The organism is Bradyrhizobium sp. UNPF46 (assembly GCF_006658625.1).
GTDB lineage: Bacteria > Pseudomonadota > Alphaproteobacteria > Rhizobiales > Xanthobacteraceae > Bradyrhizobium > Bradyrhizobium nitroreducens.
Genome location: NZ_LFJB01000090.1, coordinates 1 through 51457, shown reverse-complemented (window position 1 = coordinate 51457; position 51457 = coordinate 1). Strand labels below are relative to the sequence as shown.

General features: G+C 64.5%; 48 protein-coding genes. 24 read left to right on the top strand and 24 right to left on the bottom strand.

Going from position 1 to position 51457, the window contains the following annotated elements; all coding sequences use genetic code 11:
• Positions 1–126: 126 nt before the first annotated feature.
• The 4 genes from ppx to UNPF46_RS32265 all read right to left on the bottom strand — a co-directional run bounded on the left by ppx (position 127) and on the right by UNPF46_RS32265 (position 5308).
• The gene (gene ppx / locus UNPF46_RS32280) at positions 127–1629 is read right to left on the bottom strand and encodes an exopolyphosphatase (RefSeq protein ID WP_142252759.1); all 1503 of its coding nucleotides are present in this window, start codon (positions 1627–1629) and stop codon (positions 127–129) included.
• 15 nt (positions 1630–1644) lie between these two features.
• The gene (locus tag UNPF46_RS32275; RefSeq protein ID WP_181770218.1) at positions 1645–3837 is read right to left on the bottom strand and encodes an RNA degradosome polyphosphate kinase; all 2193 of its coding nucleotides are present in this window, start codon (positions 3835–3837) and stop codon (positions 1645–1647) included.
• A 157-nt stretch (positions 3838–3994) separates the two neighbouring features.
• On the bottom strand, positions 3995–4672 hold the full coding sequence (locus tag UNPF46_RS32270) for a P-loop NTPase family protein (RefSeq protein WP_142252758.1): 678 nt from the start codon (positions 4670–4672) through the stop codon (positions 3995–3997).
• Positions 4673–4765: 93 nt separating this feature from the next.
• On the bottom strand, positions 4766–5308 hold the full coding sequence (locus tag UNPF46_RS32265; protein ID WP_100181018.1) for a CDP-alcohol phosphatidyltransferase family protein: 543 nt from the start codon (positions 5306–5308) through the stop codon (positions 4766–4768).
• 155 nt (positions 5309–5463) lie between these two features.
• On the opposite strand from UNPF46_RS32265, the gene purM reads away from it, so the two are divergent.
• Both purM and purN read left to right on the top strand, forming a co-directional pair.
• Positions 5464–6537 carry a phosphoribosylformylglycinamidine cyclo-ligase gene (gene purM / locus UNPF46_RS32260; protein ID WP_142252757.1) on the top strand — a complete coding sequence of 358 codons (1074 nt, stop codon included), beginning with the start codon at positions 5464–5466 and terminating at the stop codon, positions 6535–6537.
• A complete protein-coding gene (purN, locus tag UNPF46_RS32255) occupies positions 6537–7205 on the top strand; it encodes a phosphoribosylglycinamide formyltransferase (protein ID WP_181770217.1) in 669 nt (222 codons plus the stop codon). Before purM ends, purN begins: the two co-directional genes overlap by 1 nt.
• Positions 7206–7295: 90 nt before the next feature.
• Here the strand turns inward: purN and UNPF46_RS32250 are convergent, their stop codons facing one another.
• Both UNPF46_RS32250 and UNPF46_RS32245 read right to left on the bottom strand, forming a co-directional pair.
• Positions 7296–7502 (bottom strand): cold-shock protein, encoded by a 207-nt coding sequence (locus UNPF46_RS32250; protein WP_027576280.1) that lies wholly within the window; start codon positions 7500–7502, stop codon positions 7296–7298.
• A gap of 15 nt (positions 7503–7517) precedes the next feature.
• Positions 7518–7883, bottom strand: coding sequence for a hypothetical protein (locus tag UNPF46_RS32245; protein ID WP_181770216.1), 366 nt, complete (start codon positions 7881–7883; stop codon positions 7518–7520).
• Here UNPF46_RS32245 and UNPF46_RS32240 point away from each other — a divergent pair.
• Complete coding sequence (locus UNPF46_RS32240) at positions 7882–9033, top strand: autotransporter outer membrane beta-barrel domain-containing protein (RefSeq protein ID WP_142252755.1); 1152 nt, start codon at positions 7882–7884, stop codon at positions 9031–9033. The genes UNPF46_RS32245 and UNPF46_RS32240 overlap by 2 nt on opposite strands.
• An 18-nt stretch (positions 9034–9051) precedes the next feature.
• On the opposite strand, the gene UNPF46_RS32235 is transcribed toward UNPF46_RS32240, so the two are convergent.
• Positions 9052–10092 carry a LysR family transcriptional regulator gene (locus UNPF46_RS32235; RefSeq protein ID WP_142252754.1) on the bottom strand — a complete coding sequence of 347 codons (1041 nt, stop codon included), beginning with the start codon at positions 10090–10092 and terminating at the stop codon, positions 9052–9054.
• A gap of 71 nt (positions 10093–10163) precedes the next feature.
• On the opposite strand from UNPF46_RS32235, the gene UNPF46_RS32230 reads away from it, so the two are divergent.
• From UNPF46_RS32230 to UNPF46_RS32215, 5 genes are all read left to right on the top strand, one after another.
• Positions 10164–10781 (top strand): hypothetical protein, encoded by a 618-nt coding sequence (locus UNPF46_RS32230; RefSeq protein ID WP_174718796.1) that lies wholly within the window; start codon positions 10164–10166, stop codon positions 10779–10781.
• A complete protein-coding gene (locus UNPF46_RS32225; RefSeq protein ID WP_100175777.1) occupies positions 10768–11388 on the top strand; it encodes a GNAT family N-acetyltransferase in 621 nt (206 codons plus the stop codon). Before UNPF46_RS32230 ends, UNPF46_RS32225 begins: the two co-directional genes overlap by 14 nt.
• 25 nt (positions 11389–11413) lie before the next feature.
• Positions 11414–11977 (top strand): isochorismatase family protein, encoded by a 564-nt coding sequence (locus tag UNPF46_RS32220; RefSeq protein ID WP_142252753.1) that lies wholly within the window; start codon positions 11414–11416, stop codon positions 11975–11977.
• Between the two features lie 30 nt (positions 11978–12007).
• Positions 12008–12178: a hypothetical protein gene (locus UNPF46_RS38010; protein WP_174718795.1), complete on the top strand. Its 171-nt coding sequence runs from the start codon at positions 12008–12010 to the stop codon at positions 12176–12178.
• 164 nt (positions 12179–12342) lie between these two features.
• Positions 12343–13725: an aspartate aminotransferase family protein gene (locus UNPF46_RS32215; RefSeq protein WP_142252752.1), complete on the top strand. Its 1383-nt coding sequence runs from the start codon at positions 12343–12345 to the stop codon at positions 13723–13725.
• A gap of 149 nt (positions 13726–13874) precedes the next feature.
• On the opposite strand, the gene rnd is transcribed toward UNPF46_RS32215, so the two are convergent.
• The 6 genes from rnd to UNPF46_RS32185 all read right to left on the bottom strand — a co-directional run bounded on the left by rnd (position 13875) and on the right by UNPF46_RS32185 (position 21128).
• Positions 13875–15026, bottom strand: coding sequence for a ribonuclease D (gene rnd, locus UNPF46_RS32210; RefSeq protein WP_142252751.1), 1152 nt, complete (start codon positions 15024–15026; stop codon positions 13875–13877).
• A 413-nt stretch (positions 15027–15439) separates the two neighbouring features.
• Entirely contained in the window at positions 15440–16774 is a 1335-nt protein-coding gene (locus tag UNPF46_RS32205; protein WP_142252750.1) for an ABC transporter substrate-binding protein, read from the bottom strand.
• Between the two features lie 11 nt (positions 16775–16785).
• Entirely contained in the window at positions 16786–17655 is an 870-nt protein-coding gene (locus tag UNPF46_RS32200; protein ID WP_142252749.1) for a carbohydrate ABC transporter permease, read from the bottom strand.
• Positions 17652–18602, bottom strand: coding sequence for a carbohydrate ABC transporter permease (locus tag UNPF46_RS32195; RefSeq protein WP_174718794.1), 951 nt, complete (start codon positions 18600–18602; stop codon positions 17652–17654). The genes UNPF46_RS32200 and UNPF46_RS32195 overlap by 4 nt, the downstream gene beginning before the upstream one ends.
• Position 18603: 1 nt before the next feature.
• Positions 18604–19452 carry a phosphodiesterase gene (locus UNPF46_RS32190; protein WP_142252747.1) on the bottom strand — a complete coding sequence of 283 codons (849 nt, stop codon included), beginning with the start codon at positions 19450–19452 and terminating at the stop codon, positions 18604–18606.
• 203 nt (positions 19453–19655) lie between these two features.
• On the bottom strand, positions 19656–21128 hold the full coding sequence (locus UNPF46_RS32185) for a protein adenylyltransferase SelO (RefSeq protein ID WP_142252746.1): 1473 nt from the start codon (positions 21126–21128) through the stop codon (positions 19656–19658).
• A 194-nt stretch (positions 21129–21322) separates the two neighbouring features.
• On the opposite strand from UNPF46_RS32185, the gene aspS reads away from it, so the two are divergent.
• The gene (aspS, locus tag UNPF46_RS32180; RefSeq protein ID WP_100175768.1) at positions 21323–23095 is read left to right on the top strand and encodes an aspartate--tRNA ligase; all 1773 of its coding nucleotides are present in this window, start codon (positions 21323–21325) and stop codon (positions 23093–23095) included.
• 150 nt (positions 23096–23245) lie between these two features.
• Here aspS and UNPF46_RS32175 read toward each other — a convergent pair whose 3' ends face one another.
• Positions 23246–25213, bottom strand: a complete 1968-nt coding sequence (locus UNPF46_RS32175; RefSeq protein ID WP_142252745.1) for an aq_1923 C-terminal domain — start codon at positions 25211–25213, stop codon at positions 23246–23248.
• 247 nt (positions 25214–25460) lie between these two features.
• On the opposite strand from UNPF46_RS32175, the gene UNPF46_RS32170 reads away from it, so the two are divergent.
• Entirely contained in the window at positions 25461–27770 is a 2310-nt protein-coding gene (locus UNPF46_RS32170; RefSeq protein ID WP_142252744.1) for an NADP-dependent malic enzyme, read from the top strand.
• Positions 27771–27837: 67 nt separating this feature from the next.
• Here UNPF46_RS32170 and UNPF46_RS32165 read toward each other — a convergent pair whose 3' ends face one another.
• A complete protein-coding gene (locus tag UNPF46_RS32165; protein ID WP_246668787.1) occupies positions 27838–28932 on the bottom strand; it encodes a SphA family protein in 1095 nt (364 codons plus the stop codon).
• A gap of 131 nt (positions 28933–29063) precedes the next feature.
• Complete coding sequence (locus tag UNPF46_RS32160; RefSeq protein ID WP_246668786.1) at positions 29064–31565, bottom strand: arylsulfatase; 2502 nt, start codon at positions 31563–31565, stop codon at positions 29064–29066.
• Between the two features lie 205 nt (positions 31566–31770).
• On the opposite strand from UNPF46_RS32160, the gene UNPF46_RS38435 reads away from it, so the two are divergent.
• The 4 genes from UNPF46_RS38435 to UNPF46_RS32140 all read left to right on the top strand — a co-directional run bounded on the left by UNPF46_RS38435 (position 31771) and on the right by UNPF46_RS32140 (position 35766).
• Positions 31771–32031 carry a hypothetical protein gene (locus tag UNPF46_RS38435; RefSeq protein ID WP_100181016.1) on the top strand — a complete coding sequence of 87 codons (261 nt, stop codon included), beginning with the start codon at positions 31771–31773 and terminating at the stop codon, positions 32029–32031.
• Positions 32032–32082: 51 nt separating this feature from the next.
• Entirely contained in the window at positions 32083–32454 is a 372-nt protein-coding gene (locus tag UNPF46_RS32150; RefSeq protein ID WP_100175763.1) for a hypothetical protein, read from the top strand.
• 193 nt (positions 32455–32647) lie between these two features.
• The gene (locus UNPF46_RS32145) at positions 32648–35077 is read left to right on the top strand and encodes a tetratricopeptide repeat protein (protein WP_181770215.1); all 2430 of its coding nucleotides are present in this window, start codon (positions 32648–32650) and stop codon (positions 35075–35077) included.
• A gap of 236 nt (positions 35078–35313) precedes the next feature.
• Entirely contained in the window at positions 35314–35766 is a 453-nt protein-coding gene (locus tag UNPF46_RS32140) for a DoxX family protein (RefSeq protein ID WP_100175761.1), read from the top strand.
• 180 nt (positions 35767–35946) lie between these two features.
• Here the strand turns inward: UNPF46_RS32140 and UNPF46_RS32135 are convergent, their stop codons facing one another.
• From UNPF46_RS32135 to UNPF46_RS32120, 4 genes are all read right to left on the bottom strand, one after another.
• Positions 35947–36510, bottom strand: a complete 564-nt coding sequence (locus UNPF46_RS32135; RefSeq protein ID WP_181770214.1) for a dihydrofolate reductase family protein — start codon at positions 36508–36510, stop codon at positions 35947–35949.
• Positions 36511–36517: 7 nt separating this feature from the next.
• Positions 36518–37540, bottom strand: coding sequence for a polysaccharide deacetylase family protein (locus tag UNPF46_RS32130; protein WP_100181014.1), 1023 nt, complete (start codon positions 37538–37540; stop codon positions 36518–36520).
• Between the two features lie 163 nt (positions 37541–37703).
• A complete protein-coding gene (locus UNPF46_RS32125) occupies positions 37704–38273 on the bottom strand; it encodes a glutathione peroxidase (protein WP_100175760.1) in 570 nt (189 codons plus the stop codon).
• Between the two features lie 91 nt (positions 38274–38364).
• A complete protein-coding gene (locus tag UNPF46_RS32120; protein WP_181770213.1) occupies positions 38365–39987 on the bottom strand; it encodes a L,D-transpeptidase in 1623 nt (540 codons plus the stop codon).
• Between the two features lie 207 nt (positions 39988–40194).
• Here UNPF46_RS32120 and UNPF46_RS32115 point away from each other — a divergent pair, with 207 nt between their 5' ends.
• Complete coding sequence (locus UNPF46_RS32115) at positions 40195–40743, top strand: CreA family protein (protein ID WP_142252742.1); 549 nt, start codon at positions 40195–40197, stop codon at positions 40741–40743.
• Between the two features lie 12 nt (positions 40744–40755).
• Here UNPF46_RS32115 and UNPF46_RS32110 read toward each other — a convergent pair whose 3' ends face one another.
• Positions 40756–40959 carry a hypothetical protein gene (locus UNPF46_RS32110; RefSeq protein ID WP_181770212.1) on the bottom strand — a complete coding sequence of 68 codons (204 nt, stop codon included), beginning with the start codon at positions 40957–40959 and terminating at the stop codon, positions 40756–40758.
• A gap of 160 nt (positions 40960–41119) precedes the next feature.
• Between UNPF46_RS32110 and UNPF46_RS32105 the strand changes: the two genes are divergently transcribed.
• Positions 41120–41539, top strand: coding sequence for a hypothetical protein (locus UNPF46_RS32105; RefSeq protein ID WP_142252740.1), 420 nt, complete (start codon positions 41120–41122; stop codon positions 41537–41539).
• A 34-nt stretch (positions 41540–41573) separates the two neighbouring features.
• The gene (locus UNPF46_RS32100) at positions 41574–41939 is read left to right on the top strand and encodes a hypothetical protein (protein WP_142252739.1); all 366 of its coding nucleotides are present in this window, start codon (positions 41574–41576) and stop codon (positions 41937–41939) included.
• On the opposite strand, the gene UNPF46_RS32095 is transcribed toward UNPF46_RS32100, so the two are convergent.
• Both UNPF46_RS32095 and pdxR read right to left on the bottom strand, forming a co-directional pair.
• The gene (locus tag UNPF46_RS32095) at positions 41940–42185 is read right to left on the bottom strand and encodes a DUF6719 family protein (protein WP_100175754.1); all 246 of its coding nucleotides are present in this window, start codon (positions 42183–42185) and stop codon (positions 41940–41942) included.
• A gap of 65 nt (positions 42186–42250) precedes the next feature.
• Positions 42251–43741 carry a MocR-like pyridoxine biosynthesis transcription factor PdxR gene (gene pdxR, locus UNPF46_RS32090; RefSeq protein WP_142252738.1) on the bottom strand — a complete coding sequence of 497 codons (1491 nt, stop codon included), beginning with the start codon at positions 43739–43741 and terminating at the stop codon, positions 42251–42253.
• A gap of 73 nt (positions 43742–43814) precedes the next feature.
• Between pdxR and UNPF46_RS32085 the strand changes: the two genes are divergently transcribed.
• From UNPF46_RS32085 to kynU, 5 genes are all read left to right on the top strand, one after another.
• The gene (locus UNPF46_RS32085) at positions 43815–44540 is read left to right on the top strand and encodes a pyridoxamine 5'-phosphate oxidase family protein (protein ID WP_142252737.1); all 726 of its coding nucleotides are present in this window, start codon (positions 43815–43817) and stop codon (positions 44538–44540) included.
• A 54-nt stretch (positions 44541–44594) separates the two neighbouring features.
• Positions 44595–45872 carry an ArgE/DapE family deacylase gene (locus tag UNPF46_RS32080; protein ID WP_100175751.1) on the top strand — a complete coding sequence of 426 codons (1278 nt, stop codon included), beginning with the start codon at positions 44595–44597 and terminating at the stop codon, positions 45870–45872.
• A gap of 250 nt (positions 45873–46122) precedes the next feature.
• The gene (locus UNPF46_RS32075; protein WP_142252736.1) at positions 46123–46932 is read left to right on the top strand and encodes a hormone-sensitive lipase; all 810 of its coding nucleotides are present in this window, start codon (positions 46123–46125) and stop codon (positions 46930–46932) included.
• 36 nt (positions 46933–46968) lie between these two features.
• The gene (gene kynA / locus UNPF46_RS32070; protein ID WP_142252735.1) at positions 46969–47808 is read left to right on the top strand and encodes a tryptophan 2,3-dioxygenase; all 840 of its coding nucleotides are present in this window, start codon (positions 46969–46971) and stop codon (positions 47806–47808) included.
• A 19-nt stretch (positions 47809–47827) separates the two neighbouring features.
• Complete coding sequence (kynU, locus tag UNPF46_RS32065) at positions 47828–49030, top strand: kynureninase (RefSeq protein WP_181770211.1); 1203 nt, start codon at positions 47828–47830, stop codon at positions 49028–49030.
• A 162-nt stretch (positions 49031–49192) separates the two neighbouring features.
• On the opposite strand, the gene UNPF46_RS32060 is transcribed toward kynU, so the two are convergent.
• Complete coding sequence (locus UNPF46_RS32060; protein ID WP_142252733.1) at positions 49193–50002, bottom strand: cobalamin-binding protein; 810 nt, start codon at positions 50000–50002, stop codon at positions 49193–49195.
• A 118-nt stretch (positions 50003–50120) separates the two neighbouring features.
• Between UNPF46_RS32060 and UNPF46_RS32055 the strand changes: the two genes are divergently transcribed.
• A complete protein-coding gene (locus tag UNPF46_RS32055) occupies positions 50121–50519 on the top strand; it encodes a PaaI family thioesterase (protein ID WP_142252732.1) in 399 nt (132 codons plus the stop codon).
• 152 nt (positions 50520–50671) lie between these two features.
• On the top strand, positions 50672–51277 hold the full coding sequence (locus UNPF46_RS32050) for a GNAT family N-acetyltransferase (RefSeq protein ID WP_142252731.1): 606 nt from the start codon (positions 50672–50674) through the stop codon (positions 51275–51277).
• The last annotated feature ends 180 nt before the right edge of the window (positions 51278–51457 follow it).

The following is a 51457-nucleotide window of genomic DNA, read 5'->3' as shown; positions in this document are numbered from 1 at the left end:
TTTCGGTTCTGATTGAATCAGAACCGAAGCTCTAGATTCTTGTTTTGACGCGTTTTCTTCACGCGAACCGGTGTCCACTTCGCTCGTAAACGCTCTAGCCGCTCGCTTGACGGCACTGTCCCTGCGTCAGCGCCGCACGATCGAGCCGGCGCGGCCGATCAGGCGGGCGAGCTGGCGGAAGCGGCTGCCGACGCGATCGGCGACGAGGTCGCCGAGCCGGTGCTCGAACACCAGCATCAGCTTGCGGCCCTGGCTGCGGAAATGCGTGGCCGTCAACACGCCCGGGCGTGCCGCCGAGATCAGATGCGCGACGCGGAACGCAGCGCCCAAGAGGCGCGCGCGTTCGAGCTGCGCCGGCGTCAGCAGCTCCTGCATGGTGGTCGGCGGCTGGTTTTCCTCGCTCAGCCCCGCATAGCGATAGAACACCGACAGGCCGACGAAGGCGCGCTCGGTGTGGGTAATCGCGCCGAAATTGCCGTTGACGACGAGGCTCAGCGTCTGCTCGCCGCGGTGATCGGGATGCACGCGCCAACCGATGTCGGACAGCAGGCAGGCAGTGTGACGCAGCCGGCGGTCCTCCTCGGTCTCGCGAAGCTTGACCACGCGGGCCAGTCGGTCGGTCCAGGCGATCAGCTCGCGGGCGTGCTTGGCCGAACGCGACAGCAGCTGGTTGAGCTCTTCCGCGGCGCAGATCAATCCGTCCTTGTTGCGCTCGGTCTCCGACAGCTTCTCGTGCAGCAGGCCCTCGCGCACGCCGAAGGTCGAGAACACGATGGTCTTCGGCTTCGCCACGCGGATGATGTGCTCGAGCACGAGCGCCGCATAGGTGAGGAGGGGGCGGCGCGCGTCCGCAACGCTCTCGATGTCGGCGAGCATGTTGGCGGCCGCAAGGCGCCTCAGCCTGCGGGAAAAGTCGAGCGCTTCGGCCGCGGACAGCGAATAGCCGTGCATCACCTGGAGCGGATAACCGCTCTGGATGATGTGGATGCGGGCGAGCGCGCGCCAGGTGCCGCCGACCGCGTAGAAGGTGCGGCCGCTACCCGCCTTGAGCTGCGGCACCTCGTCGAGCTCCTCGCGCACGATGCGGTCGGCGCGCTTGAGCGATTTGTGCGCGAGATCCTGCAGCGCGAGGCCGCCGAGCGGCAGCGTCACGCCGCTGCGCACGCTGTTCCTGCGCACGTCGATCAATTCGAGCGAGCCGCCGCCGAGGTCGCCGACGATACCGTCGGGGTGGTGGATGCCGGAGATCACGCCGAGCGCCGACAGCCGCGCTTCGCGCGGGCCCGAGAGGATCTCGATCTTCACGGCGCAGATGCGCTCGGCCTTGGCGATGAAATCGGGGCCGTTGGAGGCATCACGGCAGGCCGCGGTCGCGATCGCGAACACGCGCCCGACCTGCATCACCCGGCACAATGCGCGAAAGCGCTTGAGCGAGGTCAGCGCCTTGTCGACGGCATCGGGCGCGAGCAGGCCCGTGCTCTGCACCTCGCGTCCGAGGCCGCACAGCGTCTTCTCGTTGAAGATCGGAATGAGGCTCCGCGTCAGTCCCTCGTAGACGACGAGACGGACGGAGTTGGAACCGATGTCGATGACCGCGACGCTCAAGCCGCGCTTGCGCGGCCGCTTCACGTCGGAAATCCCCGATCAGGATTGATGGCGTTCGTTCCGGCGCGTGAGACGACGCGGCGAGGATTCCTTGAGCGACTTTCCACGGCCAGACAGACTCGGATTTGTCATGAAGTAGTTGTGCACGTTGAAAGGCTCCTCGCCCTTCGCGGCCTTCATACGCGTTGAGGACCCGTCGGGCAACAATTGCCAGCTCTGCTCATTGTCCTTCAGGTTCGCGACCATGATCTGTTCGAGAACCTGCTGATGCACCGTGGGATTTTGCAGCGGACACAGCACCTCGACGCGGCGGTCGAGGTTGCGCGGCATCATGTCGGCGGAGGAGATATACACAGCCGCCTTGGCGCTCGGCAGGCCTTGGCCCATGCCGAAGCAGTAGATTCGGCCGTGTTCCAGGAAGCGCCCGATGATCGACTTGACGCGGATGTTCTCGGACAGGCCGGGAATGCCGGGGCGCAGGCAGCAGATACCGCGCACCACGAGCTCGACCTGCACGCCGGCCTGGGAGGCCTCGTAGAGCGCGTCGATGATGTCGGGGTCGACAAGCGCATTCATCTTCATCCAGACCGCGCCGTGCCGGCCGTGCCGCGCATGCGCGGTCTCGCCCTGGATGTGCTCGATGATGCGCTTGCGCAGGGTCAGCGGCGACACCGCCATCTTTTCCAGATCACTCGGCGCGGCGTAGCCGGTGATGAAATTGAACACCCGCGCGGCGTCGCGGCCGATGGTCGGATCGGAGGTGAAGTAGGAGAGGTCGGTGTAGATGCGCGCGGTGACCGGGTGATAGTTGCCGGTGCCAGTATGAACATAGGTGGTGAGGCTGCCGCCCTCGCGGCGCACCACCATCGAGAGCTTGGCGTGCGTCTTCAGCTCGAGAAAGCCGTAGACGACCTGGACGCCGGCGCGTTCGAGATCGCGCGCCCAGCGGATGTTGGCCTCCTCGTCGAACCGCGCCTTCAGCTCGATCAGCGCCGTGACGGATTTGCCGGCCTCGGCCGCCTCGGCGAGCGTGCGCACGATCGGCGAGTTGTTGGAGGTGCGGTAGAGCGTCTGCTTGATCGCGACGACATCAGGGTCGCGTGCGGCCTGCTGCAGGAACTGCACCACGACGTCGAAGGATTCGTAGGGGTGATGGACGACGAGGTCCTTCTGCCGGATCGCGGCGAAGATGTCGCCGCCGTGCTCGCGGACGCGTTCGGGATGGCGCGGCACGTAAGGGGTGAATTCGAGGTCGGGCCGGTCGAGGCGGGTGAGCTGCGAGAGCTCGTTCATCGCCTGCACGCCATCGACCAGGAAGACCTCGTCATCGGCGGCCGAGAGCGCGTGCTGCACGAAGCTGCGCAGCTGCTCCGGCATCTTGGCGTCGATCTCGAGCCGGATCACCGACCCGCGGCGGCGGCGCTTGAGCGCCGTCTCGAACAGGCGGACGAGGTCTTCCGCCTCTTCCTCGATTTCGAGCTCGGAGTCGCGGATGATCCTGAAGGCGCCCTGGCCGTGCAGATTGTAGCCGGGGAACAGGCGATTGATGAACAGGGAGGTCGCCTGTTCCAGCGAGATCAGCCGAACGATCTTGCCGTCGGCGGGCAGGCGGATGAAGCGGTCGATCTTGCCGGGCATGCGGATCAGCGCGTTCATCTGCCTGCCGTCGGCGGCGCGCGTGAGCTGAAGCGCGATGGTGAAGCCGAGGCTCGGGATGAACGGGAAGGGGTGGGCCGGGTCGATCGCCAGCGGCGTCAGCAGCGGGAACACGTTGTTGAGGAAGTAGTCCTCGATCCAGGTCCGTTCCGCCTTGGTGACGTCCTTGCCGTCGACCAGCACGATGCCGACATCGGCCAGCGCGCTGCGCAGGTCGCGCCAGATCGCCTGCTGGTCCGAGGCGAGCTGCGAGACGGTGCGGTTGATCAGCGCCAGCTGTTCGGACGGTGTCAGGCCATCGGGGGCGCGCTCGGCAATGCCCTCGCGCACCTGGGCCTTGATGCCGGCGACGCGGACCATGAAGAACTCGTCGAGGTTATTCGCCGAAATCGACAGGAATCGTACCCGCTCCAGCACGGGATGGTTGGGATTGACCGCTTCCTCCAGGACGCGGCGGTTGAAATGCAGCCAGGAAAGTTCCCGATTGATGAAGCGCTCGGGGCTCGACGCGATCGCCGGCACACCCTCAGCTTCCGGGGCTTTTTCTTTATTTTCAATAGCTTGCGCAGAGTCCATCAGAAGTCGGTCCATCCTGTCTCGCCTTACGCTTGCGACCTACGCGCAAAACCCGCGGGAGCATGTGTTAGAGCGATGACGTTTCGATGACATTGATGTTCCGCGGCCTCGCCGCGTCAAGCCGGCTTCGCGCCGACCTGGGGGCGGTCGGAGCGGATCAGGCGTCCCGGAGCAGCTCGGCGGCCAGCGCCCGGGTGACGGGGCGGCCGAGCCGCAGGGCCTCGGTGTCGAGCAGCTCCACGGCGTGGCGGGCGGCGGCCGAGGACCGCTCCAGGCGGGTGGCGAGGTAGCTGACCACGCTCTCGTCCACGGCGAGCTGGCGGTCGGCGCAGAATTTGACGATCAGGCCGCGGAACAGCTGGTCGTCGGGGGGCAGCAGCGCGACCACCGGCACGGCGCGCAGGCGCGAGCGGAGATCACGGAGCTCGATCTCCAGCGCGGCCGGCACCTCGCGTCCGGTGAAGAGCACATAGGCGCCGTCCTCGCGGGCGAGGTTCATCAGGTGGAAGAGGGCACGCTCGTCAAAATACCTTGCCCTGATATCCTCGACCACCAGCGCGCCGGTAGCCAGCGCCCCCGGAACGCTGGCGGCGGTCAGGACGTTGGCCGCGGTCGAGCGGGCGCCCGATATCTCGGCCCAGATCGCGGCGAGGTGGCTCTTGCCGCTGCCTTCCGGTCCGGCCAGCCACATGATCCGGTTCGGCCATTCCGGCCAGCTGTCGATCAGGGCGAGACCGGCCGCGTTGGCGGGGCCCTCGAGGAAATTGTCCCGGCTGAGGCTTTCCGCATGCGGAAGCGCAAACGCCAATTGTCGGGGATGGACGCGGCCTGCCACGCTCGTCTTGCTCCATGCCGGCGCGCCGGCCCGTTTGAAGAGAATTCGACTTGATCGAGGGAGAGTTGGCCTTTTGCGGGGCCGCGCTCCCTCTCATTTGGCCTCGATCGTACTCATGTGCCGCAGCCACTCGACGAGATAGAGCGACACCGAGGAGAGCGTGAAGACCGTGACGAGGCCCATCAGGATGATATCATAAGGGGCCGGCTTGAAGCCGAAGGCAAGCGCCGCCAGCACCAGGGCCGCGAACGCCACTTGTGCCACCGTGTTGAGCTTGGACACTTTCGACGGCTTCATCTCGACGGGCCGGTCGAACAGCCAGGACACGATCACGGCGGCGACGATCATGAGGTCGCGCGAGACCACCAGGATCACGATCCAGCGCGGGATCGCGCCCCAGATGCCCAGCGCCATGTAGATCGAGACCAGCAGGGCCTTGTCCGCGAGGGGGTCGAGCAGGGCGCCGAGCTCGCTCGTCATGTTGAAGCGCTTGGCCAGGAAGCCGTCCACGGCATCGCTGATACCGGCGATCAGGAAGACGGCGAACGCGACCTCCATTTGGCTCGACACGATGGCCCAGACGATGATCGGGACCAGCATGATGCGACCCAGGGTAATGATGTTCGGAATACTCACGAAAGCGCTTCCCGGCACCCGGTCTGACCTCGAATCCGGCCCCTCGGGAGGCTGAACCGGTTGATATCTACATAGTATAGGGAGGAGCGCCATGCGAGCCATTGCGCGTCCCCGGAATTCGACGTAACCAGCCGCAAACCCACTGGAAATCGGGCATGACCGACCGCAAAAACGGCCTCACTTACGCCGATTCAGGCGTCGATATCGACGCGGGCAACCGCCTGGTCGATCTGATCAAGCCGATGGTGCGCGCCACCGCGCGGCCCGGCGCCGACGCCGAGATCGGCGGCTTCGGCGGCCTGTTCGACCTCAAGGCGGCCGGCTTTAAGGATCCCGTCCTGGTCGCCGCCACCGACGGCGTCGGCACCAAGGTCAAGATCGCGATCGAGACCGGGCTGCATGGCGGGATCGGCATCGACCTCGTCGCCATGAGCGTCAACGACCTCGTGGTGCAGGGCGCCGAGCCGCTGTTCTTCCTGGACTATTTCGCCTGCGGCAAGCTCGACCCCGAGGCCACGGCCTCGATCGTTGCCGGCGTCGCGGAAGGCTGCCGCGAATCCGGCTGCGCCCTGATCGGCGGGGAGACCGCCGAGATGCCCGGCCTGTACAAGGACGGCGATTACGACCTCGGCGGCTTTGCCGTCGGCGCCGCCGAGCGCGGTACGCTATTGCCGCGCAAGGACATCGCCGCGGGCGATGCCGTGATCGGCCTCGCCTCGTCGGGCGTGCATTCCAACGGCTTCTCGCTGGTGCGCAAGATCGTGGAACAATCCGGGCTCGGCTTCGAGGCGCCGGCGCCGTTCGCTCCTGTCATGACGCTCGGCGGCGCGCTGCTGACGCCGACGAAGCTCTATGTCAAATCCTGCCTGCGCGCGATCCGCGAGACCGGCGCGGTGAAGGGCCTTGCCCACATTACCGGCGGCGGCTTCACCGACAACATTCCGCGCGTGCTGCCGCAGGGCCTCGGCGTCGGCATCGACCTCGCGCGCCTGCCGGTGCTGCCGGTGTTCAAATGGCTGGCGGCGCAAGCCGGCATCGCCGAGCTCGAGATGCTGCGCACCTTCAACTGCGGCATCGGCATGATCGTGATCGTCGAGCCTGACAAGGTCGAGCAGGTCGTGCAGGTCTTCACCCAGGCCGGCGAGACGGTGGCGCAGCTCGGCACCGTGATCCCGGCCGAGGGCGAGCACCGCGTCGTCTATAACGGCCATCTCGACATGGCATTGTGATGGCTGGCGCCGTGACGAAGCGCCGCGTCGCCATCCTGATCTCCGGGCGCGGCTCCAACATGGCCGCGCTGATCAGGGCCGCCAGCGCGCCGGATTTCCCGGCGGAGATCTCGCTCGTCATCTCGAACAAGGCCGATGCGCTCGGTCTCGAACGAGCCAAAGCAGGCGGCGTGAAGACGCTGGTGATCGAGAGCAAGCCCTTCGGCAAGGATCGCGCCGGCTTCGAAAAGGTGCTGCAGGCGGCCCTCGATGAGCACGGAATCGAGCTGATCTGTCTCGGCGGTTTCATGCGCCTGTTTACGGCCGAGTTCACAAAAGCCTGGTACGGGCGGATGCTCAACATCCACCCCTCGCTGCTGCCGTCTTTCCCAGGCCTCGACCCGCACGGCCAGGCCTTGCGTGCCGGCGTCAAGCTGTCCGGCGCGACGGTGCATTTCGTGATCCCCGAGACCGATGCCGGTCCGATCGTCATGCAGGGCGCGGTTCCCGTCAGCGATCACGACACCGGCGATACGCTGTCGGAGCGCATCCTCGAAGTCGAGCACCGCATCTATCCCGAGGCGCTGCGGCTGCTTGCGACCGGCAAGGTCCGGATCGAGGGCGACGTGTGCAGGACGGACGGCAGCGGGCCGTCGGAGAATTTTCTGGTTGCGCCGGTGGTGCGCTGAAGCGCGTTTGCGGTTCAGCGCACCAAACAAAATCCCCCGGCAGAGCCGGGGGCAACGTCACGATCTCTCGCGTGTCAACCTTGAGAGAAATCAGGAGACCTTGAGGTTCTCCGCGGATGATTTGCCGCGGTTCTCCACGAGGTCGAATTCAACCACCTGGTTCTCGTTGAGGGTCGAAAGTCCTGCACGCTCGACGGCGGAGATGTGGACGAACACGTCCTTGTCGCTGCCGTTCGGCTTGATGAACCCATAGCCCTTGGTCGGGTTGAACCATTTGACGGTGCCCTTTTGCGGCATCGCTCGTCTCCTCCACTAGATATAAAAACGACGCGGCCGCTTTTTCGCGTGCCACGCCACAAACGGGCTTCCGAAGTCTGTTCGAGTCTTGAGGCTCAATGTCGCGAAACGCACAGTCGAGCGGCCAATTCCGATTGTGGCCAATATTGCAACATGAAATTCGCCCGTTAGCAAGCTGCGCTTGAATTTCAAGACCGAGGCGGATGCGTTCGTCTGCAATTTGCGACCTGTGGCCGTGGAACCACAATCGAGGGCAATCACCCCTGTCTCGGCGCTCCAACCGATTGACGCTCCGTGGCAGTTCAGCACAAATCGCCGCAGGGCGGCGCGCCCATGTTGTATTTTTGCGTGTCGCCCTTTTGCTTCGGGATTAGTCGTCATGCGCTGCAGCTCGCAGCCCTCCAGGACACGGCAGATGATCGGGTTCGATCGCGTTCGCGGGATCGCGGCGTCGGTCGCGGTCGCGCTGGTGCTGGTCGTGACGATGTCGGCGGCGACGCCCGGCTTCGCCCAGACCCCGACACCGGCCGCGTCGCCCACGCCCACGCCGTCGCCGACGCCGGTATCGACGTCAATCACCTACGATCGCTCGGCCGGCAACAGCGCGCTCGATCTTGGTTCGAACTTCCTGGAGCGGCTGGGCAACCAGGCATCGAACGGTTTCAACCGGACGTCCCGGACCAATCCCGGCGGCGGCGGCGCGTCGGCCAGCACCGAAGATCCGCGCTACCGCACCTGGTTCGAGGGCTACGGCATGTCCGTCCGCACCGACCCGCAAGGGGACTTCGTCGGCGACCGGCGCAAGACGGTGGGCGGCGTCGCCGGCTTCGGCGCGCGCGTGGCGCCCGGCGTCAATCTCGGCTTCTCGGTCGACCAGAGCCACACCGACGTCGACGTGCCGCTGGCGCTGCAGTCGGCAACGCTCGACCTGACGCAGATCGGCTTCAACGGCTCAATCGACAAGGGCCCCTGGACCTGGGCGTTCGCCGTGGTGCACGGTTTCGGCAAGGTTCGTTCGAGCCGCGACACCGGCCTCGGCCTTGCGACCGCGGGCTATCGTGCCGCGGTCGACGGCGCGCTGACCGAGATCAGCTATTACTGGACCAAGGACCAGATGCGCATCGTGCCCAAGGGCGCGCTGGAATATGTCCGCGCCACCAGCGCGGCGTTCCAGGAGGCCGGCGGGCTCGATCCGCTCAACGTCGGCTCGACGGCGCTCTCGCGCGCCCGCATCATGATCGGGGCCGAGATCGGCCGCTACTTCATCATCGATCAGAAGATCCTGGACCTGTCGGCCTACGGCAAGTTCGTCGACAATTTCCACCAGGATTTGGGATCCGTTCAGGTCAGCCTCGGCGCCCAGAACATCGTGGTCCCCGGCATCGGCGAGAGCCGTTACGGCATGGATGCCGGCGCCTCGGCCTCGCTCAGCCTGACCAGCGTGGCGCGGCTCTACCTCAATTACGACGGCAAGTTCCGCAACGAGCTGACGTCGCACCAGGGCACGGTCGGCTTCGAATACAAATGGTGAGCTGACGCTCGCCTGTGTTCAGGTCGGCGTCGCCGCGACATATCCCGTCAATCCAAATCCCTCTCGCGCCGCCGTCATCATCGGCACCAGCGCGTTCGGATGGATGAACTCGTCGCGGAAGCAGGGATAGGTCTTGGGGTCGAAGATCTTCTTCAGCCAGTCGACCACGATCTTGTGGCGCTCGGAGGCGCGGAACTCCTTGTGGTAGGTGAGCCAGAGATCGGCATGGTGGCTGACACCGAGATCGACGGCGATCAGCGGCGCGCCGAGCGCGATCGAGACGGTCGGCAGGAAGCCGATGCCGGCGCCGCGCTCGACGGCGTAGAGCACACCGACCGAGGAATTGGTCTTGATCCCGACGATGCCCTCGAGCGATTTCAGTCCGAGCACGCGAGCATAGGCGCTGTCGTCGACCTGCGGTGCGCTCTGCTTGATGATGCGATGGTTCTTCAGTTCAGCGAGCGTCGTCGGCACGCCGTAGAGGCTTTCGTACTCCTTGGAGACGAAGGGATAGATGTGCAGGCGGCCGAGCTTGGTGACGATCAGGTCGGGATTGGTTGGAGGCTCGAGCTGGATCGCGATGTCCGATTCGAGCCGCGCGACGTCGGCCTGCTCCATCGCGCAACGCAGATCGACGGTGATCCTGCGGTAGGTCTTCTGGAAGTCGATCAGTCGCGGCAGGATCCAGAAATTGCCGGGGCCCTCCGTCACCGCGACGCGCACGGTGCCCGAGGTGTCGTTCGACGATCGCGAGGCGCGGCGGAAGACGTTGAAGGCATGACGCTCCATATGCGCAACGTCCGCGATCATAGCGGTGCCTTCATCGCTGAGCGTGAGTCCGCTCTGGTCGCGCAGGAACAGCTTGCAGCCGATGCTTTCCTCCAACCGGTCGATCCGGCGCATCAGCGTGGTGGAGGTGAGCCCGAGCTCCTCGGCGGCATTGCGAAAACTTTTATATTTTGCGCACGCTAAAAATAGTTTCAAATCGTCCCAGGACGCGTCCAGGGCTTCTTCACGGTGCTGCGTCATCGCAGCACCCCGGTGCAATAACTGCTGCATACTCCTGATCCCCAGCCGCTAAGCTCGTCGGCGTAGCGGGGCACGAAAGCCTCGAACGATAGAGGCGTGACATGGGTATGGAAAGAGGCTCGTTTGCCGCAAGGCATGATTTCGATGCCTTGCCGCTGAGTCCGGATGTCGAAGTCCACTGCGCGCAATTTTCCGAAATTGCCGCGCTGGCAGCGATGGCGCACCGCCTGGTGCCGGGCGTGAGGATCGGGGCGGCCGAGCTTGCGCGATATTTCGCGTTCGATCCGCAGAGCATCCTGACGTTCAGCCGGAAGGGCGACCTGGTCGGCGGCATGGCCTTCCTGTTTCTCAATGATCGCGGGCACGACGCGTTGCTGCTCGACGAGATCTGCCTCACTGCGCCCGAGACGCGCTATCTCGCTTCCGCGAAGGAAGACGTCGCGGCGATCTACATCTGGGCGATTGCCGCGACGGGGCGCGGGATCGCCGGTCTCGGCAAGGCTGCAGCGCATCTGCGACAGCTAAGGTTTCGCGGCGCCGATTGCTATGCGCAGCCGTCAACTGTGGCCGGACGCGACATCATGAAGGCGACCGGCTTCGTCCCGGTCCCGAGCTTCCAGCCCGATCTCTGGCGCTACGAGCGGCCCTGGCATCGGCAAACGATGCACATGCCGGGCGCGATCATCCAAGCAAGGAGTTTTGCAGATGCACGGTACTAGAATTCCTCTCGCCAAGCCCTGTTCCCGCGCCATCACCGTTCGTCTGGCGCGCGATCCCAGCGATCTCATGCTGGTCACCGCCATTCGTTCCGCGGTCTATCTCGCCGAGCAGGATTGCCCGTTCGAGGAGGAGTTCGACGGCAACGACATGGTCGCAGCGCACTTCATCGGCTTCGTCGGCAACGAGCCCGCAGGCTGCCTGCGGGTGCGCTTCTTCGGCGATTTCGCCAAGGTGGAGCGGCTCGCGGTGCGCCACCAGTACCGGCGCTCGCGCGTCTCGTTCAAGCTGGTGCAGGCGAGCGTCGATTACGTGAAGCGCAAGGGATTCCGCAAGATCTACGGTCAGGCACAGGATCGGCTGGTCGATTTCTGGGCCCATTTCGGCGCCAAGCCGCTCGGTCACAATCGCAAGATCACTTTCTCGGATTTCTCCTACACGGAAATGCTGCTGGAGATCGAGCCGGGTCCAGACGCGATCACGCTGGACAGCGATCCCTATGTGATCATCCGGCCCGAGGGCGATTGGGATCGGCCGGGCGTGCTCGACGCCTCGGCGGGGCGGTCCGTGACCTCACCGCTGCGAGACCTCGCGCTCGCCAGTCGTTGAAATTGGTGCAGCTCGACGCAAGACAATGCTGGCTTCCATCCATGATGATCCGCCGATCCTGATCTGCGCGGATCTGCAGGTCGAGTATCTGACCCCCGGGCGTCGCCACGTCATCCTCGATGGCGACGCTGCAACCGCACGCTGCCTGGAACTGCTGACGCTGTGGCGCGGCAATCTCTGGCCGGTGATGCATCTGAAGCGCATTGCGCAGGCCGCCTGGTTCAATCCGGCATCCAGGCTGACCGATTGGATCGCGGAGGCCAAGCCGCGGCCGGGCGAGATGACGTTCGAGCATCCGCTGCCGTCCGCCTACAGCTCGTCGCGGTTTGTGGACTACATGTCCAATATCCGCACTGTGCGCTGTATTCTCGTCGGTTTTTCCCTGGACGAGACCATTCTGGCGACCGCTGTCGACGGGTTTCACCGCAGCCATCGCTACCAGGTGGTCGCTGACGCCGTGGCTTGCCGGCAACCCGGCACGGCTGATGCCGCCGCCTACAAGCATGCGGTAGTGAATGTCGTTGCGAATTTTGCTACAATTCTCCCCAGCGCCGAACTGATCAGAACCAGCGGCGCCGTTGCGGTGTAGGCCACCGCGACCGGCGGATGGGGTGCAAGATTGTCACGGGGAGACGAGCTCAAGGAGCTGGCGAGCGACCTGTCGCATGCCGCCGAAAAGGCGCGCAGGCTCGGCCTGCCGACGACGGTCTATCTGCTCTCGATGGCGCTGGTCGAGGTGAGGGAAGCCGCTGCCCGTGCCGACGACGGGCACGACGATGACGCGGCGTAAGAGCTGCCCAGTCCCGATATGCGGCTTTGTGCAACGCTGCTGAGCGCTTGCTGCCGACGAAGAGGCGTTGCAAGCTTCGCGCTGCCGCAATAGCAAGGGAGCTTGATCATCGAGTGATGACGCGGGCTCTGCCTGCGACGTGACGCTTTCAAGGATCTTCGCAAATGTCCATGCTGCCCAATTCGCAAGAGGCCCGGGATGTGGCCTATCAGCTCCATCCCTACACCAATGCACGCACGCATCAGCAGGCCGGTCCTCTGGTGATCGAACGTGGCGAGGGTCCTTACGTCTTCGACGCGTCGGGCAAGCGCTATTTCGAGGCGATGGCGGGCTTGTGGAGCGTCGGGCTCGGCTTCAACGAGAAGCGGCTGGTCGAGGCCGCGCACAAGCAGATGCTGGCGCTGCCGTTCTATCACACCTTCTCGGCCAAATCGCACGGGCCCTCGATCGACCTCGCCGAGAAGCTGGTCGGGCTCGCGCCCGTGCCGATGAGCAAGGTGTTCTTCACCAATTCCGGCTCGGAAGCCAACGACACCGTGCTGAAGTTGATCGCCTATCGCTCCAACGCGCTCGGCCAGCCGCAGCGCAAGAAGGTGATCAGCCGGATGCGCGCCTATCACGGCGTCACCATCGCCTCGGCCAGCCTTACGGGCCTGCCGAACAACCACCGCTCGTTCGACTTGCCGCTGCCGAACATCCTGCACACCGGATCGCCGCATTTCTACAAGGACGGCGCCCCCGGCGAGAGCGAGGAGGCGTTCGCCTCGCGCCGGGCCGAGGAGCTCGACGCGCTGATCCAAAAGGAGGGACCGGATACGATCGCGGCCTTCTTCGGCGAGCCGGTGATGGGCGCAGGCGGCGTCATCGTGCCGCCGGCGACCTATTGGGACAAGATCCAGGCGGTCTTGAAGAAGTACGACATCCTCTTGGTGGCCGACGAGGTGATCTGCGGCTTCGGTCGCACCGGCAAGATGTTCGGCTGCGAGACCTACGGCATCAAGCCTGACGTGCTCGTGGTCTCCAAGCAGATCACCTCGAGCTATTTTCCGTTCTCGGCGATCATCATGAACGATCGCATGTTCGAGCCGATCGCGGACGAGAGCAACAAGATCGGCGTGCTCGGCCACGGCTTCACCGCGGGCGGACATCCGGTCGGCTCGGCGGTTGCGCTGGAGAACCTCAAGATCATCGAGGAGCGCGGGCTGGTCGCGCATGCCGCCGAGCTCGGCGGCTACATGCAGGGCCGCTTGCGCGAGCTCGCCAGCCATCCGCTGGTTGGCGAGGTCCGTGGTGTCGGCATGATCGCGGCGATCGAGCTCGTGCTCGACAAGGGCCGCAAGACAGCGGCCGCGACGCCCGGCGCGGTCGGCGGCATCGCCAGCCGCATGCTCCAGGAGCGCGGCGTGATCTCGCGCAACATGCTGGATGCCATCGCCATCTGCCCGCCGCTGATCGTCACCAAGGCGCAGATCGACGATCTGGTCGCCGCGATCGCGGGCGTACTGAACGACATGAAGGCGGAAGTGGCGAAGCTGACGCCGGCGTAGGGAGGGGCCTCGCTCTCCCCACGTCATTGCGAGGAGCTCTTGCAACGAAGCAATCCAGCCTGTCTCTGCGGAAAGACTCTGGATTGCATCACGGCGCTCGCAAAGACGATGTGGTTGGCATTGCGCCAGCCACAAAAGGCGCTCGCGGGCTATTCGGCCCGCTGCACCCCGATCACGCGGCCCTTCTCGACCGCCAGCGCCAGCTCGCCGCGCTTGAGCTTCAGGGCGGCATCGCCGAACAGCTCGCGGCGCCAGCCGCGCAAGGCGGGGACGTCGGCCTCGTCGTCGGCTGCGATCTCTTCGAGATCGTCGACCGTCGCGATCACCTTGCTGGCGACCGCATGCTTTTCGGCGGTCATGCGCAGCAACACCTTCAACAGCTCGACAATGGCGGCGCCATTGTTGTTGTTGCGCGGCTTCTCCAGCTTCGGCAGCGTGGCAGGATCGCGCGCCAGTCCGCGCGCGACCGCAGCCACGATGTCCGCGCCCCATTTGGATTTCTCGAAGCCCTTCGGCACCGAGCGCAGGTTTGCGAGCTTCTCCAGCGTGTTCGGCGCATGGGTGGCGATGTCGCTGACGGCCTCGTCGCGCAGTACCCGGCCGCGCGGCACGTCGCGGCTCTGCGCTTCCTGCTCGCGCCAGGCGGCGACCTCCATGAGGACGGCGAGGTCCTTGGGCTTGCGCACGCGCGTCTTCAGCCGCTCCCAGGCGCGCTCGGGGTGGAAGTCGTAGGTGCGCGGCGAGGTCAGGACCTCCATCTCGATGGAGACCCATTCGCTGCGGCGGCGCTTCTTGAGGTCGGCATCGAGCGCTGCGAACACGTCGCGCAAATGCGTGACGTCGGACACCGCGTAATGCATCTGCTCCTTGGTCAGCGGCCGGCGCGACCAGTCGGTGAAGCGGTGGGTCTTGTCCGGACGGTGGCCGGTGACCTTCTCGACCAGGGCGTCGTAGGCGATGCTGTCGCCGTAGCCGAGCACCATCGCAGCGATCTGGGTGTCGAACACCGGATGCGGGATGATGTTGGCCTGATGCCAGATGATCTCGATGTCCTGGCGGGCGGCGTGGAACACCTTCAGCACGCTCTCGTTCGCCATCAGCTCGAAGAACGGCTTGAGGTCGATGCCTGCGGCCAGGGTGTCGATGACCACGGCTTCGTCGGCGCTCGCCATCTGCACCACGCACAGCAGCGGGTAGTAGGTGGTCTCGCGCAGGAACTCGGTATCGACGGTAATGACGGGGTGCTTGGCCAGTCGGCTGCAGGCAGCCGCGAGGTCAGCGGTGGTGGTAATTAAATCCATGAACGGCCCATGACACTTGATATCAGCCGTTCTGCCGAAAGTGCTGTGATGTCAAGGGGCTCGATGCGAATTCGAGCCTTGCATTTGGACCGGAATCGCTTTTTCCGACGAAATTCCTATTCGTAGCGGACCCGATGGGAGGATTTGCGGGCGCAGGGCAGCGCCACCACGACCACACACATGGCGACCAGCGCCAGCCCCAGGAACTCGAAAACCAACAGATCCACGGCGAAACCTCCAGAAACATTGATAGATTTGTCGGGGGTCCGTTGAGGGTCTGTTAATTGCAATGGTTACCGGCGGCAGGCCGGGCCGGATGGTGGACGGGGGGTTAATGGGATCGGGGCGCCCCAAACGATTTCGGCGCCCCGCTTGGCGGAGCGCCGAATGATGTTCGTGATGAGCAGCCGGCCTTACGGCAGCTTCAGTGACGTCTCCGCGTTGTACGGCTTGAGCGTCTCGTCGGCGGCTTTCTGCGCGGCGGCGAGGGCCTCCTTCGGCTGCTTCTTGCCGTTGAGGACCAGCATCACCTCGTCCTCGAGGTTCTTGCGGACGGGGACGGTCTTGTAGGTCGCGAACCACGGCTTGGCGACGTCGAGCTGCTCGACGGCGGTCTTGGCGTCCGGGTTCTTGTTGAGGAAGTCGACCATGTCGGGCGTCTTGTAGGCGGCCATGTTGGGCGCGAAATAGCCGGTGGCGCGGCTCCACCAGCCGCTCTTCTCGGGCGAGGTCATCCACTTGATCAGCGTCCAGGCGGCCTTCTGCTTCTCGGCTTCGAGACCGGCCGGCATGATCAGCGAGGCGCCGCCGATCGGCACGGCGTTGCGGACGTTGCGCGGGATGAAGGCGACCTTGTAGTTGAACTTGGCGTTGTCGCGCACATAGGTGAGCGAGCCCGTCGACAGCATCATCATCGCGGCATTGCCTGAGATGAAGGACGTGCTGACGGCAGGTCCGGGCGTCGCGCCGGGGGTATGCACCTTGTGCTTATGGATGAGGTCGTTCCACCAGGTCAGTGCGCCGAGCATCGAGGGCGTGTCGTAATAGACTTCGCCGCCGAACTCCTCGTTGTAGTAGCGCCCGCCATTGCTCATGGTGAGCGTTTCCATCATCCAGCCGCAATAGTCGTAGGCGCAGGGGATCGCGATGCCCCATTGGGTCACCTTGTCACCCTCGCGCTTGGTGAGCTTCTTGGCCCAGTCGGTGAGCTCGGCCCAGGTCTGCGGCGGCTTGTTCGGATCAAGGCCCGCCTCCTTGGCCTTGTCGGCGTTGATGTAGAGCAGCGGCGTCGAATTGTGGAACGGCACGCCGTAGACCGAGCGGTTGATCACCGCGTTGCCCTGCAGCGCCGGGAAGAACTGGCCGAGGAACTGCTCCTTGGTGGTGCCGTCGGCCTTGATCAGGGCATCGAGATTGGTGAGCTCGTTCTCGATCTGCATGTCGAGCAGGAAGTTGGCGGACATGATCACGGCGGACGGCGGCTTGCCGGCCTTGATCGCGGCCCGCGTCTTGATCAGCGTGTCGTCATAGGAGCCGGTGTAGACGGCGGTCGCCTTGATATCAGGGTGGCCTTCGTTGAACTCCTTGATCAGGGTGCCCATGTCGCGCGCGAGCTTGCCGTCGACGGGGACGGGGAAGAACAGATCGATCTCGGTCGGGCCTTCGCCGGCGAGTGCCGGGAAGGCGAGGGCGCTGGCGAACGAGCCTGCCATGGCTAGGCCGAGCATGAGCCTGCGGGAAAACAGCATCGGAAAATCTCCTATTTGATGCCTGAGGTGACGAAAGAGCTGATGAAGCGTTTCTGGAAGATCAGGAAGGTGACGAGCAGCGGCGCGATCACCATCAGCGTGCCCGCGGCGATGGTGCCCCAGGCCTGGGTGCCTTCGGCGGTCTTGGTGAACACCGAGAGGCCGACCGTGAGCGGCCGCTTGTCCGGCGAATTGATCACCATCAGCGGCCACAGGAAGTCGTTCCAATGGCTGGTCACGGAGATGATGGCGAAGGCCGAGAAGCTCGGCATCGACAGCGGCACGTAGATGTGGCGGATGCGCTGGAGCAGGCTGGCGCCGTCGATCAGGGCCGCGTCCTCCAGCTCGGTCGGAATCGCCTCGAAGGCCTGGCGCATCAGGAAGGTGCCGAAGGCCGAGGCGAAGAACGGCATCATCACGCCGGTGAGCGTGTCGTAGAGCCCGAGCTGCGCCACCAGCGACAGGTTCGGCACGATCAGCAGGACCGGCACCAGCATCAGCTGCATCAGGAACAGGTAGAAGATCGGCCCCTTGCCGACGAAGTTCAGGCGCGCAAAGGCAAAGCCTGCCAGCGTGATCGTGACGAACTGCACCAAGAGGATGCCGGCGCAGATGAACGTGGTGTTGAGCGTGTAGCGCGGAAAGTCGCCGATCTCCCAGGCATCCCTGACGTTGTCGAGCGTCGGCTTCAGGCTCGGCATCAGCTCGGCCATGGCGTTGATGCCGTCGGAGGCCGGACGCAACGTCGCCACGATCATCCACAGGAACGGAATGAGCCAGACGATCGCGAGCAGAACGGTCAGCAGGAAGCCGAGCTTTGGCGTGATCTCGCCCCTTGTGGCGAGCGGGGCATCCCTGAACAGGCGGTCGAACAGTTTCATGGCCCGCCCTCGCGGTTCGCCATCGTGCGGAAGGAGAGCGCGGTGAGGCCCATCAGCGCGGCGAGCGTCAGCAGCGTCGCGGCCGAGGCCTTGCCGACGTCGTAATGCTCGACCGCCTGCTGGTAGATGTAGAACAGCACGAGGTTGGTCGAGTTGGACGGCCCGCCCTGGGTCATGACGAAGACGTGGTCGACCTGCGTCACCGCGTTGAGCGTGGCGATCACGATGACGAACAGGAAGGTGGGCTTGAGCTCGGGCAGGATGATGTGACGCAGGCGCCGATACGGCCCGGCGCCGTCGAGATGCGCGGCCTCCATCACGTCCTCGGGCACGGCCTGGAGGCCGGCCAGGAAGAACAGCATGTAATAGCCGGCGTTCTTCCAGATCGTGATGATCATGATCGCGTAAAGCGCAACATCGGGGTCGCCGAGCCAGTTCGGCAGCACCGGCAGCAGGCGACCGATGTAGTAGTCGAGCAGGCCGACATTGGGCAGGAAGATGAACATGAACAGCGCGGAGGCCGCGACCATCGGGATCAGCACCGGCAGGAACAGCGCGGCGCGCAGCGCACTGCTGACGGCGTTGGTGCGCGCCAGCGCCAGCGCGAACAAGAGCGCCAGCCCAATGCTCGGGATGGCAGTGCCGACGGCGTAGACGAGATTGTTGACGACGGCGCCGGTGAAGGCGGGGTCGGCCAGCACCGCGCTGATATTGTCGAGGCCGACGAAGCGGACGGGCGCCTTCGGCGTGGCGCGCTGGTAAAGCGCATCGACGAGCACGCGTCCCATCGCGCCGTAGGTGAACAGCGCGAGGAAGACCAGCGAGGGCAGCAACAGCAGATAGGCAGGCAGCGAAGCTTTGAAGCGGTTCGAGAACCGCTTCAGGACGTCCATGCGCGGTGCCGCCGAGGTCGCGACCGGGAGAGCCGCGGGTTCAGCGAGGCTCATCTCACCGCGCCACGAACTTGAGCGCATAGTCGCGGCCGTCCATTCCCGCCGGTGGCTCGAAGGGGAAGCGCAGACTCTCGTCGAGGAAGTCGTGGCTGTGCACGACGAGGTTCTCGTCGTCGATCAGCACCACGCCATAGGCCGGCGGCTCGTGGCTGGCCAGATGCGGTGCGCCAGCGTCGAGCTCGAACCAGACCTGATGGTTGGTGCCGCGCAGGGTCGAGAACGGGATCTTGCCGTAGCTGCCGAAGATCGGCCGGTGCACATGGCCGAAGAAGAGGTGGCGGATGCGCGAACGATAGGGCGCGATCACCTCGGCAAATTCGGCGCTCTGCTTCAGCCCGATCTCGTCCATCGCGTGCACGCCCACAGGGAAGGGCGGGTGATGCATGAACACGACGAACTGCTGGTCGGCCGGCGCGGTGGCGAGCGTGCTCGTGAGCCAGTCGAAGCGTTTGGCGCACATCTCGCCGGCGTGGCTGGTCTCGTCCAGCGTGTCGAGGAAGACGAACAGGCCGTGCTCGGTGGTGCGCGTGCCCTGCACGAAGCCGTTGGCATCGCGCGGCGCGGCCTTCAGCGCGTCGAGGCAGATCACGCGCTTGTCGTGATTGCCGACCATGGCGATGTAAGGGATCTTCAGCGCGGACATCGCGTCGGCGAAATTGGCGTAGGATTCAGCCTCGCCCCAATGGGTGAGGTCGCCGGTCACCACTGCGAAGGCGGCGTCGGACTGGTGCTCGTTGATGTCGGCAATCGCCGCATCCAGCCGGGCGCGCGGGTCGAGGCCGTAGAGCGTCGAGCCGGGATTCGCCAGATGCGTGTCGGTGAGATGGATGAATTTGAAGGGCATGGCGCTTGTCAGGGATGTTGGAGAACGGACGTCTCCGGCAAGACGACCCTGACAGGCGGTTAGAGCGCGTGTGTTTCAGTTTGATGACAGCGGTTCCGGCCGACGGGACGTGTCCACATGGCCCGCGGGATAGGAATGGATCGCGCAAGGCGCAATCCGTGCTGTGCATCAATTAGAGATGGTGGGGCGCGGTCGAACCCGCCTCACGTCCCGCAGAACGTCTGCAACACGCGCTGGTCCGGCAGCGGCGGATCAACATAGGCCGCATACTCCGGCTGGTCTTCGTATGGCTTTGCCAGCACCTTCACCAATTCCTCGAACGGCGCGTAGTCGTCGTCGTTCACCGCGGCCTGGATCACGGCTTCGACGCGGTGGTTGCGCGGGATGAACATGGGATTGACGGCGTGCATGGCCGCCTGCCGTTCGGCTGGGGCTTGCTGCTCCAGCGCGATGCGGGCGCGCCAGCGGCCGGCCCATTCGTCGAAGGCTGCGGGCTCCATGAATTGCGCGCGGACGTCGGTTGCGTCGTCAGCGACTGCATCGCCGAGCTTGCGGAAGGTGAGCGTGAAGTCGGCCTGGTTCTTGGCCATGGCATCGAGCAGGTCCTGGATCAGCGCCTCGTCGCCGTCACGCTCCGTGAACAGGCCGACCTTCCTGCGCAGGCCGGCCTGATAGGCGGCGCTGAAGATATCGGAGAAGGCGCCGAGGATGTCCTGGGCTTCGGCCACCGCCTTCTCCTGCTCGTCCGAGAACAGCGGCAGCAGGCATTCGGCGAGGCGCGTCAGATTCCACAGCGCGATGCGCGGCTGGTTGGCATAGGCGTAGCGGCCCATCTCGTCGATCGAGGAGAACACCTGCGCGGGGTTGTAGGCGTCCATGAAGGCGCAGGGGCCGTAGTCGATGGTCTCGCCCGAGATCGACGAGTTGTCGGTGTTCATCACGCCATGGATGAAGCCGACCAGCAGCCAGCGCGCGACGAGCTTTGCCTGGCGTGCGACGACGCCTGCGAGCAGGGCGTGATAGGGCCGCTCGGCCTGCACCAGGTCCGGATAGTGTCTCATGATGACGTGATCGGCGAGCCGGCGGATCGCGTCGGTGTCGCGGCGGGCGGCAAAGAACTGGAAGGTGCCGACGCGGATATGGCTCGAGGCGACGCGCGTCAGCACCGCGCCGGGCAGCGCGGTCTCGCGGATGACATGCTCGCCGGTGACGACGGCGGCGAGCGAGCGCGTGGTCGGGATGCCGAGCGCGAACATGGCTTCGCTGACGATGTACTCGCGCAAAACGGGGCCGAGCGCGGCGCGGCCGTCGCCACGGCGGGAGAACGGGGTGGGGCCGGAGCCCTTGAGCTGGATGTCGCGGCGGACGCCGTCCTTGTCGATGACCTCGCCGAGCAGGATGGCGCGGCCATCGCCGAGCTGGGGCACGAAATGGCCGAACTGGTGGCCGGCATAGGCCATGGCGATGGGGTCGGCGCCGGCGGGAACCGTTTTCCCGGCCAGGATCTCGGCACCTTCAGGCGTGTCCAGCAGGTCCGGATCGAGCCCGAGCTGGGTGGCCAGCTGCCGGTTCAGCTTGATCAGCCGGGGGGCGGCGACCGGGGTCGGCGCGACGCGGGCGAAGAAGCTGTCCGGCAGCGCCGAATAGGAGTTCTGGAAGGGGAAATGCACCGTCATGGCCTCAAGATAGGGCTGGAACGCCCGATGGCAAAGGCTCGGCCCCCGATATGCCAAAAATGGGCGCGTCCGGCCCCAAACAGGCCGTTCCCTTGGTTGCCGCCTCGGGTCTCGTCGGGTAAACCCTGCCGCAATCTCGGACCGGCCGTTACAGGCCGTCCGATTCGATCCTCAGACATCATTTTGGGACGACCATGCATCGCTACCGGTCACATACATGCGGCGCGCTCCGCGAGAGCAACATCGGCGAGACCATCCGCCTCTCGGGCTGGGTCCATCGCGTGCGCGACCATGGCGGCGTGCTGTTCATCGATCTGCGCGACCATTACGGCCTGACCCAGTGCGTGGTCGATCCGGACTCGCCGGCATTCTCGCTGGCCGAAAAGCTGCGGTCGGAATTCGTGGTCAAGATGGACGGCAAGGTCCGCCGCCGCCCCGAAGGCACCGACAATGACGATCTGCCGACCGGCAAGGTCGAGGTCTATGTCAGCGAGATCGAGGTGCTGGGCCCGGCCGGCGACCTGCCGCTGCCGGTGTTCGGCGACCAGGAATATCCCGAAGACATCCGCCTGAAGTATCGCTTCCTCGATCTACGGCGCGAAAAACTGCACCAGAACATCATGACGCGCGTCGAGATCATCAAGTCGATGCGCCGGCGCATGGAGGGGCAGGGCTTCTTCGAGTTCAACACCCCGATCCTGACCGCGTCCTCGCCGGAAGGCGCGCGCGACTTCCTGGTGCCGTCGCGCATCCATCCCGGCAAGTTCTACGCGCTCCCGCAGGCGCCGCAGCAGTACAAGCAGCTGCTGATGATGTCGGGCTTCGACCGCTACTTCCAGATCGCGCCCTGCTTCCGCGACGAGGACCCGCGCGCCGACCGGCTGCCGGGCGAGTTCTACCAGCTCGACGTCGAGATGAGCTTTGTCACGCAGGAAGACGTCTTTGCGGCGATGGAGCCAGTGATCACGGGCGTCTTTGAAGAGTTCGCCAAGGGCAAGCCGGTGAGCAAGAACTGGCGCCGCATCCCGTTCGCAGAGGCGCTGCGGAAGTACGGCAGCGACAAGCCGGATTTGCGCAACCCGATCGAGATGCAGGACGTCTCCGAGCATTTCCGCGGCTCCGGCTTCAAGGTGTTCGCGCGCATGCTCGAAGATCCCAAGAACCAGGTCTGGGCGATCCCGGCGCCGGGCGGCGGCAGCCGCGCGTTCTGCGACCGCATGAACTCGTGGGCGCAGGGTGAGGGCCAGCCCGGCCTCGGCTACATCATGTGGCGCGAGGGCGGCGAGGGTGCGGGTCCGCTCGCCAACAACATCGGGCCCGAGCGCACCGCTGCGATCCGCGCCCAGATCGGCACCAAGGAAGGCGATGCCGCCTTCTTCGTCGCCGGCGATCCCGACAAGTTCTGGAAGTTCTCTGGCCTTGCCCGCAACAAGGTCGGCGAGGAGTTGAATCTCACTGACAAGGAGCGGTTCGAGCTCGCCTGGATCGTCGACTTCCCGATGTACGAGTACAACGAGGACGACAAGAAGGTCGACTTCTCGCACAACCCGTTCTCGATGCCGCAGGGCGGCCTCGAGGCGCTGAAGGGCCAGGACCCGCTGACCATCAAGGCGTTCCAGTACGACATCACCTGCAACGGCTACGAGATCGCCTCGGGCGGCATCCGCAACCACGTGCCGGAAGCGATGGTGAAGGCGTTCGAGATCGCAGGTTACGGCGAGCAGGAAGTGGTCGACCGCTTCGGCGGCATGTACCGTGCCTTCCAGTACGGCGCTCCGCCGCATGGCGGCATGGCCGCGGGCGTCGACCGCATCGTGATGCTGCTCTGTGGCACCACTAACCTGCGCGAGATTTCGCTGTTCCCGATGAACCAGCAGGCCATGGACCTGCTGATGGGCGCGCCGTCGGAAGCCACGACGAAGCAGCTCCGTGAGCTGCATGTGCGGGTGAACCTGCCGCAGAAGTGAGAGGCTCGTGCCCCGGACGCAGCGCAGCGCTTCTTCAGCGGTGCGCTGCAGAGCCGGGGCCCATATCGCGGTGAACCGTAGGCATTCTGGATCCCGGCTCTGCGTCGCGCCGCTTGCGCGCTGCGCCGCGTCCGGGACACGAGACTCTGCCTACAACCCCGTCGACGCCTCGATCCTGAACTGCGCCAGCGCGACGATCGGCTCGTTGTTGAGGACATCCATGAGCTGAAGCAGCGGCAGCTTGCCGAGCGGGGTCAGCTTGATGGTGAGCGTTTGCCCTGACGTCGCGACGAAGCCGGCGAGCGCATCGACCGCCACCTTGGCATCGAGATTGGAAGCCGCGATCCTCTCGCCTTGCGCCCGGATCATCTCGACGATGGCACCGCGCGCGGCGTCGCGGCTGACATTCTGCATGCGCGAGAACTGCGCCACGACGAGATCGACGACGCCGCTGTCGCGCAGCGAGAGCTCGAACGCACCGGTCTCGACCTGCGCCGCCTGACCCATTGCCTGCGCCGGATCGGCGGTGAACAGGCCGCGCGGCACGTTGGCGAGCGCGAGGCGGGCCTGGGCCGTGGCGAGGTTGCCGAGATCAATCGTGGCCGGCGCGAGCGCAAATGCGCCTGACGATTCCGTCCATGCCGCGCCGAGATCGAGGTCGATCGCGAGCTTGTCCACGCCCGCCATGATCAGCGGCTGCTGCGCTGGATTGGCCGGATCGGTCGGCGTGACCATTTTCACAACCAGATTGGCCTTGCTCGGGATCGATCCGACCAGCTGGCCCCAGTTCAGGCTGATCGTGTCGATGGTGACGAGCTGGCGCGTGTTCTTGTAGGGCGCCACCACACCCTTGATTTCGGCGCCTTCGAGCACGCGGAACAGGCCGAGCATCTGATCGGGCGAGGGCGGCTGACCGGGCGTTCGGAGGCTCGCCGCCCAGCGTATCAGTTTCGCCGCGCTGAAGGACTTCAGAGCGAAGCTCTCCATCTTGAGCTGCCCCTGCGGCAGCGGCATGACGAGGCCTTCCAGCGCGATTCTGTCCTGGTCGTATTTGACGGCGTTGAGCCGTCCCCTTCCTTGCGGCGTCTCGACCGTCTGCTTGCCGATTTCGACCTTGCCGATCTGAAAGCCCTCGAAGAAGTCGGACACCTTTGCCATGATGTCGCGCGACTGCGCCTGCGTGGGGGTCGAGCCGTCGGCCGGCACCAGCGCGATGATCTCGGCCGGGCGGAATTTCGAGGGCCGGATCGCAATGTCGTCGAAGGTGAAGCCGTCGACCTGCACGCGCACGCCCGGCGCCGTCGTCACCACATATGAATTGGCGGAGACGCGCCGATAGACCTTGTGGAAACTGTCGTCGGTCGATCCTTGCTGTTCGAGCGCGGCCCTCACGGCGGTTGCGTCGAAATCGTAGGCGGCAAGTCCGGACAGCTCGCCGGTCATTCTCGCGGGCTTGCCCGGCTGCGCCAGGTCGAGCGAATAGGTGACGCGGTCCGTCTTCGCCGTCTCGATCTTGCCGCGGTTGACGTTCTGGACCGACAGGCCCGAATAGACATAATCGCCGCTGCCGGGATTGCCGCTGCCCGCATCGACGTTGACGGCGACGGTCGGCACCACGATCGACGACGCCGAGACGGTGGCGTATTGCGTGAGCATGAAGCGGTACATGTCGACGATCGAGCCGGACAGCGACGTGCCGTCCGCGCGGGTCGGGCCCGAAAAATCGCGGGCGCTGATCTGCGGGATCTTGTAGTTCGCCTTCAGCTTCGCCGGTTCGGTATACGTGAAGGCGACCTCGACCCCGGACACTTCAATGCTGTCGGCCGAGAAACGGGCGTCATCCGGCTGGCGCAGGCCGACGGCCGTGACCTTTGCGATCTTGACGTTGGCGAGCCGCGGCTGGCTCGGCTCGACATTGATGTCCTCGATCGTCAGCGTCCGGCTCGCCAGTTCGAACGTGATCTTGCCGTGGCTCGCCTTGCCGCCGCCGGAGCGCACCTGTTCGAAAGCCGCCTCGACGTCGGCGGTGGCCCGGTGCTGGACATAGAGATTGAAGCCGAACCATCCGCCCGCGCCGAGCACGAGGAGTGCGACCAGGCCGACCATGATCCGCTTCATTCTCAGCTCCAGTTGCTGATTTTGCACCGCGCAACCTGCCATATTCGCAAAACGCCGCGCGGTCCAGGTAAAGCTATGGTTTTCAAATATTTGACCGCGCGCCCTGTTGATGGGGGCGCAATCCGATGTTGCCACCGGGGCGCCCGGCGTGCTTCATCCCGTTTCCATGACCCGGAAATTCGGTCCCCTTGGACAGCCACTTTCGGATCGTGCATTTTGAGGCCGGTAACGCGAGGCGAAACACCGCATGTCGTCCTATTCTGATGATCTCCACCAGGCGGCGCTCGCCTACCATCGTCTGCCGCGCCCTGGAAAGCTCGAGATCCAGGCAAGCAAGCCGCTTGCCAACCAGCGCGACCTTGCGCTGGCCTATTCGCCGGGCGTTGCTGCGGCCTGCACCGAGATCGCGAAGAACCCGGCCGAAGCCGCCACGCTGACCACCCGCGCCAATCTGGTCGCCGTGGTCTCCAACGGCACCGCCGTGCTCGGCCTCGGCAATATCGGCCCGCTGGCCTCCAAGCCGGTGATGGAGGGCAAGGCGGTCCTGTTCAAGAAATTCGCCGGCATCGACGTGTTCGATATCGAGATCGCCGCCGACACCATCGAGCGCGTGGTCGAGACCGTGGCGGCGCTCGAGCCGACCTTCGGCGGCATCAATCTGGAGGACATCCGCGGACCCGAATGTTTCGAGATCGAGGCGCAGCTGAAGGAGCGCATGAAGATCCCGGTCTTCCATGACGATCAGCACGGCACCGCCATCATCGTCGCCGCCGCTGTCACCAACGCCCTGCGACTCAACGGAAAGAAGCTCTCCGACGTCAAGATCGTGGCATCGGGAGCAGGGGCTGCCGCGATCGCGACACTCAATCTGCTGGTGTCGATGGGCGCGCAGCGCAAGAACATCTGGGTCTGCGACATCGACGGCCTCGTGCATGAGGGCCGCAACACCACGATGGACCGCTGGAAGGCGGTCTACGCGCAGAAGACCGACAAGCGCACGCTTGGCGACGTCATCGGCGGCGCCGACATCTTCATCGGCCTCTCGGCGCCGGGCGTGCTCAAGCCCGAGATGGCCAAGGCGATGGCCGACAAGCCGTTGATCATGGCACTCGCCAACCCGACCCCGGAGATCATGCCGGAGGAGGCGCGAAAAGTGCGTCCCGACGCGATGATCTGCACCGGCCGCTCCGACTATCCGAACCAGGTCAACAACGTCCTCTGCTTCCCCTTCATCTTCCGCGGCGCGCTCGACGTCGGCGCCAGCGCCATCAATGAGGAGATGAAGCACGCCGCCGTCGAGGCCATCGCGCAGCTCGCTCGCGAGGCGCCGTCGGATGCGGTGGCGCAAGGTTTCGACACCGGCGAGACGCAGGGCTTTGGCCCGGGCTCGCTGATCCCAAGTCCGTTTGACCCGCGTTTGATCCTGCGGATCGCGCCGGCGGTGGCGAAGGCGGCGATGGAGTCCGGCGTCGCAACGCGGCCCATCACCAATTTCGACGAATACACCGCGCTGCTCGAACGCTTCGCCTTCCGCTCCGGCCTCGTCATGAAGCCGATGTTCGCCAAGGCCAAGACCCAGCCGGTGCGCGTGATCTACGCCGAAGGCGAGGACGAGCGCGTGCTGCGCGCCACGCAGGTGGTACTGGAGGAGAATTTGGCGCGACCGATCCTGGTCGGCCGTCCCTCTGTGGTCGAGGCGCGCATCAAGCGCTTCGGTCTGTCGATCCGCGCCGGCAAGGATTTCGATCTCGTCAATCCCGAGGACGATCCGCGCTACCGCTCCTACGTGCAGTCCTATGTCGAGGTCGCCGGCCGCCGCGGCGTGACGCCGGACGCGGCGCGCACGGTGGTGCGCACCAACAACACGGTGATCGCCGCGCTCGCGGTGACGCGCGGTGAGGCGGATGCCATGCTCTGCGGCGTCGAGGGCCGCTACATGAGCCATCTGCGCCATGTCCGCGAGATCGTCGGCTTCTCGCCCGGGGTCAGCGACTACGCGGCGCTGGCGCTGCTGATCACCAGCAAGGGCGCCTTCTTCATCGCCGACACGCAAGTTCGCCCCAATCCGGGCGCGGAGGAGCTCGCCGAGATCGCATCGCTCGCTGCCGTTCACGTCCAGCGTTTCAACATCAAGCCGAAGATCGCCTTCGTCTCGCATTCGGACTTCGGCAGCTACGACACCGATTCCTCGCGCAAGATGCGGCTGGCGACCCAGCTGTTGAAGGACAAGCATCCGGAGATCGAGGCCGACGGCGAGATGCAGGGCGACACGGCGCTCTCCGCTGCCGCGCGAAAAATGGTGTTGCCGCATTCCAAGCTGGAGGGCGAGGCCAACATCCTGATCATGCCGACGCTGGACACTGCCAACGTCGCCTATCAGATGATCAAGTCGCTGGCGGACGCGCTGCCTGTCGGTCCGATCCTGATCGGCCCGGCGCGCACCGCCCACATCCTCACGCCCTCGGTGACCGCGCGCGGCATCCTCAACATGACGGCGGTCGCCGTCGTCGAAGCGCAGGAGCGCGCGGCCCGGCAGCAGCCGACGTTGTTTACGTAAGGGCGGCATCGGTGCTTGACCTCGCCCCTCTTGCGGGGAGGGGTCGAATTCGAGCGCAGCAACTCGTCTATTTCGACACTTTGCGTCGGGTCGGAGTCACCGTGCTGGCGGGAGCGGCCTCCGAGATCGAGAACGTCAGCCACGTGTTCCAGCCCGACGGCCGGTTCGCCGCGTCGAACTCGCCGTATCCTTTCAGGCCAAGAAATGCCTGATTGCTGCCGATCGGGAAAATATATCCGACCTGCGGACCGACACCGAAAACCCGCGAACGGAAGCCCCCGAGAACGGCGGGCTGCCCGGAATCGTCGGTAATCTGCTGATAGGCGTAGCCAACGAAGCCGACGAAGGCCTGCTTGGACAGGAACTGCGACACGCCCCAGTCCAGATGAAAATCGATACCGCTCTGGTATTGGGTGTCGGGATTCTTGAAATTGTAGGTAAAGCCGCCGACGCCCGAGAGCTCCGTGCCCGTCGCCGGGTTCAGATAAGTGTAGCCGCCGCCGAAATCGATGGCCCCATGGCCGATGCCGACATTGGCCAGCCGGTTGGGATTGTAGTCGCCGACGGGAATGTCGCCAGCAGCGTAGGCCATATAGTTGTGAACGCCGTTATTCCATTTCAGCTTAAAGGTCGGATAAAGATCGCCGTAGGAGACGAGCGCGTCTTCGAGAAATCCATTGCGTGTGGTGACGATCGGTCCGGCAGCTGCCGTCAACGTGCCGGCAAGGCTTGCAGAATTTCTACCGTAGACGCTCGCCAGCGTGGCCGACAATTGGCCACCGAGCACGGGCGTCGCAAACGTATAGGTCGGCGCGATGAACATCAGATCGGCCTGGCCACTCAAGGCCAGATTGAGATTGATGTTGACGGTCGGGGACAACCTCCCGACCTGAAATTCCCGTGCCGCAGCAGCCGCCCCCGACGCATTCACGCTTGTATGGTAGTAGATGGCGGCGATCGACCAGCCCGGTGTGGCGGGAGTGCCGGCGAGGCTCCCGTACAATCCCGGCAGCCAGAACGAAATTCCACTCTCGTCGGCACGGGCGATCTGCGAGGAAAGCAACGCAACGGCGGAGGTCGCGAGAACGGCGCTTAGCCGCGGGAATCCGGATCTGTGTGCCGATCTATCGCGTTGCATTGGTCGCCCCCCACGCTCGATCATGATGCCAGTTGATTCCCCAAGGCTTCCCGGCACAACACAAAGAGTGACCGACGGCGTCGATCCATTCCGCCTGAAGCTTTCATGTCACAATCGGCGGCGCGCAATTTCGATGTCGCGCGCCGACCGCTTCTTCAATCGGAAAGGCCCTTCTTCAATACCGCCGCTTTGCGGGCTTGTGCGGCGTCATCGCGATCGGCTCGCTTCATTTCTTTCTGCTCGATGGTCACGGCCTCGATCTTTCCGGTGAACTTGAACGGCACCTTGTAGGCCTCCGTGACCGGGGTGCCTTCGTCGGCACCGACATCGGCGCCTTCATCCGCGGAGAAGATGCAGCATTGGGTCTTGTCGATGCGGCCGGTCGCGATTGGCTTTCCATTGAACAGGATCGTACCGACGCCGCCCTTGCCGATGCCGCCGCCGTCATAGGCGAACTCGAAGCGCAGCGTGCCTTTACCCGCCGGCAGCGTCTGCTTGGCAGCCACCGTATAGCGCTGCAGCCCGAGGAAATTGTAGGTGTAGGTCGGCTTGCCGTCCTTGAGGTAAAGACTCCAGCCCCCGAACCGGCCGGCCTGGGCGATGATCACGCCATTGGCGCCACCCTTTGGGATGTCCAGATCGGCGGTAATGCTGTGCGACTGGTTCTTCAGACTGATGAAGACGTTCTCCGACATGCCGATCATTCCCTGGTGAACGGTCAGCGAGGTTCGGCCGGCCATCAGGTCGGGCCGGCCGACCATCGAGGCGATGACGCGCTCCTCCATCCGATCGTCAAGCGGCAGCACCTGGTACTTGACCGCTTCCTTGAGAAAGAGGCCCTGCATCTCCTTGAGCTTGTCGGGGTTCTTCGCGGCGAGATCGTTGGTCAGGCTGAAGTCTGATCGGGTGTCGTAGAGTTCCCAGACATCCTGTTCGAGCGGTCGTCGCGGCTTGCGTTCCCAGGCAGCCCTGTGAACCGTACCGGCGAGCCAGCCGTCGTTATAGATGGCACGATTGCCGAATATCTCGAAGTATTGGGTAAGATGCGTGCTCGGAGCCTTCGGATCGGCAAAACTATAGAGCATGCTCACGCCTTCGATCGGGGTCTGTGGCGTGCCGTCGACGCTCTTTGGCTCGGGCAGACCGGCTGCTTCAAGAATGGTCGGTGCAATGTCGATGACGTGGTGCCACTGCGAGCGCACCTCGCCCTTGGCCGCAATTCCCTTGGGCCAATGAATGACCATCCCGTTGCGAGTGCCGCCGTAGCTGGACGCAACTTGTTTGGTCCACGTAAAGGGCGTGTCGCCAGCGACCGCCCATCCGGCCGCGTAGTGACCATAGGTCGAAGGGCCGCCGAGTTCGTCGTAATGCTTGAGGATGTCCCGGACGCTTTCGCTGACACCATTGAAATAGGTCATCTCGCTGAACAGCCCGTTCATGCCGCCTTCGGCACTCGCACCGTTGTCGCCGACGACATAGAAGATCAGCGTATTATCGAGTTGACCGGTTGCCTTGACAGCGTCGACCAGCCGACCGATCTCCGTGTCGGCGTACTCGCCAAATCCGGCGAAGACCTCCATCTGCCGCGCGAACAGCTTCTTCTCGTCCGCGTTCAGCGTAGCCCAATCCTTGATTGCCTCGGGCTTCGGGGCCAGCCTTGTGCCGGCGGGTACCACGCCAAGCTTGATCTGTCGCGCCAGCGTTTCCTCGCGCAACGCATCCCAGCCTTGGTCGAACTTGCCCTTGTATTTGGCGATCCATTCCTTCGGGACTTGATGCGGCGCATGCGTCGCGCCCGGTGCGAAGTAGATGAAGAACGGCTTATCCGGGGTCAGCGATTTCTGGTAGCCCACCCAGTCGATCGCCTGGTTGGTCATGTCCGTCATCAGATGATAGTTCGGATCCGTCGACGGCTCGACCTGGGTCATTCCGTCATAGAGCAACGGCGCCCACTGGTTGGTCTCGCCTCCGAGGAAGCCGTAGAATTTGTCGAATCCAGAGCGGGTCGGCCAACGGTCGGTCGGTCCGGACGGGCTCACCTCCCATGCTGCGGTTTCGTGCGATTTGCCGAACGCCGCCGTGCTGTAACCATTGAGTCGCAGCATCTTGGCGAGCGGGGCGACGCTGTCGGGACGCTGCCCGGTCTGTCCGGGAAAAGCAGTCGCGGTTTCCGTGATCGAGCCCATGTTGTTCATGTGATGATTGCGGCCCGATAACAGCGCGGCGCGCGTCGGCGAACAAAGCGCCGTCGTGTGAAACTCGTTGTAGCGCAGTCCCGCATTGGCAAGGCTCTCCACCGTCGGCATGTGGATAGGCCCGCCGAACGCGCTCGACTGGCCGAAGCCCATATCGTCGATCAATACGATAAGCACGTTAGGGGCCCTGGCTGGAGCCTTGACCTCGAACCGCGCCGGAGGCGTTGCGTTGCGAGCGTCGAGCACCGTGCTGTGCGGATATTGAGGTTCGGGAATCGGCAAGTTCGAGCGATCAGTCGGAAGCACGACGCTCGCCGGCGCCGGCTGCTGGGCATTCGCCGGCTCCGCGAGCGCCCCGGCCGAAACAACGCACGTCAAGCTCAGTATGAAGAATGTTCGATGCAAATTCATGGTGAAATGCTCCCCGCATGAAACGTGCGCATCGTACAGCATTGCAGCCATTGCAGGATTGGGGTTTGATTCACATCAACGCGGCAAGGAGTACAGGAATCATTTGCATCAGCATCACTGACGTGTTCGCGGAGTGGACCGCCCGCAATTGCGAGCGATCTTGTCATCGCTCGGCGTCCAACTGCGATTGAGCTGCATCAAGACGCAGCTCGACTTAAGGGACCACTCTGGCCATTCCGAAACGAGGGAGGCCAATATGAAGTCCTCAATTGCGTTAGCTGCTGTTCTGGCAACCGCTGGATTCTTGGCCGCGAGCACCGAAAAGGCCGCTGCGGTCGTATACTGTCAATATGTCGAGTATCCCGTCGGCTGCATCGTCAGGCCCGGCGTCGTGCTGCGGCCGCGGCCGGTTGCACGAGCCGTAGTTGCCCCCGGCGTCGGTGCACCGGGCGTTGGAGTGCGGGCCGGAACGCCGATGAATCGTGGCGGTCCCGTGAACCGCGTCGGCAGGCGTTGAGGGTCCCAAGACTCCGATATCAATCATCAGGGCTGTTGGGAGAAAGACGTCATGAAGATTGCACTGCTGTCTTTGGCGATGCTTGGAGGTCAATTGGTGACCCCCGTAAGCGATCGCGTACCGAAGCTCAATGTCGAGGCCACCTGTAAGGCGACCGTCGCAACCGACAAGGCGATGGGCCTGGATCTGGCCCAGTCCTACGACGATTGCATGCGCGATGAGGATGCAGCGCAACAGCAACTGGCTTCCGTTTGGCTGGCCAATTCCGATCAGATCAGAAATCAGTGCGTAGGCGAAGCGACCGCGGGCGGAAGCGATAGTTACGTCGACCTGCTGACGTGCATGCAAATGACAGACCTCGCCAAATCGCTCGCCCCCGCGACCGCTCTCAGAGGCGCCAGCAAGAACCGGAATAAGAAATGAGGCCAGGACGCGACGCCGCGCTGGCCGAGACACTTTTGATCCGAGATTTGCTCCTTGACTTGATGATAAGGCGGCCGATCATACGTGCGGCGATCCCGATGCAGGGTGCTCGATCGCCACTTGGCGAGCGTTGAGGGGGCTGTCGTTGGCAGGCAAACGACGGAAATCCCGCATCAAAGCTGGATCACGGAAAATGGCTGCCGGTGGCGCCTCGCTGGCCGGGGCTGCACGAGCTGCCGGCGGCACGTCAGAAGCCATCCTCTCGTCGAAGCGCCATCTCTGGATTGTGACCGTCGGCGCAATTGCAGCCATCCTCGGTCTAGGTCTCGCTTTCCTCCTTCCCGGCATCAGTGGGCCAACGTCGGAAGCGCCAGCCACATCCGTCGCAACCTATGTCGGCAGCCAAGCCTGCGCCGGCTGCCACCAGGCCGAAGCCAAACTGTGGGACATGTCGCAGCACAAGGCCGCGATGGCGCATGCGACGGACAAGACCGTGCTCGGCGATTTCAACGACAAGAGCCTCGACCATTTCGGCGTGCATTCGCGCTTTTTCCGCGATGACGGAAGATTCATGATCGAGACCGACGGCTCCGACGGCAAGCTGGCCACGTTCGAGGTGAAATACACCTTCGGCGTCGAGCCGCTGCAGCAATACCTGGTCGAATTTCCAGATGGGCGAATTCAGGCCTTGTCACTCGCCTGGGATAGCCGACCGCAAGGGAAGGGCGGCCAACGCTGGTTTCATCTCCATCCCGATGAAGCGATCAAGCACGACGACGTCCTGCATTGGACCAAGCTGAACCAGAACTGGAATTTCATGTGCGCGGAGTGCCACTCGACCGGTCTGCGCAAGCACTACGACGCCGCGACGGATCGCTTCGCGACCACATGGGCGGACATCAGCGTCGGCTGCGAGGCCTGTCATGGACAGGGCTCCACTCACGCAGCCTGGGCGCGGCGCCAGCAGAGCTGGTGGCCGTTTGGCAAGCGTGAGGATTCGAGCAAGGGATTGCTGGTTCGGTTCGACGAACGGCTGAGCGCCACTTGGCCGATCGATCCGCAAAGCGGAAATGCGAAGCGTTCGGCCGCGCCGGCCGCGCTGCGAAAGGAGGTCGAGACATGCGGGTTATGCCACGCGCGCCGCGCCGGCTTCAGCGAGGATTGGGTACCAGGCCAGTCGCTGTCCCAGACACATGTCGTCGAGGCGCTGACGCGGACCACCTATCATGTCGATGGCCAGATCCGCGATGGGGAGGAACCCTATAACTATACGCCGTTCAAGCAGAGCAAGATGTTTGCCGCCGGCGTCACCTGCAGTGATTGTCACGAGCCGCACAGCGCAAAGCTCCGAGTCTCCGGCGAGGGCGTCTGCCTGCAATGCCATGCGTCCGAAAAATATGCTGATGCGAAGCATCGCCATCACGTCAACGTCGATCGGGCGCCGACCTGCATGTCGTGCCACATGCCGTCGCGCACCTATATGGTGATCGACCCACGTCACGATCACGCCTTCCGCGTTCCGCGACCCGATCTTTCGATCAAGCTGGAAACTCCGAACGCATGCAACGACTGCCATAGCGACAAGCCGGCCCAATGGGCCGCCGCCACGGTCGAACAATGGTTCGGGCCCGACCGGAAGGGTTTCCAAACCTATGGGCCGGCCTTCCGTGCAGCGCACAGCGACCAGGCCGACGCCGCCGCGCTGCTTGGCGTCTTGGCCGCAGACAAGATCGCACCGGCCGTGGCGCGCGCGAGTGCACTCGACGAACTCGCCTCCCGTATCTCTCCTGCGAATCTTGCGACCGCCCGGGAAGGCTTGGCCGATCCCGATCCCATGGTGCGGATCGGAGCTCTGGACATGCTGGAATCCGTGCCCACCAGCGAGATTTGGCCGCTGGCCTCGCCGCTGCTCGTCGATCCCGTGCGTGGGGTGCGGATCAGGGCGGCCTTGCTGCTCGCACCCGTTCCGACTGCAAGCCAGCCGGCACGCGATCGCGCCCACTTTGATCAGGCGGCAGGGGAATTTGTCGCGGCGCAGCGTGCCAACGCCGAACGCCCCGAGGCTCGCACCGCCCTTGGAAATTTCCTCGCCCTGCGCGGCCAGACGGGGGATGCGGAGATCGAGTACAAGTCTGCCCTCAGGATCAGCCCGCAATATGCGACGGCCGCGGTCAATCTGGCTGACCTCTATCGCCAGACCGGTCGCGACGGCGACGGAGAAGCTGTTCTCCGCCGAGCGATTGCAACTTCACCCGCCGACGCGGCCGCGCATCATGCGCTCGGCCTGACCTTGACCCGGCTGAAGCGGCCGGACCAGGCGCTCGCCGAGTTGCGCAGAGCAGCCGAACTGGAGCCGGGTCGCCCGCGCTACGCCTATGTCTACGCCGTGGCGCTGCATTCCGGCGGGCGGGCCGACGAGGCAATGAAGGTTCTGAACGAGGCTCTGAAAAGTCATCGCAACAACAGGGACGTGCTGTCGGCCCTGGTTTCATTCAGCCGCGCGGCCGGCGATGCAAAGGCGGCGCTGGGCTACGCCGAAATGCTCGGGGTCATCACGCCGGAGGATCGGACTCTGGCGGCGTTAATCGGGGAGATCAGGCGCCAGATCGACAGTCCGAACTAGGATGAGGCGCTCCAGGGGATATCTCCGCGAATCGACATGGCGACGGCCATTCGTGGAGACAGCGTCTCGCCGTCTCGCCGCTGCCGGCGAGCCCTCCTCCCACAAGGGGAGGGAGGTTCGTGTGCCTTGTCCCGTTGATTTGCTTGCACGTCGTAATTTACACGTTTGTAAACCTCAGGCGGACTCTTCATAATCCCGTCAGCGTCCCGCCCTTAAGCTTTGCCAAGAGGCCGATCATGCCAGCGTTCGTGACTTTCGGGCGGATCCTGTTCGCCGTGCTGTTCATCTACACGGGCGCGACCAAGCTCTTTGCCATCCAGGCGACGGCCGATTTCATTGCCACCAAGGTCGTGGTGCCCGACGTTGTCGCGCCCTACGCCAAGCAGATCGAGACGGCGACTGCCATGACCACGCCGCAACTGCTGGCGATCGCGGTCGGCGGGCTCGAGATCATCGCAGGCCTGATGATCGCATTGAATTTCGGCGCGCGGTTCTTTGCGATGCTGATGATCATCTACGTCGCGGTGGCGACCGTGCTGTTCGATGATTTCTGGAATCAGGCGCCGCCCGACAATGCGAAAATGGTGGTCGACGCGCTGAAGAACCTCTCGATCATCGGCGCCTTGTTCATGCTGATGGGATACGGCCGCACCACGCGTCCGGCCGAAGCGGCCTACGGGGATGTGTAGCGATCAATCCGGACGCGGGGGGCGGGTCGGTGCGCGCTGCTTGCGTCTTGCCGACGCGCGGCAGACGCCGGTCGCCGGCGCTGCGGTGGCCGGCGACGCGCCGGTTTATGCACGACGAAACGGCAGGATACGTAGCGGTATCGAAATGCCGGTACTGTGCATGGGGTTGTTTTCGCGTTTTTAGGTGGAGCCCCCGGCCGGGCGCCACGGCGTCACGGTCACCCCATGCGCCGCGTCGAGCAGATAGGGCGCATCCGGCTTCATCCCGTGTGACGACAGCACCTCGTGCGGCGTCTGTTCGGGCACGCCGACGAAACAGCCTTCGCCGCCGGGCAGGCGCACATGCGGCGCTTCCGACAGCCAGAACGTATCGTAGCGGTCCATGAAGATCTCGAACACGGCGGGGCCGCCGATGATGGCGACCATGCCGGAGGCGACGTCGGCAAAGGCGCAGGCCTGCTCGAAGCTCGCATGTTCCGGATTCCACAGCGTCGCGTTCGGCATCTCCGGATCGACGGCGAGCGCCTTGATCTTGCGGGTGAGGATGAGGCGTTTGCGCTTCGGCGAGTTCGGCTGCTGCTCATGCGAATTGCGGCCGTGCACGATCAGCGCCGCGCGATCGAGCGCCTGCTCGAAGAACAGCTTGTCGCCCTCGAACTTCAGGCTGTCGGGCATGACATGGCCGGCGTCGGCGAGCATGCCGTCCGCCGAGACGATGACGTAACCTTCGATACGGAAAGACAATTGCCGTCTATTCGGAAACGGTCGTCACCACGGAATTCACCGGGCGCTGGCTCACCGTCGGCAGCTTGGCGTCCTTGAGCAATTCCTGGTCGTATTCGGGCAGCGACGAGGCCGGGAATTTGGCGCGCATCGCCACCACCTTGTAGCCCCCGGCCTTGAGGCGCTTGAGCAGTTCGGGCAGGGCTTCAGCAGTGTGCTTCTGGAAGTCGTGCATCAGGATGATGCCCTTGCCCTTGCTGTCGAGCTTCTTCATCACGGTTTCGACCACCTTCTCGGGTTTGGAGGCCTTGAAGTCGAAGGAGTCGATGTCGCAGGAGAAGATCGCGGTGTTGCGGTTGCCGAGATAGGTGACCATTTCCGGCGGATGCTGCAGCGCCGGGAAGCGGAAGAACGGTGAGGGCGAGATGCCGCCGAGCGCCCACTTCACTGCGGAGAGGCCCTTCTCGATCTCTTCCTTGCGCTGTGCCTCGGTGAGCTTCTTGTTGTTGAGGTTGGCGTGCGACCAGGTGTGGGTGCCCACGGTATGGCCGGCGGCGTAGACCTGCTTGAGGATCTCCGGCTCGTAGGTCGCGTGCTTGCCGATCGAGAAGAAGATGCCGGTGGTGCATTCGTCGGCGAGCGCCTTCAGCACCGCGGGCGTGTTCTTCGGCCAGGGGCCGTCGTCGAAGGTCAGCACGACCTCCTTGTCGCGCAGGAAGTCGAGCTCCTTGAAATGCTCGAAGCCGAAGCCGGGACCGCCCGTGGTGTCGATCTCGACGGTGCGGGCGACGCCGAGCGCGCCTTGCGTGGTGCAGGCCGCGCGCGCCGGTTGCGGCGCCTGCTTGGGCGGGGGCGGGTTGACGAAGCCTGCGGGCGCGGCGGCTGCCGCGGGAGCGGCTGCAGGAGCTGCAGCCGGCGTTGCTGCGGCCGGCGTCGCCGCCGGTGCGGCTTGCGTCGCAGCTGCGGGCTTCGCCGGGGTCTGCGACCATGCTGCGCCGGTCATCGCAACCGACATCGCGCTTGCCAAAATCAGTCCTGCCGCCACACGCATGGTGTTGTCCTCGAGATTGATCCCGTTGTTCCGCCGTGGCTTTTCGCCTCCGGCAAAACCATCCTGCCCCAAACGATCCTAGCCTAGATGGTGGGCCCTCGCCATTGCAACGGCTGTTTGGCGCCCCGCCACAATTGTGCCCAACCGCGTTGAGCCCCGAGCATCAGCTGTCGGCCAGCGCCTTGGCGATGGCCGTCTTGACCCGTGTGTCGGCCGGCTCGATCGCGGATGGAAAGACCTCGGCGATATAGCCGTCGCGGCCGATCAGGTATTTGTGGAAGTTCCAGCGCGGAACTTCGCGGGGGCGAGCCTCGGCCGCCCATTTGTAGAAAGGATGCGCCTTCGCGCCGACCACGACCGCCTTGGCCGTGATCGGAAAGGTAACACCATATTGGTGGTGCGCCGTCTGCGTGATCTCGCTGGTGCCGCCGGGCTCCTGACCGCCGAAATCATTCGAGGGTACGCCGATCACGGTGAGCCCGCGTTCGCGAAACTCGTTCCAGATCTCCTGCAGGCCGGCATATTGCGGCGTGTAGCCACAGAGCGAGGCGGTGTTGACTACCAGCAGCGGCTTGCCGGTGAACGCGGCCAGACGGATGTCGTCACCGGACAAGGCGGGGAAGGAGAAGGCATAGGCCGGGATCCGGCTCATGCCATTCTCGGCCAACGCACGCGTTGCCGGCGCCAGCGTGCCGGCCAGCATCGCGGTGAGCACGGACCTGCGATTCATCATGACGCGTCCCCCGAAATGATCCAAGGGGCATGTTACTCCGCGGTTGCGAGGCGCCTCGTCAACACCGCGTTATCGGGCGCCGGTCAAGCGGCTAGTACAGGCGGACGATGAAGTCGGTGCCTTCGCCGGTCTCGCCCTGGTTGATGCCCTGGTCGGAGATGATGATGGAGCCGCCCGATGTCAGCATCTCGTTGATCTTCGCCATGGTGTCGGCGGGGATCGAGATGCGGTCGAGGGCTTCGGCCGGACTGTCGGGCGTGACCACGGGCTTGGTAGTCGCGGGCTTGGCGGCCACAGGGATCACGGCAACGCCACCCTTGCGGCGCGTAAGGCGGCTGTCGTCCTCGCGTGCTGCGGAGCGGGCGGAGACGGGCAGCGACACCACCGACCAACGCAGGGCGTTGGTATCGGTCTTGTCGAGCTCGGCGGTGAAGATATGCGTGCCGAGCGGCCGGTCGCTCGTGGCGATCGTGATCGGGACCTCGAACAGCGGCGCAAAATTCTGCCGCACGTAGAGCTTGGAATCCTTGCGGCTGATGAAGACGGCGATCTGGCCGGCCCGCTTGGGTGCGTCCGGCTTTGCGGCCGGCGCCGGTTCGGCGACGCGGCTCTCGTCTTTCTTCGGCTCGGGCGAGGCGGCGACCGCAGGTGCCCGTGCATCGGGTGTCTTCGCGGACTCCGCGGCTTCCGCCTTGACCGGTTCAGACTTGGTCGGCTCGGATTTGGCCGGCTCGGATTTGACGGCCTCGACCTTGTCGGCGGGCTTGTCCTCGTTCGCCGGCTTGACGGCTTCGTCCGACTGGGGCTTGGCCGCATCGGATGCCTCGGCCGTCTTGGCCTTGTCGGCTGGAGCTGCGGCTTCCTCGTGGGCGGCCGCATTGCCCGTGGTCACGTCCGACATCACGGTGTGGCCGACGGAGGCGCGCAGCTCGAGCACGCCGTCGGCGCTGGCGGTCTTCGTTTCGACCGGCTTGGCGTCGGCGGCTTTGGTGTCCGCGGCGCCCTTGTCGGCCTTGTCGCCGACATTGGTCTGCGGCTCGAGGCTGACGGCGGGCTGCGGCGGCACGCGCGACGAGGCGAGCAGGGGATGGGAGAAGCTGTGCGGCGTCATCTCACCGGGCGCGACGATGACGCGCGCGCCCATCTTGGTCCAATTCCACATCTTCATCGCGAACGACATCGGCATGCGGATGCAGCCGTGCGAGGCCGGATAGCCCGGGAGCACGCCGGCATGCATGGCGACGCCGGACCAGGTGATCCGCTGCATATACGGCATCGGCGCGCCGCTATAGATGTTGGAGTGGTGGAATTTGTGCTTCTGGATGACGCTGAACACACCCATCGGCGTCGAATGGCCCTTCATGCCCGTCGACACCGGCGATTCCGCGAACACACCGTTGCTGTCGTAGACGGTGACTTTCTGCCGTTCGATCGAGACGACGATGACCAGCGGCCCCTGCGGCTTGGTGCCGGCTTCCTTCTCGGCGACGACCTCTTTCTTGCCGGTCGCGCTGCGCTTCTGCGGCTTCTGGCGCGGTATCTCGGGATGCCGGTCCTGCCGGGCGTAGTAGGATCCGTCAGAATAATCCGTCCAATAATAGAATGCTGCGTCTGCCTGGCTGGTCGCGCCAATCGCACCCGCCGCCGTCAAAATGGCGACCTGCCAAAGCCGCGCCGGCTTGGCAGCAAAACCCGACCCGTTCACGCTGTTCATCCTCGAATCCATAATCCAAATCAGACGTTAGTCTCGCAGAGGGGATACGCGTTCACCAGCAGGGCGGTTCTGCCGTCAGCTACTTTTGTCCAACTCGTAGCAAAAAAGCCTCACGGAGCGGTAAACGGCGGCCGCGCCTGCCTGCCGTCGTCTTCCTGAGCGGTGGGGCGATGCCTACATTGTGGGGACTTGTTATCGGAGAACTTCATGTCATCTCGTTTCCTCGGTCTTTCCGGCATCCGCTTGAAAGGCTTTGCTTTCTTCCTCCTGGCTCTGGCCCTGCCGACGGCGTCCGCTCAGGCTGCCGACGAGCCCGATCTGATCTTCCGCCGTTCCACCGTGTTCAAATGGATGAGCCCGAACGACAAGCTCGCGACCTATGGTCTCGACGACCCCGAGGTCGAGGGCGTCGCCTGTCATTTCACGGTGCCGGAGAAGGGGGGCTTCAAGGGCTGGCTGGGTCTTGCCGAGGAGGTCTCGGACATCTCACTGGCCTGCCGCCAGGTCGGGCCGATCAAGTTCAAGAACAAGATGGAGCAGGGCGACGACATGTTCCGCCGGCGCCGCTCGCTGTTCTTCAAGAAAATGCAGATCGTGCGCGGCTGTGACGCCAAGCGCAACGTGCTGGTCTACATGGTCTATTCAGACAGGCTGATCGAGGGCTCGCCGAAGAACTCGACCTCGACCGTGCCGATCATGCCGTGGGGACCAGCGGATGCGAACGTCCAGAAGTGCGGTGAATTCTTCACGCAGTGACCCGTTTGCGCGTCACTCGGTGACAACAGCGCAACTGGCCTGCGGTTTGACAAGATGCGAGCCGGTCAGCCGCACGAATGCCTGTGGCGCGGCCTCGAAGCCGCGACCGGACTGCAGCGACATCGCGCCGGCCGAGGCGACGTGGTGTGGTCGTTGAACTCTGCGGTCCGTCCGTTGGTCCGTCTCGCGCGGCGTTGCGCGATCCTGCGTCGTCATGGCCATCCCTCAACTGAATGCGTCCGGTGATTCCGGCGTCTCGGATTCGATGGCTTGGGTCGCAGCCGCAGCGCCCCCGGTTCGACAGGACCCAGCCATCGTTCGTCACTCTCTTGAACAGAAAAACGTAAAATGCGTGTGAAGCACGCAAGGCGGGACCGTGACGGCGGCGGCGCGCGATGCGGTCGCGCCGCCGAACCGGAACCGGGCAGGTCGCCTCGATCGCCGGCGAGATCGGATTGAAATGATTGGCAGTTTTCGAGAATTGTGTCGTCGCCTCGGACCGGACGAAACAATTCTCACGCAAGATGAAACCATTTTGCGCTTCTGGCGCATCACGCGCGAAACCGCCCATGGTTATCAGTTCCACAACGACGACGGCGCCTCGCCGGCCACGGAATTCGGAGACAAGACCATGCGCGCGCTCAGCTTCATCCTTGCTTTCGGATTCGTGATCGTCGGCTCCTCGTTCGCGGGTGCGCCGGACGGCAATCTTCCCGGCGTCGGCACCTTCCAGTACAGCGGCTCGCCGATCACGACCGCGAGCTCGCAGCCGATCATGGTTGCCGCGCGCTTCTGATCGACAACAAGAGAATCAGCCGATAAAGGCCGTCATGCTCGTCCGATTTTGCGCCGCTGCGTTCGTAACCCTTCTGACGATCAATGCCGCCGAGGCGCAGGTGCGCGCGCCCTCGCGGTTACCGGATCCCCGCAGCGAGTTCGTGCGTCAGTGCGCACCGCGGATGATTGGACGGTGGGAGCATCCCGAGGAAGTCTGCGGCTGCCTGCACGATCACGCCGCGGCCGCGGTCGAGGATCGCGACCTGCGCGAGGCGCTGTTGCGCGGCATCAGCGAGACCGGTGTGCCCACGATCGAGACCGACTGGGTGCCGACTTCCAAGCAAAGCGAGATCGGTCCGACCTTCACCAAGATCGCCAAGCCGACCTTGCAGTGCATGTTCGACCCGGCGAAGCAGTAGTTACTTCGTCTTCGGACCGTAGCGCTGCACGCAAGTGGCGGTACGCACGACGCCCTTGTCGGACATCCGCGCCCCGCGCACTTCCTTGACCTGTCCGGCGGGACAGGTTCCGTCATCCACCTGAACGCGCTGCCCCAGCTTGAGGTCGACGATGTCCTGCTCGCGTCCGACCGTGGTGGCATGCGCCGTCGCGGCAAGCGCGATGGAGATCAGGAACGCGAGGCTGGTCGTGCGGCGTAGCGGCATGGTGAGGTCTCGGCGGCGATGCCGCAATGTAGGCATCGGCCCGCGATTCTCATAGTGATCGTTCGTTATGCCCGCCGCGCCGACTTGTTCCGAGTGCGCAGGGCTGCGCGCGATTCTCGCGCCAACTGTTCCGCGGAGGCGATGAGTTGTGGAACCGCATGCCCGGAAAATCCCAGCACGAAGCCGGGCAGAGGGCGCGCGCGCAAATAGGTGTCGGCCAGGAGCCAGCCTTCCGCACCGGCCGCCTGCTTGGCTTGCGCGGCCACGGACAGATCGACCGAGGGATCGAACCGGGCGACCAGATGCAGGCCTTGTGACGGCACCGGCACCGACAGCGCGCCATCGGATGCGGCCTCCAGCGTCTCGGCCAGCACGTCCCGGGCCTCGCGATAGAGCTTTCGCACCCGCTTGAGGTTTGCGGCGAACGCGCCCGAATTGAGCATGTCGGTCACCGCGCCTTCCATCAGCGTGCCGGGGAAGCGGTCGAGCGCCGCGCGCGCAGCCGTCACATCAGCGATCAGGCGTTCGGGCAGGGCGCAATAGCCGATGCGCAGGCCCGGAAACAGCGTCTTGGCGAAGGTGCCGAGATAGATCACGCGCTGGAGACGGTCGATGCCGGCGAGCGACATCAGCGGAGCGCCGTCATAGCGAAACTCGCTGTCGTAATCGTCCTCCAGCACGAAGGCGCCGGCCTGCTTGGCCCAGTCCAGAAGCTCGAGCCGCCGCGACATCGACATCTGCACGCCCAGCGGAAACTGGTGTGACGGCGTGACATAGGCCGCGCGCGCAGACGGCGCAGCGGAGCGGCCCTTGGCGACCCGCATGCCGTGCTCGTCGACAGGAACGGGCACGGCGCGATAGCCGCAATGCGCGATGGTCTTTCGCGCGATGGGATAACCTGGGTCCTCGCACCAGATCTGGTCGCCCGCTTTCAGGATCGCGCTCAGCACGATGCGCAGCGCGTGCAGTGTGCCTGACGTAATCACGATCTGATCGGGATCGCAGCGCAGCCCGCGCGCCGACAACAGATGATCGGCGATGGCCGCACGCAGCTCTCGGCTGCCGCGCGGATCGCCATAATGCAGATGCTCCGACCCGAACGCGCGCATGCGGCGGCCGACATAGCTGCGAAAACGCTGCAATGCACGTTCGTCGATATGGGTGCAACCGAGTGCGAAAGCGCCTTGTCGCGGCGCTTCGACCGCGACCTTCGGCTTGCGCGGCACGGCCGCGCGCGCAGGGATCCGTGCGGCGACGAAGGTGCCGGAGCCGACTTTGGCCTCGGCAAAGCCGTCGGCGATCAGGCGTTCATAGGCGATCACGACGGCGTTGCGCCGAAAGCCGGCCTGCTTCGCCAGCGTGCGCGACGGCGGCAGAGGCTCTCCGGGCTTGACCAGGCCGGAGACGATCATCTCGCACAGCGCCTGATAGAGCCGTTGCGCGGCGGAGGCGCCGGCCGTGACGTGCGGGCCGGTGAGGTCGAGCGGCAGCTCGGTCTTTGTCGGCAAGGAAGTCTTGGCCGGCGGGGGCATGGAATTGGTCGGAATCTTTTGCATGGAATTGGAACTATCGCAGACCAAATGCGTCGCTACAACTGCTCCAGATCTTCCAATCCGATCAGGAGCAGCCGTGAGCCAGGCCGAGACTTCGAATTCCTATCCGACCTCCGCGCGCAACCAGGTGAAGCGCCGGCACGACCGCGGCTTCTACGATCACGAGACCGTTCATCGCATCCTGGATTCCTCGATGCTTTGCCACGTCTCCTACGTGATCGACGGCCAGCCCTATTGCACGCCGACCTTCTTCTGGCGCGAGGGCACGAAGCTGTACTGGCACGGCTCGAGCGCCAGCCGCATGCTGCGCAACCAGACCAAAGGCGAGCGCGTGTGCCTGACGGTCGCACATCTCGACAGCCTCGTTCTGGCACGCTGCGGCTTCAACCATTCCGCCGACTATCGCGCGGTGATGGCGTTCGGCACAGCCTATCTCGTCACCGACCCCGAGGAGAAGGAGCGGGCAGTGATCGCGATGGTCGACCGCTTCTTCCCGGATCGCACCGCGGGCCTCAGAGCGAGCAACACCCAGGAGATCAAGGCGACGTCCTTCATCGCGATGGAGATCGAGGAGGCCTCGGCCAAGATACGCGCCAAGGGTGTCGCTGACGACGACGAGGATTATGCGTTGCCGATCTACGCCGAGCGCATTCCGGTGCGCACCGTGCTCGGCGCGCCGGAGCCGTGTCCGCGCCTGCTCGACGGGGTGAGCCGCCCTGCGACGCTGAATGGCTATTCGGAAGGCCGACTGCTCGAAGATGCATTGCGGGATGCATATTTTGTGGAGTACCCGAACGGCTGAAATCGGCTAGCTTGCGCACTCCTTGGAAACCGTTGGAATGCCTGGAGTTGCCTGATGAATGCCGAAACGCAGCAGAGGATTCTCGACGCCGTCGATGCCGGCTTCGAGGCCCAGCTTGCCACCACACGCGATTTCGTCGCGATCCCTTCGACCCGCGGGGCGGAGGGGCCGTGCCAGGACATGATCGGCGACCTCTTGCGCCAGCGCGGCTACGAGGTCGACGACTGGCATATCGATGTCGACGATCTCAAGGATCTGCGCGGCTTCGGCCCGATCGAGCATGATTTCTCCAAGGCGCGCTCGGTGGTGGGCACCTACCGTCCGCAAACGAATGGCGGCAAATCGCTGATCCTGCAGGGCCACTGCGACGTGGTGCCCGCCGGTCCCCTGGAATTGTGGGAGACGCCGCCGTTCTCGCCCGTCATCAAGGACGGCAAGATGTTCGGCCGCGGCGCCTGCGACATGAAGTCAGGCACCATCGGTGCGCTCTATGCGCTGGATGCGATCAAAGCCGCCGGCTTCAAGCCCACCGCGCGGATTCACTTCCAGTCCGTCATCGAGGAGGAGAGCACCGGCGTCGGCGCCCTCTCGACGCTGCAGCGCGGCTACCGCGCGGATGCTTGCTTCATTCCGGAGCCGACCGGCGGCAAGATGGTACGCTCGCAGGTCGGCGTGATCTGGTTTCGCCTGCGCGTGAAGGGGCATCCGACACATGTCGCCTTCGCCGGCTCCGGGGCCAATGCGATCATGGCGGCCTATCATCTGATCCATGCGCTGCAGAAGCTCGAGATCGAATGGAACGAGCGGGCGAAGGCGGACAAGCATTTCAAGACGCTCAACCATCCCATCAATTTCAACCCCGGCATCATCAAGGGCGGCGACTGGGCCTCCAGCGTGCCGGCCTGGTGCGACGTCGATTGCCGGATTGCGGTGCTGCCGGGCTGGTCGATCGCCGATCACCAGAAAGAGATCATGGCCTGCGTCGCGGCCGCCGCGCGCAACCATCGCTTCCTCGCCAACAATCCGCCGGAGATCGAATGGTCGGGCTTCCTGTCGGAAGGCTATGAGCTGACGGACGCCGCGGCGCCGGAGGCCGCGTTCGGCAAGGCATTCGGCAAGGTCTATGGCGGCGCCGTCGAAGACCTCGTCTTCACCGCGCTCACCGACACACGCTTCTACGGCCTCAACCACGGTATCCCGAGCCTCTGCTTCGGCGCCAGCGGCGGCGAGATGCACGGCTTCAACGAATATGTCGATCTGGACTCGCTGAAGAAAACCACCAAGGCGATGGCGCTGTTCATCGCGGAGTGGTGCGGGGTGGAGAAGGCGTAGCGGTCACCTCAGGCACAGCGCTCCTAGGTTGGGCAAAGGCGCACTTGTGCCGTGCCCACCACCTTCCTCGATTTCGTGCGGGTGGTGGGCACGCTTTGCTTTGCCCGTCCTACGGCGTCTCGGCTGGAGCGCCATCTGCCCGAAACACGTGCTTCGCCAAATCCTTTAAGCTTAAAAGAAAGACTAGGATGCCGGTCTGTCCGGTGGCAGACTGGCGCTCAGCCCGCTGAACGAGTCCCAGGGAGACACGATGCGCGATTGGGATGATGCTTATGCCAATTCGGCCCATATCCCGGGCTCGGACAAGATGCCGGCGCAATGGGCGGAGCAAGCGGCGGCTTACCGGGCCGGGCTGACAAATTTTCGACCCGACATCGCCTATGGCGCCGGTGAGCGCCAGAAGCTGGACTTGATCCTGCCCGACGGCCACAGCAAGGGCCTCGTCGTCTTCGTCCATGGCGGCTACTGGATGCGCTTCGACAAGTCGACCTGGACCGATCTCGCGGAAGGCGCGCGTCATCACGGCTGGAGCGTGGCGCTGCCGAGCTACACGTTGACGCCGGCCGCCCGCATCAGCGACATCACCGCCGAGATCGCCGCCGCGATCGCGAAAGCGGCTTCACTCGTCGCAGGGCCAATCCGGCTTGCCGGCCACTCCGCCGGCGGCCATCTCGTGATGCGCATGCTGTGCGACGACAGCCGGCTGGAGCCCGCCGTCTATAATCGCATCGCCGGCACGCTCTCGATCAGCGGTCTGCATGATCTGCGTCCGCTGCTCAAGACCAGGATGAACGAGACGCTGCGCATGAGCATGGAGGAGGCCACCCTGGAGAGCGCAGCGCTGCATCTACCGCGCGGGCATTCGCCCGTGACCGCCTGGGTGGGGGGCGTCGAGCGGCCCGAATTCATCCGCCAGTCAGACCTGATGGCCAACATCTGGACCGGCTTCGATGTGCCGACGCGCCTCGTGGTCGATCCCGGGCTGAACCATTTTACAGTGATCGACGGACTGAAGGATCCGGCTTCGCCGATCACCGCGCGCCTGATCGGCCTCGACTGAGCAAAGCCGGGGAAGATCGATCGAAAGGGCCTGTCCATGACGTCCAGCGACTACGATCCTGCCAGCGAAGGCGCCGAGACCGATTTCGCCCGCCGTATGTCCTATGGCGACTACCTGGCGCTGGATGCGATCCTCGGCGCGCAGCACCCGCTCTCGGAAGCGCATGACGAGATGCTGTTCATCATCCAGCATCAGACCACGGAGCTGTGGATGCGCCTTGCCATTCACGAGCTCAGTGCTGCGCGCCGCGCCATCGCCAGAGACGAAGTGTCGCCCGCCATGAAGATGCTGGCGCGGATGTCGCGGATCTTCGAGCAGCTCAACAACGCCTGGGACGTGCTGCGCACGATGACGCCGAGCGAGTATACGCGCTTCCGCTCGCAACTCGGACAATCCTCGGGCTTCCAGTCGCGGCAATACCGGCTGATCGAATTCCTGCTCGGCAACCGCAACCACGCCATGCTGAAGCCGCACGCGCACGATGTCGAGACGACGAAGCTGCTCGAGGCCGAACTCGCAACGCCCAGCCTCTATGACGAGGTGCTCAGGCTCGCCGACCGCAACGGGCTCAGGATGCCGGCAGCGGTGCTGGCGCGCGATGTTCGCGAAACGCACAGCTTCAACGAAGGCGTGCTGCAGGCCTGGCGTGTGGTCTACGAGGCGCCGGAGACGCATTGGATGCTGTACGAGCTCGCCGAAAAGCTGGTCGACTTCGAGGATTATTTCCGCCGCTGGCGCTTCAACCATGTGACGACGGTCGAGCGCGTGATTGGCTTCAAGCGCGGCACCGGCGGCACCGGCGGGGTCAGCTATCTCAAACGCATGCTGGAGGTAGAGCTCTTCCCCGAACTCTGGCGCGTCCGCACCATTCTGTAGAAATGCCCAAGAAATATCCATGACCAGATATCGCGTCTATGACGACACCAAAGCTCTGTTCCACTTGCCCGATGGCGTGATCTATCTCGACGGCAATTCGCTCGGTGCGCTGCCCCGCGGCGTCGCCGAGCGGGTCAACCGCGTGATCACGACCGAGTGGGGCCATGAGCTGATCCGCGCCTGGAACACCGCGGGCTGGTATGTCCAGCCGCGCCTACTCGGCGATCGCATCGCACGGCTGATCGGTGCGGAAGCCGGCTCGGTGATGGTCGGAGACACGCTGTCACTGAAGGTCTATCAGGCGCTCGCCGCCGCGCTGGACATGAACGCATCCCGCAAGATCGTCCTGTCGGACACCGGCAACTTTCCGACCGATCTCTACATGGCCGAAGGCCTGATCGAGACACTTGGGCGCGGCCATCAATTGCGCTTGGTGGCGCCGGAGGAGATCGAATCCGCGCTGTCGGAGGATGTCGCGGTGCTCTACATCACCGAGGTCGACTATCGCACCGGCCGCCGCCACGACATGGCGGATCTGACCGCGAAGGCGCATGCGCTCGGCATCGTCACCGTCTGGGATCTCGCCCATTCCGCCGGCGCGCTGCCGGTCGATCTTGCCGCGTGCGGCGCGGATTTCGCGGCGGGCTGCACCTACAAATATCTCAACGCCGGTCCCGGCGCGCCGGCCTTCCTTTACGTCGGCCCGCGCCACGCCGGCACGGCGCGGGCGGCGCTGTCGGGCTGGATGGGGCACGCCAAGCCGTTTGCGTTCGAGCTGGCCTATGCCGCCGCCGGCGGCGTCGAGCGCATGCGCGTCGGTACGCCTCCCGTACTCGCGATGGCGGCGCTGGAGGCTTCGCTCGACATCTGGGACCGCGTCGACATCGCGGAGGTCCGCGCCCGCTCGCTGGCGCTCGGTGACTTGCTGATCGCCGAGGTCGAGCGCCGCTGCCCGTCCTTGAGGCTGGTCACTCCGCGCGCGCATGAGCACCGCGGCTCGCAGGTTTCCTTTGCCTTCGACGGCGGTTACGCCGCCATGCAGGCGCTGATCGCACGCGGGGTCATCGGCGATTTCCGTGCGCCTGACATCATGAGGTTCGGGATCACGCCGCTGTACATTGGCGAGAGCGAGATCGTGCGGGCGGCGGAGATCATCGAGGAGGTGATCGCAGGCGAGGTGTGGCGACGGCCGGAATATCAGGTCGTGAACGCGGTGACGTGAAAATATATCGTCGTCACTCTTCTATCACCGTCACCCTGAGGTGCGAGCCTGGCGGTGCGAAGCGTCGCTGGGCGAGCCTCGAAGGGCGATGGCCCGGCTCCATCGGGGCCGTTCATCCTTCGAGGCTCCTCATGCGACGCGTTGCGTCCCATGCCTCGCACCTCAGGATGACGGGGTAGGCAGTTTCGAATCCCGCCCCCACAATGCCGACACGATCGCATCCAGCCCATCCGTCAGCGCCGCCGGCCCAGGCTGAAGGATGACCGGCGACTTGATCTCCACGATGCGATTGCCGCGCACGGCGGGGATATCGCCCCATCCATGGCGCGCGCAAATGCGGGCAGGGACGACCTTCTTGCCGCACCATGAGGCGAGGATGAGGTCGGGCGCGGCCTCGCGCACCGCCTCTGCCGAGACGATGCGGTCCTTGGCCGCCTGCTGGCGTCGCAGCTCGGCAAAGACATCCGTACCGCCGGCGATCTCGATCAATTCGGAGACCCAGCCGATCCCGGAGATCAAGGGATCGTCCCACTCCTCGAAATAGACCCTTGGCCGCGGCGAGGGGCGGGGCATTGCGGCAATCGCCGCCAGGCGCTGCTCCAGGCCTTGCACGAGGCCCTCCGCGCGCTCCGTCGCACCAACCAGTGCGCCGAGCATGCGGATCATCGCAAGGATGCCGGCGACGTCGCGCTGGTTGAAAACGTGGACATCCACGCCAGCGCGCACGAGGTCGGCGACGATGTTGGCCTGAAGGTCGGAGAAGGCCAGCACCAGATCGGGTTCCAGCGCCAGGACCTTCGGAATGTCCGCCGAGACGAACGCGGAGACGCGCGGCTTCTCGCGCCGCACCTGCGGCGGTCGAACCGCATAGCCGGAGACGCCGACGACGCGGTCCTGCTCACCGAGCAGATACAGCGTCTCGACGGTCTCCTCGGTCAGGCAGACGATGCGGCGGGGCGGGAAATGGCGCATGGACCGAGCCTATGCACAATGTCCGCGCCGATGTCAGCCCGGCCATGACCTCGGACGTCATTGCCTTGCCGCGCGAAGCAATTCACGTTGAGGCAACAAGGAATTGGGAGGAGATCTGATGACGCCGCTGGAGAAACTTAAAGCGATGAAGATGCCGTTCGCCGAGCTCAAGGGCGTCGAGTTCATCGAGGCCGGGAAGGACCGCGTGGTGGCGCGGATGACGGTTCGGCCCGACCTCTGCACGCTGCATCACACCATCCATGGCGGCGCGGTGATGGCGCTGGCCGATTCCGTTGGCGCGGCCGCGACCGTGATCAACCTGCCTGAGGATGCCAAGGGCACCACCACCCTGGAGAGCAAGACCAATTTCATCGGCGGGGCGAAGGAGGGAACCACGGTCGTAGCCACCGCGACCCCGGTCCATCGGGGCCGGCGGACCCAGGTCTGGACCACCCGGCTGGAAACCGAGGACGGCAAGCTGGTGGCCGTGGTGACCCAGACCCAGTTGGTCCTGTAAGACTACGGAGCTTTGATTTTATTAACGAATTAGTCGCTCCCGATGCCGTTAAGTTAGGCAGGTTCCCGTCTTGAAAAATATGGTGCGATGCACAATATAGGGATCCTAGGGATTCGAACGCCTCCTCGAGGGACACCAAGAGGAGTTTTGACGTGGTACTTGAAGAGACCGTTCGCACCGCCCCTGGCTATGTGCGGACTTTGATCCAGCAGGAAGAATTGCCGCTCCTGCGTGATCACCTGCTGCGGCTCGATGCTGGAAGCCGGCACGACCGTTTCAACGGTTATCTCGACGACAGCTTCATCGAGCGTTACGCCGCCCGCTGCGCCGAGGACGGCACCGTGATCGTTGCCTATATCGTCGACGGCGTGGTCCGCGGTGCGGCCGAGCTGCATCCGCCGGAAGGCGAGGCCTTGCCTGAGGTCGCCTTCAGCGTGGAAGCCTCCGCGCGACGCCAGGGTGTCGGCACCGTGCTGTTCCGCCGCCTGATCGCGGAGGCCCGCTGGAAAGGCTACAAGCGGCTGCGCATCACAACGGGTGCGGAGAATCACGCGATGCGGGCGCTCGCCAGGAAGTTCGGGGCGCATCTGGCTTTCCGCCATGGCGAATCGACCGGTACGATCGATCTCGCCAGGACACCCGAAGCGGAGCTCGCCGATCTCGCGGCTTCGCCATTCGCGGCCGGTCGCGCGCTTCTCAGCCTCAACTCGACCTGCTGGAAGATCATCTCCAGCATGTACGACAATCGCGCCGCCTGACCTCAAAAAAGGCGGATGGAATCAAAAGAAGCGGACCGGCATCGCCGGTCCGCTTCTTTATTCCGCAGGTCGTGAAGTGAACGCTTTAGAGCGTTTTTCGAGCGAAGTGGACACCGGTTCGCGTGAAGAAAACGCGTCAAAACAAGAATCTAGAGCTTCGGTTCTGATTCAATCAGAACC

Coding starts and splice junctions, on each gene's coding strand:
- UNPF46_RS38435 (WP_100181016.1), top strand. CDS start 31,771: ATGAAGTCCTCAATTGCGTTAGCTGCTGTTCTGGCAACCGCTGGATTC.
- UNPF46_RS32075 (WP_142252736.1), top strand. CDS start 46,123: ATGCGCGATTGGGATGATGCTTATGCCAATTCGGCCCATATCCCGGGC.
- UNPF46_RS32095 (WP_100175754.1), bottom strand. CDS start 42,185: ATGCCGCTACGCCGCACGACCAGCCTCGCGTTCCTGATCTCCATCGCG.
- UNPF46_RS32115 (WP_142252742.1), top strand. CDS start 40,195: ATGTCATCTCGTTTCCTCGGTCTTTCCGGCATCCGCTTGAAAGGCTTT.
- UNPF46_RS32245 (WP_181770216.1), bottom strand. CDS start 7,883: ATGACGACTAATCCCGAAGCAAAAGGGCGACACGCAAAAATACAACAT.
- UNPF46_RS32205 (WP_142252750.1), bottom strand. CDS start 16,774: ATGCTGTTTTCCCGCAGGCTCATGCTCGGCCTAGCCATGGCAGGCTCG.
- UNPF46_RS32190 (WP_142252747.1), bottom strand. CDS start 19,452: ATGCCCTTCAAATTCATCCATCTCACCGACACGCATCTGGCGAATCCC.
- UNPF46_RS32145 (WP_181770215.1), top strand. CDS start 32,648: ATGGCTGCCGGTGGCGCCTCGCTGGCCGGGGCTGCACGAGCTGCCGGC.
- UNPF46_RS32230 (WP_174718796.1), top strand. CDS start 10,164: ATGGGTATGGAAAGAGGCTCGTTTGCCGCAAGGCATGATTTCGATGCC.
- UNPF46_RS32110 (WP_181770212.1), bottom strand. CDS start 40,959: ATGACGACGCAGGATCGCGCAACGCCGCGCGAGACGGACCAACGGACG.
- UNPF46_RS32235 (WP_142252754.1), bottom strand. CDS start 10,092: ATGCAGCAGTTATTGCACCGGGGTGCTGCGATGACGCAGCACCGTGAA.
- purN (WP_181770217.1), top strand. CDS start 6,537: ATGGCTGGCGCCGTGACGAAGCGCCGCGTCGCCATCCTGATCTCCGGG.
- kynU (WP_181770211.1), top strand. CDS start 47,828: ATGACCAGATATCGCGTCTATGACGACACCAAAGCTCTGTTCCACTTG.
- UNPF46_RS32055 (WP_142252732.1), top strand. CDS start 50,121: ATGACGCCGCTGGAGAAACTTAAAGCGATGAAGATGCCGTTCGCCGAG.
- pdxR (WP_142252738.1), bottom strand. CDS start 43,741: ATGCAAAAGATTCCGACCAATTCCATGCCCCCGCCGGCCAAGACTTCC.
- UNPF46_RS32125 (WP_100175760.1), bottom strand. CDS start 38,273: ATGATGAATCGCAGGTCCGTGCTCACCGCGATGCTGGCCGGCACGCTG.
- UNPF46_RS32150 (WP_100175763.1), top strand. CDS start 32,083: ATGAAGATTGCACTGCTGTCTTTGGCGATGCTTGGAGGTCAATTGGTG.
- UNPF46_RS32175 (WP_142252745.1), bottom strand. CDS start 25,213: ATGAAGCGGATCATGGTCGGCCTGGTCGCACTCCTCGTGCTCGGCGCG.
- UNPF46_RS32220 (WP_142252753.1), top strand. CDS start 11,414: ATGCTGGCTTCCATCCATGATGATCCGCCGATCCTGATCTGCGCGGAT.
- UNPF46_RS32060 (WP_142252733.1), bottom strand. CDS start 50,002: ATGCGCCATTTCCCGCCCCGCCGCATCGTCTGCCTGACCGAGGAGACC.
- aspS (WP_100175768.1), top strand. CDS start 21,323: ATGCATCGCTACCGGTCACATACATGCGGCGCGCTCCGCGAGAGCAAC.
- UNPF46_RS32185 (WP_142252746.1), bottom strand. CDS start 21,128: ATGACGGTGCATTTCCCCTTCCAGAACTCCTATTCGGCGCTGCCGGAC.
- UNPF46_RS32195 (WP_174718794.1), bottom strand. CDS start 18,602: ATGAGCCTCGCTGAACCCGCGGCTCTCCCGGTCGCGACCTCGGCGGCA.
- UNPF46_RS32165 (WP_246668787.1), bottom strand. CDS start 28,932: ATGATCGAGCGTGGGGGGCGACCAATGCAACGCGATAGATCGGCACAC.
- purM (WP_142252757.1), top strand. CDS start 5,464: ATGACCGACCGCAAAAACGGCCTCACTTACGCCGATTCAGGCGTCGAT.
- UNPF46_RS32250 (WP_027576280.1), bottom strand. CDS start 7,502: ATGCCGCAAAAGGGCACCGTCAAATGGTTCAACCCGACCAAGGGCTAT.
- UNPF46_RS32215 (WP_142252752.1), top strand. CDS start 12,343: ATGTCCATGCTGCCCAATTCGCAAGAGGCCCGGGATGTGGCCTATCAG.
- UNPF46_RS32080 (WP_100175751.1), top strand. CDS start 44,595: ATGAATGCCGAAACGCAGCAGAGGATTCTCGACGCCGTCGATGCCGGC.
- UNPF46_RS32130 (WP_100181014.1), bottom strand. CDS start 37,540: ATGCGTGTGGCGGCAGGACTGATTTTGGCAAGCGCGATGTCGGTTGCG.
- UNPF46_RS32240 (WP_142252755.1), top strand. CDS start 7,882: ATGCGCTGCAGCTCGCAGCCCTCCAGGACACGGCAGATGATCGGGTTC.
- UNPF46_RS32100 (WP_142252739.1), top strand. CDS start 41,574: ATGCTCGTCCGATTTTGCGCCGCTGCGTTCGTAACCCTTCTGACGATC.
- rnd (WP_142252751.1), bottom strand. CDS start 15,026: ATGGATTTAATTACCACCACCGCTGACCTCGCGGCTGCCTGCAGCCGA.
- UNPF46_RS32275 (WP_181770218.1), bottom strand. CDS start 3,837: ATGGACTCTGCGCAAGCTATTGAAAATAAAGAAAAAGCCCCGGAAGCT.
- UNPF46_RS32140 (WP_100175761.1), top strand. CDS start 35,314: ATGCCAGCGTTCGTGACTTTCGGGCGGATCCTGTTCGCCGTGCTGTTC.
- UNPF46_RS32225 (WP_100175777.1), top strand. CDS start 10,768: ATGCACGGTACTAGAATTCCTCTCGCCAAGCCCTGTTCCCGCGCCATC.
- kynA (WP_142252735.1), top strand. CDS start 46,969: ATGACGTCCAGCGACTACGATCCTGCCAGCGAAGGCGCCGAGACCGAT.
- UNPF46_RS32160 (WP_246668786.1), bottom strand. CDS start 31,565: ATGGCTGCAATGCTGTACGATGCGCACGTTTCATGCGGGGAGCATTTC.
- UNPF46_RS32200 (WP_142252749.1), bottom strand. CDS start 17,655: ATGAAACTGTTCGACCGCCTGTTCAGGGATGCCCCGCTCGCCACAAGG.
- UNPF46_RS32170 (WP_142252744.1), top strand. CDS start 25,461: ATGTCGTCCTATTCTGATGATCTCCACCAGGCGGCGCTCGCCTACCAT.
- UNPF46_RS32120 (WP_181770213.1), bottom strand. CDS start 39,987: ATGAACAGCGTGAACGGGTCGGGTTTTGCTGCCAAGCCGGCGCGGCTT.